The sequence below is a fragment of the Arthrobacter sp. P2b genome (assembly GCF_900168295.1).
Taxonomy (GTDB): domain Bacteria; phylum Actinomycetota; class Actinomycetes; order Actinomycetales; family Micrococcaceae; genus Arthrobacter.
In genome coordinates this window covers 115085-171929 of record NZ_FVZL01000003.1, presented here as the reverse complement: position 1 = coordinate 171929, position 56845 = coordinate 115085, and the positions used below count along the sequence as shown (strand labels likewise).

The window sequence follows — 56845 nt, the reverse complement described above, 5'->3', positions numbered from 1 at the left end:
GACGCGGCCGGCCTGGATTTCGCGCCCGGCACGGTACGCAATGTTGCCGTTGCGGGACCAGACGCCGGCGCCCAGGCCGTACAGGGTGTCGTTGGCGATGCCCATGGCGTCGTTGTAGTCGCTGAACTTTGTCACCGACACCACCGGGCCGAAGATCTCCTCCTGGAAGATCCGCATCTTGTTGTGCCCCTCGAAAACGGTGGGCTGGACGTAGTAGCCACCGGCCAGGTCGCCAGGCAGCTCTGCCCGTCCGCCGCCGATGAGGACCTTGGCGCCCTCCTGCTTTCCGATGTCGATGTAGGACAGGATCTTCTCGAGCTGGTCGTTGGAGGCCTGGGCGCCCACTTGGGTTTCCGTGTCCAGCGGGTTTCCCTGGACCATTTTCGCTACGCGGGCCACGGCGTCGGCCATGAAGGAGTCGTAGATGTCTTCCTGCACCAGGGCGCGGGACGGGCAGGTGCAGACCTCGCCCTGGTTGAAGGCGAACAGCGCGAAGCCCTCCTGCGCTTTGTCGTAGAACGCGTCAGAGGTGTCTGCTGCGACATCGTTGAAGAAGATGTTGGGGCTCTTGCCGCCCAGTTCCAGGGTGACGGGGATGAGGTTCTGGCTGGCGTACTGGCTGATCAGGCGTCCGGTGGTGGTCTCGCCGGTGAAGGCGATCTTCCGGATGCGGGGGCTGGACGCCAAGGGCTTGCCGGCCTCGACGCCGAACCCGTTGACAATGTTGAGGACGCCGGCCGGGAGGAGGTCGCCGATGAGCTCGATGAGCACCAGGATGGACGTCGGCGTCTGCTCGGCCGGCTTGAGGACCACGGCGTTGCCGGCGGCGAGCGCCGGTGCGAGCTTCCAGACGGCCATCAGGATGGGGAAGTTCCAGGGGATGATCTGGCCCACGACGCCGAGCGGCTCGTGGAAGTGGTAGGCGGTGGTGTCATCGTCGAGCTGGGAGAGCCGGCCTTCCTGGGCGCGGACGGCGGAGGCGAAGTAGCGGAAGTGGTCCGCGGCGAGCGGGAGGTCCGCGTTGAGGGTTTCGCGGACAGGCTTGCCGTTGTCCCAGGTTTCGGCGACGGCGAGCATCTCCAGGTTCTCGTCGATGCGGTCGGCGATCTTGTTCAGGATGGCGGCACGTTCAGCGACGGACGTCTTGCCCCAGGACGGCGCCGCCTTGTGGGCTGCGTCCAGGGCCAGGTCGATGTCCTCTGCCGTGCCGCGGGCCACCTCGCAGAAGGCCTTGCCCGTGACGGGGGTGATGTTTTCGAAGTACTGGCCCTTCACGGGGGCCACCCACTCGCCGCCGATCCAGTTCTCGTAGCGGTCCTTGAAGGTGACCTTCGAGCCCTCGGTTCCGGGCTGTGCGTAAACAGTCATGGCTAGCTCCTTTGCTGTGCAGTCCAGGCTTTCGCCGTTGGAGCAAGCGTAGGAGCGGACAGGTTGCAGCGAGGTTGCAACGTTGCCCAGTTGGTTGAGCACAGGGGCCACGCCCGCCGGGTTCCCTGGCCGAGCTTGTGAGGTTAGGGAGCGGGTGGGGATTAGGCGCGGAGTTCGGCTTCCAGCCGTTCCAGGTCAGCGACGACGGCGGCCCGCTTGGGTGAGCGCGCAGGAAGGAGGCGGAGGGCGGCACGGCGGACCCCGACGTCGTCCCTTGCCTCGGGCAGCTCGGCGTACCTGAGGAGCGACTCGGCGCTGCCGTCGGTCAGGACTGCCTCGCGCAGCAGCGACGAGACCCTGTCCCGCAGCTCCACGATGCCGGGCGCCTCGGACCGCGGCAGGACGGCGCCGCGGTAGATTTCCAGGGCGATGCGGTGCGCGCCGCGCTGCAGGCAGCTCAGCACCTGGCCGCTGTCCGGCACCACGTCCACGGGCAGGCGGTAGGGCCGCGATCCCGGGACGGCATCCGGATTGAGTTGCTGGAGGACTTTGCGCAAGCGCACCATCTCCGCCCGGAGCGTGATGGCGGAGCCTTCCCCGGGGTACAGCAGGACGGTCAGTTCTTCGGCACTGAGCCCGTCGGGGTGGGTGCTGAGCAGCGCAAGGATTTCGCTGTGCCGGGCGGACAGTGCAACGGTTTTGCCTTCGAGGCTGAGCAGGGCCTGGTCGCGGCCCAGCAGCTGCAGGCTGTTCCGGTAGAGGCTGCCTTCCTTGGCGCCCGCGCCAGGTGCGCGGGCAGCGGAAGACGCGGCCCGCCGTCGTACCGGCCTGCCGGCGAGCCCTGCGGCCAGCTGGAGACGCTCGACACGCAGCTGCGCCTGGGCTGCCGCCACGGTTGCCTCCACGAGGGACAGGGTGTGGGGGGCCACCGCCGTGGCGGTGCCGGTGATGTCTACGACGCCCAGGACCGCACCGGAATCGGGGTCGTGGAAGGGTACGGCGGTGCAGCTCCACGCATGCACGGCGCGCTGGTAGTGCTCGGCACCGGCGATCTGGATGCCGCGGCCCAGGGCAAGGGCCGTTCCCGGAGCACTGGTGCCCACCGTGGCCTCGGACCAGTCGGCGCCGGGGACGAACATCATTCCCTCGGCCCGGCGCTGCAATGCGGGGTCGCCCTCCACCCAGAGCAAACGGCCCACTTCGTCGCCGACTGCCACCAGCAGTCCGCTGTCGTGGCTGGGCTGGACCAGGAGTTTGTTGATCACGGGCATGATGGCGGCCAGGGGGTGCTGGCTGCGGTAGTCCTCCAGCTCATCCCGGTCCAGCGCCAGCGGTGCGGCAGGGTTGTCCGGATCGGCCTTGAAGCTGACTGAACGCTGCCAGGACTCGCGGATCAGGTTGCGCAGGCCGCTGGGGGCATCCGGAAGGGCGCCGCCGTCGAGCTGTTCATGGGCGGCCAGGGCGCTGGTCTGCAGCGGTTCCGGCTGGATCAGGTTCCTCATTGAACTCCTGTGCTGCCTGTAGGCACGGCATCACCATGCCGGCCAAGGGGTGGCCGCCATTCTAACCCTGCACCGGCCCGTATCGCCCGTGTCCGCTGAAAAACCCTTAGCCGCGGGAAATCCGGATCATGTCCTCGCGGGGAACCACCTTGATCCGTTCCCGGACCACGTGGTCCAGGCCCTCGGGCCCGGTCCAGGCGGCACCGAGGCCTGCCTCATGGGCGTCGAGCCGGTTCCACCCTTCCCAGGTGGTGTATTCAATGCCGCGCTCTTCCAGCAGGTCGATGATGGCCTGCGGATCCGGGTTTTGGGCCGGGGGCAGCGTGAGCCGGTCTTCGAGGAGAAAGCCGATGGTTTCCAGCGCGTCGCCCTTGGTGTGGCCGATCAGGCCGACAGGTCCACGCTTGATCCAGCCGGTGGCATAGATGCCCGGAACCGGGTTGCCCTCGGCGTCCAGGACCCGGCCGCCCTCGTTGGGGATGACCCCGCGCTTGGCGTCGTACTCCAGTTCATCCAGGGCCGAGCCGTGGTAGCCGATGGCACGGTACACCGCCTGGACCGGGTACTCGATGTACTCCCCGGTGCCTTTGGCGTTGCCGGTGCCGTCAAGCTGCATGCGCTCAAACTTGATGCCGCCCACCTTGCCCGCGCCGTCGTCGAGCACTTCCACGGGGCTGTGCAGGAAGTGCAGGTGCAGGCGCCGCGATGAAGGGTTCTCGGATTCTGCGTGCTCCTCCACCAGCCAGTTGGTCAGGGTGTTCACCATGGTCTTGATCTGGTTGTTGGTGCGGATGGCTTCATCCGAGGCGTCGTCGAACTCGAAATCCTCCGGATACAGCACGATGTCCACATCATTCATGTGGCTGAGCTCCCGCAGCTCCAGCGGCGTGAACTTCACCTGGGCCGGGCCGCGGCGGCCAAACACATGCACGTCCGTGACGGGCGAGGACTTCAGGCCCTGGTAGACGTTGTCCGGGATCTCGGTGCTGAGGAGTTCCTCCGGGTGCTTCACCAGCATGCGGGCCACGTCCAGGGCCACGTTGCCGTTGCCGATCACCGCGATCTCCCTGGCCTCCAGCGGCCATTCGCGGGCAACGTCGGGGTGCCCGTCGTACCAGGACACAAAGTCGGCGCCGCCAAAGGAACCCGCCAGCTCAATACCGGGAATGGCCAGGTCCGCATCCTTGACCGCACCCGTGGAGAAAATCACGGCATCGTAAAAGGACCGGAAATCGTGCAGGGTGAGGTCCCGGCCGTACGTCACATTGCCCAGGAACCGGATATCGCCGCGGTCCAGGACCTTGTGCAGGGCGTTGACGATGCCCTTGATGCGGGGGTGGTCCGGGGCAACGCCGTAGCGGATCAGGCCGTAGGGTGCGGGGTATGCCTCGAACAGATCGATGCTGACCTCGAAGTCGCCGTCCTTCACGCCGCGGGACTTGGTGAGGATATCCGCAGCGTAGACCCCCGCCGGTCCTGCGCCCACAATGGCGACGCGGAGCGGGCGGTTGGAAGCTGTTTCGCTGGGGTTGGACACCGGGAGCCCTTCTGAACTGACCATTTTCATGATGCATCGGGATGCGCCGAGTCGGGTAGCGCACAATCCCTTATTCTAGGCCTCAGCCGCTCTTGGCCAGCGGCACCACGTTGCCTTCGCGGTAGAGCAGCGCACGAAGCTCCGCCTCCGCCGATTGAAGACGCTTTGGGTCGATGGTCTCGCCGGCGTGGTAGTGGTCCAGCACGCGGGGGTCCACATAGCTTTTCCGGGCGATGGAGGGTGTGTTTCCCAGGGTATCGGCGGCGTCGTGCATTGCCCGGCTGATGGCCCTCTTCCGTTTGGCGGCAGTCCTCTGGGGACCGGTCCGGGCCAGGCTTTCGGCAGCCGCGATGGTGCCGCGCAGGGTGCGGAAGTCCTTCGCCGTGAAGTCGGAGCCAGTCCGTTCCTTCACATAGGCGTTGATGTCGGCGCTGGTGACCGGGCGCCATCGGCCGCCCTCCTTGTACGCAAGGAGCCTGGCGTTGGGGCCCCGCCGTTTGAGCAGGCGCAGCAGGGCAGCGAGGTCGGCGTCGCGTATCTCCGATTCCCAGTCCTTCCCGCTCTTGGCCGGGAACCGCAGGTGGATGCGGTCCTTGCGGACCTGGACGTGGGCGCACAGCAGGGTGGCCAGTCCGCGGCTGCCGTTCTCGTTGGTATAGCGCTCGGAGCCTACCCGCAGGGAACCGCTGTCCAGCATCCGGAACGCCCCGGCGAGGACGCGCTCCCTGGTGAACCCTTCGCTGCGCAGGTCCATCGTCACCCGGCGACGGGCGGAAGGCAAGGACTCGGCAAGCTGCAGGGAACGGTCAAACTTGAGCCGGTCCTTCCGCTCCCGCCATTCGGGGTGGTAGATGTACTGGCGCCGGCCCACCGCATCCACCCCCGTCGCCTGGATGTGCCCGTTCTCGAACGGGGCGATCCACACGTCCGTCCAGGCCGGCGGAATACCAATACTCTCCAGCCGGTCCCTGACGGGCCCCGGGGGCAGGGTGGAGCCGTCGAGGTCCCGGTAGCTGAAGCCCTTGCCGGCGGGCACCCTGCGGTATCCGCGGCCCGAGGCGTTGCTGCGCCGGAGCCTCATGGGGCGGCTTTCGGCAGGTCGGCAAACATCATAAAAGCAAGCCTACTGACTATTTGGCGTTTCCGGCGGTGCCGGCTTGGAATACCTGTCCCGGTGCTGGTGTTATGGGTTTCGTGCCCACCCCTGAAGGATCCTCCCCCGCCAGTCCGCCAACCGCAGCCATGACAGGCACCGCTTCTGCCAAAGGCGCCCGCGGAGGTGGAGCAGCGGGTGCCGCGAAGCCCGGCGCCCCCAAGGCAGTGGACAAAGAGACGACGGCGGGAATCCTCTTCGGCATCGGGGCTTACGGGCTGTGGGGGCTGCTCCCCCTGTACTTCTTTGTCCTCATGCCGGCAGGCGCCATCGAAATCGTGGCAAACCGCGTGGTGTGGTCCCTGCTCTTCTGCGCACTGCTGATCACTGTCACCCGGGGCTGGCCGGCCCTGGTTGCGGCGGTCCGGAACCGTTCGGTGTTCGGCCCCCTGGCCCTGGCCGCGTTCCTGATCGCCATCAACTGGCTGACGTACACCTACGGCGTGACCACCAACCAAACGGTGGAAGCCTCGTTGGGATACTTCATCAACCCGCTGGTTTCCGTCCTCCTTGGCGTCTTCGTCCTCAAGGAAAAGCTGCGTCCGCTCCAGTGGGCCGCCGTCGGGATCGGCTTTGTGGCGGTGGGGGTCCTCACCTACTCCTACGGCAAGCTGCCGTGGATCGCGCTGACCCTGGCCTTCAGTTTTGGCCTCTACGGCTTCGTCAAGAAACGTGTCGGCCCCAGGGTGGATGCGGTCACTAGCCTCAGCGTGGAGACCATGGTGCTGGCACCCTTCGCGGCGGCCACCATGGTTGTCCTTGCCGTCACGGGTTCCGCCACGCTCACCACCCAGGGTGCAGGGCACTTCTGGCTGCTGTTGGCCTCCGGGGTCATCACGGCCGTCCCGCTGGTCTTCTTCGGCGCTTCGGCCCGCCGGCTGCCCATGACCACCATCGGGCTCCTGCAGTACTTCGCGCCCGTGCTGCAGTTCATTGTTGCGCTGCTGGTGTTCCGGGAAGCCATGACCGTGGACCGGTGGATCGGATTCGGTGTGGTGTGGCTGGCCCTCATCGTCCTCACCGTGGACATGCTGCGGACCGCGCGCAAAAACTCGGTGGCCCGCAAGTATGCAGCCCACCACCCGGCCTAGTCCGTTAACCCAGGGAAGGCGGGACCAGCAGATGCTGGTCCCGCCTTCCTGGCGTTGCCGGAGGGAGTCGTTTCCGGTTAAGCGTTGGCCTTGATGGCGGCGGCGAGGACGTCCAGGCCGTCGTTCAGCAGGTCATCGGTGATGACCAGCGGCGGCAGCAGGCGGATCACGTTGCCGTAGGTGCCACAGGTAAGGATGATGACGCCTTCCTTCAGGCAGGCGGCAGCAACGGCCTTGGTCAGTTCGGGGTTGGGTTCCTTGGACCCGGCCTGGACCAGTTCGATGGCCAGCATGGCGCCGCGGCCGCGGATGTCGCCGATCACGCCTGTGCCGGTGCCGGCAAGTTCTGCCTGCAGGTCGCGGAGGCGGCCGGTGGCGAGTGCCTCGATGTGGCGGGCGCGGCCGGCCAGGTCGTATTCCTCCATGGAACCGATGGATGCCAGGGCAGCGGCGCACGCTACCGGGTTTCCGCCGTAGGTGCCGCCCAGGCCGCCGGGGTGGACGGCGTCGAGCAGGTCGGCGCGGCCGGTGATGGCGGACAGCGGCATACCGCCGGCGATGCCCTTGGCAAGGGTCATGATGTCCGGGATGACGCCCTCGTGGTTGACGGCAAACCATTCGCCGGTGCGGCAGAAGCCGGACTGGACCTCATCAGCGATGAAGACAATGCCCTTTTCCTTGGCCCATGCGGCCAGCGCCGGCAGGAAGCCCTCAGCCGGGACGATGAAGCCGCCCTCGCCCTGGATGGGCTCGATGATGATCGCGGCAACCTGGTCCCCGCCGATCTGCTTTTCAATCATGGTGATGGCGCGCTTGGCAGCCTCGGCACCGGTGATCTCCGGGTTTTCCTCACGGTACGGGTAGCTCATGGGCATGCGGTAGACCTCGGGCGCGAACGGGCCGAAGTTGGTCTTGTACGGCATGGCCTTGGCGGTCAGCGCCATGGTGAGGTTGGTGCGGCCGTGGTAGGCGTGGTCGAAAGCGACGACGGCGTCGCGCCCGGTGGCGAGGCGGGCCACCTTCACGGCGTTTTCCACGGCTTCCGCGCCGGAGTTGAAGAGGACGGTGCGCTTTTCGTGGTCACCGGGGGTGAGGCGGTTCAGCTGCTCGGCGACGGCCACGTAGCCTTCGTAGGGTGTGACCATGAAGCAGGTGTGGGTGAAGTGCTCCACGGCTTCCTTGACGGCACCGACGACGGCGGGATCGGACGCGCCGACGCTGGTCACTGCGATGCCTGAGCCGAGGTCGATGAAGGAGTTGCCGTCGACGTCGTGGATGATGCCGCCGTCGGCGTCTGCCACGTAGACGGGAACGCCGGAGGCGACGCCCGCGGCCACCACGGACTTGCGGCGCTCGGCGAGGGCGAGGGACTTGGGGCCCGGGAAGTCGGCCTGAACGCGGCGCTTCTGCTCCAGGCGGAAGGTGATATCGGATGCGGTGGTGGTCATGGGTTTTCCTTTCAGAGCCTGGTGATCGAGCCTGTCGAGATCTTGGTTTCGACAAGCTCGATGACCGAAGAATTTATGCGTCGAGCGCGCTCATGACGTGCTTGATGCGGGTGTAGTCCTCCACGCCGTACATGGAGAGGTCCTTGCCGTAGCCGGACTGCTTGAAGCCGCCGTGCGGCATTTCGGCAGTGAGCAGGATGTGGGTGTTGATCCAGACGGCACCGAAGTCCAGGTCCCGGCTCAGGCGCATGGCCGTGCCGTGGTTGGTGGTCCAGACGCTGGAGGCGAGGGCGTATTCCACGTCGTTCGCGAGCTCAACGGCTTCTTCCTCGGTGCTGAACCTCTGGACGGTGATGACGGGGCCGAAGGTTTCCTTCTGAACCACGTCGTCGGTCTGCTTGGCGCCGGTGATGATGGTGGGCTCGAAGAAATAGCCCTTCTCCCCCGCCCGGTGGCCGCCGGTTTCGATCCGGCAGTTCGCGGGCAGGTTCTCCACCACGGACGTCACGGCGTTGAAGTGGTTCACGTTGTTCAGCGGGCCGAAGTAGTTGTCTTCGTCGTTCTGCGAGCCGGTGTGCAGGGTCCTGGTGTGTTCCACCATGGCCGCCACGACGTCGTCGTGCACCGAATCCTCCACCAGCACGCGGGTGATGGCGGTGCAGTCCTGGCCGGCGTTGAAGAACGCGAACTCCGCGATGGCAGCCGCGCTCTTCTTGATGTCGGCGTCCTTGAACACGATGGCGGGAGCTTTGCCGCCCAGCTCGAGGTGGGCGCGCTTGAGCCCCTTGGCGGCTCCGGAAGCGACGGCGATGCCGGCCCGGACGGAGCCGGTGATGGACACCAGGCCGGGGACCTTGTGCTCCACCATCATGGCGCCGGTCTGGCCGGTGCCCAGAATGACGTTGAGGACGCCGGCGGGCAGGATGTCCCCTGCCAGGCGGGCCAGGACCAGGGTGGATTCCGGGGTGGTGTCCGAGGGCTTCAGGACCACGGTGTTGCCGGCGGCGAGCGCGGGGCCGATCTTCCAGATGGCCATCAGGAACGGGTAGTTCCAGGGGGCCACCTGGGCCACCACGCCGATGGGTTCGCGGCGGACATAGGAGGTGTGGCCCTCGAAGTACTCACCGGCGGACTTGCCTTCCAGGATGCGCGCGGCACCGGCGAAGAAGCGGAGCTGGTCTGCGCCGGCAGCCACTTCCTCGGAAGCAATCAGGGACCGGACCTGCCCGGTGTTGCGGTGCTGGGCCTCCACCAGTTCGTCACTGTTGGCTTCGATGGCGTCGGCGAGCTTGAGCAGCATCAGCTGGCGCTGGCCCGGGGTGACGTGCTTCCAGGTCTTGAACGCGTCCTTCGCAGCGGCCATCGCGGCATCGACGTCGGCCTGCACGGAGATGGGCGCAACGGCCACCACCTCGCCGTTGGTGGGGTTCACGACGTCCAGCAGGCCTGTGCCGGCAGGGGTGACGAACTGTCCGTTGATGAAGTTCTGCAAGGTTTGGACCACGGTGTGCAACCTCTTTCGTAAGGGGCCATCGGCGCCAGGGTTATTGGACCAGGGCGGATGGATGGAACTGCCTTGAGCCTATGCCAGCGCCCCTGCCCAGTGAATAGCCACCTGCACACCCTTCCTTACGGTGTTTAGTGCGGTTGTCCAGAGCCCGTTTATCCTTGATGCATGGCCATTTCCCTCGCTGCCCTGCTGGGCGTGAACTCCCTGAAGCTTTCCAAGGCAGGGGTTGCTGAAACCACCTGGCACCAGGACATCAACTGGGTGGCGGTCACGGAGCTCGAGGATCCGCAGCGGTTCATCAACGGCGGCGAGCTGATCCTCACCACCGGGCTGCGGCTGCGTTCCGCGCCGGAGCAGCGGCGCTTTGTCCGCCAGGTGCAGCGGGCCGGGGCGGTGGGCATCGGATTCGGTGTGGGGCTCTCGCATGATGCCGTGCCGCCGGCACTCCTGGCCGAGGCCAACCGGTGGGGTTTGCCTGTGGTGGAGGTCCCCTACGAAACCCCGTTCATCGCCATCGGCAAGCTGGTGGCCGATGCCCAGTCCGCGGACCACTATGCCAAGCTGGAGCGGCTGATCGCCGGGCACCAGGTGCTGGCCCGGGCGCTGCTGACCGGCGGCGGGCTCGCCGAGCTCCTGAAGCACCTGGGCAGCATGCTCCGGACGGATATCGCCCTCACCCAGTTCACGGCGCAGCTGTACAACAGCAGCAGCGAACCGCCGTCCGCAGACACCTGGTCCTCCTACCCCATCCCCACCGGCCGCCGCGATGCCTGCACCCTGTGGGTCCGGCAGCCGTTCGAGGACTCCGGCATCATCGGCTACGCCCAGAACCTGATCAGCGTGGAGCTGAACAACATGGTCAAGCAGCGCCAGGCGCAGCGCGCCCTGTGCGGGCAGGTGCTCGAGGACGTCATCCACGGCGCGCTCGAAACCAGCGAGGCGCAGCGCCGGCTGGCCGGCGTGGGCGTGAACAGTACCCGCAAGAATGTGGTGCTGCTGGCCGTCTCTGCCGCGCACAACAAAGCCTTAGTGAGCACCTCCGTGCCGCGGGACCTGGAGAACTGTGTTGCCGCCGTCGTCGGCAAGGACCTGGTCCTGGTGGTCAATGACGACGGCGGGAAGGCGCCGGCCCTGGCGCGGAAGCTCAGCGACCATCTTGCCGAGGCCGGGATCCACGCCACCATCGGAATCGGCGGCGCGTACACCAAACCGAACGGCCTGCGCTGGAGCTACTTCGAGGCCCGGGATGCGGCAAGCCACGGGCTGCCCGTCAACGAGCCGGAGCGGCTGAGCCTGACATCGCTGCTGCTGGCCAGCGAGGACGTGCCGCTGGCGGACATGGCGCAGGAATCGCTGAACCCGCTGCGCACTTTCGATGCCGCCCATGGCGCCGAGCTGATGGCCACGCTGGAAAGCTACCTCAACAACAACGGTTCCGTGGCGGCCGTTGCCGAGGAGCTCACCCTGCACCGCAACACCGTCCGCTACCGGCTGGCCCAGATCACCGAGCTGACCGGATACGACCCCTCGGTCACCTCGGACCGGGTGCAGCTGTGGCTGGCGCTGGCCGTGGCCCGGCTGTCCGCGCGGCAGGGCAAGTAAGCCAAGGCGGAGTCACTCCAGGCCCAATGTCCGCCGTTTCGGGGCCGTATCTGACCCCGCGTTGCCTTGGACCTGCGCCTAGATGACCCCGCGCCGCAGGAGGTCGCGGGACTTTTTGCGGGCCTTCCGGTACTTCGATTCGGCGCCCGCCATCAGTTCTTCCTGCCGTTTCTGCAACGCCCCGTAGGCTTCAGCCGTTGCCGCAGGATCCCCGTCCGACCGGAGGCCGGCGACCAGGTCGCGGGCCAGCACGGCGTCATGGTAATCGCCCAGGGTTTTCTGCTGCCGGTGGGCGGCCTTGGCCACCTTGCCCGCCCGCTTGCCCTTCACGAGGGCCGCTGATTCCGCCACGTGCCGGAGCCGCTTTGCGTCCTTGCGCACCTGGTGGAGGGCGTTCTCGTGGTCCGTTCCGCGCCGGGCGTGCGCAGCCGCCTTGTGCGAGCGCCGCAGCCGTTTCGCCGCCTTGTCCACGGCTTTCGCAGCCACCCTCTGTCCCGGCGCCACGGCCTGGGCGCGCACGGGCGGGTTGTCCCGGAAGTCTTCGAGGCTGTCCAGGAGCCTGAAGTAGCGTTTGGACTGCAGTGCCTCCTGGAGGCGCTGGTACCCGGCGTCGAACGTGGCTCCGGCCTGGCGTTCCACCCGGGCGCGCGCCGCGTCGGTACCCTCGCCCGGAGGGAGACTGTCCAGGTGTCCACGGAGGAGGCCCAGCAGCACCTCGGCGTCCCGCGGCTCGCCGAGCAACCGGCCCAGCCATTTCAGCTCGTCCCGCAGCCGCCGCACCGGCACTGCCCGGTAGAGCTTCCGGTACGCGGCCAGGCCGGAACGGATCCGGCGCGTGGCCGAACGCATGTCATGCACGCCTTCCGGTTCTTCCAGCCTGACCGCCCCGTCCTGGGCGAGGAGCTGCTCGATCTGTGACGCAACGTAAACAGTGACGACGGCGGCGGCCGGGGCCTTCTTCCCGGACAGGAGTGCGGGGGTGCCTTCCGACCCACTGGCGGACGTGCCGAGGGCCTTGGCCAGCTTCGAGGCATGCCCGGCGGGACGGGCGCCGGCTGCCAGCAGAAGCTGCTCGGCCGGGGCGAAGAGTCCCGGCTCCCCGTGGACCAGTTCCAGCTCCCACTCACGCCACTGCTGCTTGTGCCCTTCACCGGCTGCTTCGCCGGACACATCCTGCCCGTGCAGGCGCTCCGCCGTCACGCGGTCATCAGCCAGATCCGCCAGGTGCACGCCGTCCCCGCCGTACAGCGCATGGGTGGTGCGTTCGGTACGCAGCCGCACCACCGGGGCCACCTCCGCGCCCCGCACATACGCCTGCACGCGGGCCAGCAGGCTGTCCGGAACGACGCCGGGCTGGCCCAGCGGGGCGTGCAGCTCGCGGCGCTCCTGCGGTTCGGCCCCTGCGGAAGCGGAGGATTCGGGTGGCAGCTTCAGGTGCCAGCCCGCGTCGGTTCCGCCCGTGCGGCGGCGCAGGGTGATACGGCGGGAGGCCAGGGTGTGCTTGGCGGTATCGAAGTAGACGGCTTCCAGCAACGCGGTGTGCGGCTCGCCCACCCGGGCAACGCCGGGCAGGTCGTGCAGCGGGGGCACTACGGCGTCGTCGCCGGCGTCGTACTTTTTCTCGACCTCAAGTCCCTCGGAAGCCTTCACAGCCGTCCTTCCACAATTGCTGCAGTGCGTAGTCCGGATGCCCGGCATCCGCCCGTTCGCAGTCTATTGCCCCGGGCCGAAAAGCCGGGAGAGCTTGCCCACAAAACCCTAGACATCAAACGTCTAACCTTTACCCTTGAAGTATGCCTGCCACCCCGCCCTCGCCGGCCGCATCCGCTCCCGCTACGGCCACTTTGGCATCAGCCGCCGCTCCCGCGTCCGCGGCAGTCCCGGCCGTGCAGGCAAAGCCGCGGTCCGCCGTCGTCTTCGGGGTTATTGCTCTCGTCCTCATCGGGCTGAACCTTCGTGCGGGGATTACCGGGGCGTCGGCGCTGCTGCACGATCTGCAGACCGTGCTCGGCTACGGCCCGCTGGTGGCGGCGATCATTCCCTCCATTCCCACCCTCTGCTTCGCACTTGCCGGCGCGGGAACGTCCTGGCTCACCGGGCGGCTGGGCGTGGAGAAGGCGATTCTGCTGGCCCTGGCAATGCTGGCCGGCGGTCTCCTGCTGCGCGGCATTCCGGCCACCGGGATGCTGGTTGCCGGCAGCGTTGTGGGGATGTCCGGCCTGGCCGTCTGCAACGTGGCCATGCCGTCCTTCATCCGCGAGCATTTCGCCTCCCGGACTTCTCTGATGACCGCCATGTATACGGTCACGATGACCACCGGTGCAACCGTCACCGCCGTGGCGGTGGTCCCCCTGGCGCAGGCGCTGGGATCGCCGTCCGCGGCCGTCGGCGCCATCGGAATCACCGCCGTCGCGGCCTTCCTGGGCTTCCTTCCCGTGGTGCTGCACGCGCACCGCAACAGCTCCCGCGGCACCGCGGGCGCCATCTCGCCCTGGCCGCTGCTGCGGACCCGAAAAGGCGTGCTCCTCACCGCGATCTTCACACTGCAGGCCCTGCTCGCCTACGCCCTGCTGAGCTGGTTTCCCTACATGCTCACCACCATGGGGCTCAGCGCCTCGGACAGCGGGCTGATGTTCGGACTGATGCAGCTTGTCTCGGTCCCCGCCGGCATGGTCCTGATCGCCATCGGGTCACGGCCGCGGATGCTGCGGCCGGCGTTCTACCTGGTCAGCATCGTCATGGCACTGGGGCTGGTGGCACTGCTGGTGCTGCCCGTGCAGCTCTCCTTCGTTTCGGCCGTCCTGCTGGGCTTTGGCCTCGGAATCTTCCCGCTGGTGATGGTAATGATCAGCCGCAGCGGGGCAAGCACGGCCGAAACTACCGCGCTGTCCACCCTGGCGCAGTCCTCCGGCTACCTGCTGGCAACGGCCGGGCCCTTCGGAATGGGCCTGCTGCACGGGGCAACCGGGGGCTGGACCCTGCCCCTCGCGATCCTGCTGGCCCTGGCGCTGGTCCAGATTGTGGTGGCCCACCTGATCACCGGCACGCCGATGACCGGCAAAGCCAACACCAGATAAAGTAGGACGCCATGGCACTGAGCCCCTCCACCCGCGCGCCCCTGGCCGATGAAGTTACCGCCAAACTGCGCGCCATGGTCCACTCCGGCGAGTGGCAGCTGAACCAGCGCATCCCGTCCGAGACCGAACTGATCGCCGGACTCGGAGTGTCCCGCGGCACCCTTCGCGAAGCCATCAAGGCCCTCGCGCACAGCGGAATGCTGGAGGTGCGCCGCGGCGACGGCACCTACGTCCGGGCCACCAGCGAGATCTCCGGCGCCGCCCGCCGCATGTACCAGGACCACACGGAGGAGCACATCCTGGAAGTCCGGCTGGGGCTGGACACCCAGGCGGCGAGGCTGGCTGCAAGGAACGCCACCGACGACGACGTCACCGCCCTGCGCGGGCTCCTCACCACCCGGGACCAGGCCTGGAAAGGCAGGGACTATGAGGGCTGGGCGCGGGCTGACTGGGGCTTCCACGAACGGGTGGCCCAGGCCTCCGGCAACCCGCTGCTGCATGAGCTCTACGTCAGCTTTGGCCCCGTCCTCCACCAGGACCTCCTCACCCAGCAGGGCCGGCCGGGCTTCGAAGGGCTCCCCCAGGAAGGGCACGAGTTGCTGCTGGCGGCCATCGAACGGCACGACGAGGACGCCGCCGTCGCCACCGTGAACAGAAACCTGAACTCCTGCGCAGAGTGGCTCGGCACCTAATCGGTCAGTAGGCTTACTATCTGACGTAGGTAGTTAAGCCTGCCCTGCACCCGCAGGCGGGTGCCGCCGATGATGAGGAGTTCCCATGGCGCGATCCACACGCCTGACCGAACACGAGTTGGGCAACGAGACCCCACAGCCGAAACCTGGCGCCGAGGCCGCGGCTGCAGCCGAAGGGGCACCGCGGCAGGGCCAACCCCTTGGACAATCTGCCCTGCATCGGGGCGCGAAGCTCCGGGAAACCAAGCCGCCCAGCGCACTCTGGTCCGACGGGCTCGGCCGGGTGGGCATCCGCGCGGCCCAGATCCTGCTGATCCTGACCGTCGCCGTGGTGTCCGTCTACGCACTGATGCAGATCAAGCTCCTGGTGATTCCGGTCCTGATCGCGCTGATCCTGGCCGCCGCCATTGGCCCGTTCGTGAACATGCTGCGGCGCCGCGGGATGCGCGGAGGCCTGGCCACGGGCATCGCGTTCATCGGATTGCTGCTGCTGCTCGGCGGCGTTTTCACCGTGATCTACTTCTCGGTCCGCAGCCAGTGGGGCGAACTGGCAGCGCAGGCTTCATCCGGCCTCGACGAGCTGGAGCAGTTCCTGCGCACCGGGCCGATCCCCATCGAGCAGGAGCAGCTGGAGCAGGCCCGCCAGGGAATCATGGAGTTTGCCACCAGCAGCCAGGTCCGTTCCGGAGCGATCACCGGGCTGTCTGTGGTGACCGAGTTCATCGCCGGCACGGCCCTGATGGTGGTCATCCTGTTCTTCTTCCTCAAGGATGGCGCCAAGATCTGGAACTTCTTTCTCCGCCCGTTCCGCGGGGCCCGCGAGGCCAAGCTCCGCCGGGTTGGCAGCCGCACCCTTGAGGTCCTGGGCGGCTACGTCCGCGGCACCGCCATCGTGGCACTGGTGGACACGGTGGCCATCGGCGCCGCGCTGCTGATCATGCAGGTTCCGCTGGCCTTCCCGCTGGCCATCATCGTCTTCATCGGAGCTTTCGTCCCGCTGGTGGGCGCCACCGTGGCCGGCATCCTGGCCGCGCTGGTGGCACTGGTGGCCAACGGGCCCGTGGTGGCCCTGATTGTGGTGGCCGTGGTCATCGCGGTCAACCAGCTGGAGGGCGACCTCCTGCAGCCCATTGTCATGGGCAAGTCACTGCAGCTCCACGCCCTGGTAATCCTGATGGCCCTGACAGCCGGCACCATCCTCGCCGGCATTGTGGGCGCAGTCCTGTCCGTCCCCCTGGCCGCAGTGGCGTGGGCGATCATCCAGGTGTGGACGGCCGAGGATCCGAACATGGAGGACATGAACCCGGACCTGCCGCCGGCGAACACGCAGCCCGTCTAGCGCTGCGGTTCCTCCCTTTTCGACGCATAAAAAACCTGGCGCACCTGAAATCTCAGGTGCGCCAGGTTTTTTGTGCGTCACAGGTGACTGTGCGCGTCGCGTTTAGCGGCGCAGGCCCGCAAACACGTTCTTGGGACGCTGCATCTCGCCGTGCTTGGCGCCGAGGATCACCACGAGTCCGGCGAAGGCCGGAATGACCCACTGGAGCGTCTTGAGCTGCTGCTGGGCCGCCTGCAGTTCGTCGGAAGCACCGGGCCGCGGCTCGGTGGCGCCTTCGGAACCTTCACCGGCCAGCTTCTCCACCTTCTTGCCGAGCATGCCGGAGTACAAGGTCACCGCAGCGCCGGCCAGGGTCACCACGGTTTTGATTGCCGTGTCCCGGGCCACGCCGTCCTGCTGGGCGATGCGCTCCTTGTTCTCCCAGGCGATGGCCAGGTCCGCCACGAGGTGGGAGGCAAAGGCTGCCGTCTGGATCGGCGCCCATTTCATCCAGCCGGCGCTGGAGAGCCGGGTCCGCTCAGTGGGGTCCTTGGCTTCCGCCGCTGCACCATTCAGGCCGATGGCACCCATCAGGGAGCCACCGAACCAGGCTGCTGCCGTCAGGTCGTGTACTGACCGGGCAATGAGATTTCCTGCCATGATGTGCATTCCTTACGTTGAACTGGTTCCGGGATGCCGCTGCTGCGGACTTCGCTTTCCGTGTCCCATCGAGGTCATGGTCCGCCTATGGTAAGCACACTTACTAATGTTACGAAAGCCCGTCTTACGGGCACCGGACCGCGTAATATCGTGGCCATGGGAATGACAGGGACATTGTTCGGCTGGGCCTTCGGGGACCCGGCCCGGGAAAACGACAGCACATATGTGGACGGGCTTCAGCGCGAGGCGCTGCGGAATGCCCGGGAGACGGCGCAGGCCAAGGGCGTAGCTGCTGTGGCAGGCTCGGAGGTCTTTACCGTGCTGAGCGGACACGATTCCCTCGTGGAGCTGGACAACGCCCCCGGCCAGCTGGTGGTGCGCTGCACCGTCCACGTCGAAGGACCCGGCGCGGAGAAGCTGCGTGCCGAAGGACCCATGAACGGCTGACCGATGTCGGACCGGGACTCAACCCTCAGCCAGGCCGCGGACGCCATCGAGGAAGCCTCGAACCACAAGGTCCTGGACGTCCTGGCGCGCCTGGGGTTCGCCGTGATGGCGATGCTCCACGTCATTATTGGAGCAATCGCCGTTGCCGTTGCCTTCGGGCAGCCGGGTGAGGCGGAGCCCACCGGAGCCATCGAGCAGCTTGCCGCCAATCCATGGGGCCCGGCAGTCATGTGGGCCTGCGTGGCAGCGTGCGGCGGCCTGTCCCTGTGGCAGGCCAGCGAAGCCACCCTCAGGATGCGGGGCCGGCCACGGAAAGAGCGTGTTTCAAAACTGATCTCCTCCGGCTTCCTGGCCATTGCCTACGGCAGCGTGGGGCTCAGCTTCGCCGGCTTTGCCTTGGGGCTGCGGGGGGACTCGAGTGAGAGCACCCGGGATTTCAGTGCTTCCCTGATGGCCAACCCGCTGGGCTTGTGGGTGCTGGTGGCCCTGGGCCTGACGATTATCGGGATCGGCATCTACTTCGTGTTCAAAGGCGCCCGGCGCGGCTTCAAGGAGGAGCTCTTCTATTTCGACGGAACGCGGCGCGGCCGGCTGATCGACACCTTGGGCGTCACGGGCCACATCGCCAAGGGCATCGCCCTGAACCTCACGGGACTCCTGTTCGTCATTGCCGCCGCCAAGCACCGCCCCGAGGAATCCACCGGGCTGGACGGCAGCCTGAAGGCCCTGCGCGACCATCCCTTCGGACCGTCCCTGCTGGTTGCAATCGGGGCCGGCTTCATCGCCTACGGGATTTTTGCCTTGATCCGCTCGCGGTTCGGCCGGATGTAATTCCTCCGGGATTCGGGGTACGAAGGAAACATGACCCAGCACCTGACGACGGACCAAACAGCCGACGACGGCGCCAGCAGCCGGGGCGCGGAACGCACCTTGCGTGCCTTCACAGCGGGAGGGCCTGCGGCTGGCACCGGGCAGAGGGACCCACATGGGGAACCCGCGGATGCCGCCCCGGGTCTCTCGGAGCCGGCCGGACGTGCTTTCGAGGGTCTGTTCCGGGTGCTCAAGCTGGCCAGGCCGGACCGCCCCATCCATCCGAAGGGGCTGGGCCTGGCCGGGGAGCTGACGCGGACCGGCAACCCCCACGAAGCGAGTGGCCTGGAGTGGCTGGATTCGCCGGGCACGGACGCAGTGGAGGCCAGGTTCTCGCGGTCAGTGGGCCTGCCGCAGGCACTGCCGGACGTCCTGGGGCTCGCGCTGCACGTCACGCCGGCTGTCGGCACCCCTGGCACCGGCGGTCCCGCGGATGTGCTCTTCTCCTCCACCGGCTGGCGGATTCCCGGACGGTTCCTGCTCCAGCCGCGGCTCGACGTCGACGGCGCCACCATGACCACCCTCATGCCCTACCGCGGCAGGAACGGGCCCGTTCTGCTGGGACTGCGGACGGTCAGTTTGCCGCCGGGATCGCTGTCCTCCGGGGAATGGGTGCTGGGGCTGTACTGGGCCAGGCCGCTGGGACGGTGGCGGCAGTGCGGCGAGCTGGTGCTTCACGCGGGGTCCCCGCCCGGTGACACGCCGCTGCGCTTCAACCCACTGGAGAACCAGCCGCCCGGGGCGCAGACTTATGCCTGGACGCGCCGCCTGCGGGAGCGCTCCTACCGGACGGCGCAGCGGCCGGCGCCTGCCGCGGTCGGACGTTCTGCCCTCAACCAAGCCCGCATCGCAGAGAGAAGGAAGACCATGTCCACCGTGTCCCAGCTGTTCAACTCCCCCGCAGCCGACGTGTGGCGCGTCCTCTCCGACGGCTGGTTGTATTCCGGCTGGGTGGTGGGAGCCTCCAGGATCCGGGCCGTGGACGATGCGTGGCCCCAGGCCGGTGCCCGGCTGCACCACTCCGTCGGCGCCTGGCCGTTGGTGATCAACGACAGCACCAAGGTGGTGAACGCCGAGCCGGGCCGGTTGCTGGAACTTGTGGCGCGTGGCTGGCCGATGGGTGAGGCCAAGGTGGTGATCACCCTTGAGGACCGGGGCAACCAGTGCCAGGTGACCATCGTCGAAGACGCCATCAAGGGTCTCGGCAAGCTCATGCCCAAGTTCCTCCGGGACGCCATGATCGGCGTGCGGAACCGGGAAACGCTCAAGCGGCTGGAGCTGATGGCGGCAGGCGGCGCCGGAAAATAGCGCCGTCGGGTTAAAACAACAACGCGAGGTCGCTTTCCGCCCACTGAATCGGGCGGAAAGAGACCCCGCGTTGCTTGTGGTGTCTTAGACCTGCGCGGCCACGCCGTCGCGGGAGATGGCCACCATGTCCTCGCGCGGCACAACCTTGATGCGCTCACGCTTGACCTCGACGCCGTGCGAGCCGCCGGCCTCCGTGGCAGCTGCACCGAGGGCGAGCTCGTGCGCGTCCAGTGCCAGCCAGCCTTCCCAGCTGGTGAACTGCACGCCGCGGCCGTCCAGGAGTTCGACGACGGCGTCCGCCTCGGGAACGCTGGCCACCGGAAGGTTTTCGCGGTCTTCCAGCAGGTAGGTCACGGTTTCCAGGGCGTCGCCCTTGGTGTGGCCGATCAGGCCGACGGGTCCGCGCTTGATCCAACCCGTGGCGTAGATGCCCGGCACGTGGGTGCCGGACGCATCCAGGACGCGGCCGCCGTCGTTCGGGATGACCCCCTTCTTGTGGTCGAACTCGATCTCCGGCAGGGCGGAACCGAAGTAGCCGATGGCACGGTAGACGGCCTGGACCGGGTAGTCCACGAACTCGCCGGTGCCGCGGGCGTTACCCGTGCCGTCCAGCTCGGTGCGCTCGAACTTGATGCCGGCAACTTTGCCCGGCGTCTCGGCGTCGTCGTAGATCTCCACCGGGCTGTGCAGGAAGTGCAGGTGCAGGCGGCGGGAAGCCTTGAGCTCGGAGAGGTCCTCGGGCTGTTCTGCGATCCAGTTGGTGAGCGTGCCAACCATGGTCTTGGTCTGGTTGTTGGTCTGGATCTGGCGGTCGGATTCCTCGTCGAACTCGAAGTCCTCCGGGTACAGGATGATGTCCACGTCCTTGGAGTGGGACAGCTCGCGCAGCTCCAGCGGGGTGAACTTGACCTGGGCCGGGCCGCGGCGGCCGAAGACGTGCACGTCGGTGACGGGCGAGGCCTTCAGGCCGGCGTAGACGTTGTCCGGGATCTCGGAGACCAGGAGGTCGTCGGCGTGCTTGGACAGGACGCGGGCCACGTCCAGGGCCACGTTGCCGTTGCCGATGACGGCGATTTCCTTGGCCTCGAGGGGCCATTCGCGGGGAACGTCGGGGTGGCCGTCGTACCAGGAGACGAAGTCCGCGCCGCCGTAGGAGCCGTCCAGCTCGATGCCGGGGATGTTCAGGTCCGCGTCCTTGATGGCGCCGGTGGCGAAGATGACGGCGTCGTAGTGGGTGCGGAGGTCCTCGATGGTGAGGTCTGTGCCGTAGTCCACGTTGCCGAAGAAGCGGATGTCGCCGCGGTCCAGGACCTTGTGCAGGGCGTTGACGATGCCCTTGATGCGGGGGTGGTCCGGGGCAACGCCGTAGCGGATCAGGCCGTAGGGTGCCGGGTAGCGGTCAAAGAGGTCGATGCTCACGGTCAGCTCGCCGCTCTTGACGGCTTCGCTCTTGGTGAGGATGTCGGCGGCGTAGACGCCGGCCGGGCCGGAGCCCACGACGGCGACGCGCAGCGGACGTTCGGCAGAACCTACGGTAGTGCTTGATGACACGGCTGTGTTCCTTTTGTTCGTTCCGGCCCAACCAAGTAGCACTAACTGTCGTTTTGACGGCTCATAACGACACTTGGCGCTACCCGGTTGGGTTGGTGGGCTAGGTGGTGAGGACTCGGGGCTTGTTCGGGGTGGTGGTGCTGTAGTCAGCGGTTCGGAAGTGCGACGGCGCGAACGGGCTCACGCGCACAACGTCGCCGATGACAATGACTGCGGGATTTGCGACGCCGGCGGCCTCGGCCTGGTCCGCAATGGAACCGAGCGTGCCAATGGTGACGCGCTGGTCCGGCAAGTAGCCGTTCTCCACAATACCAACCGGGGTGTCACCGGGCAGGCCGGCTTTGCCGAGGGCGGACGCGGATTCGCGGAGCTGGCCCACGCCCATGAGCAGGATGATCGTGTGGTCCGGGCGGGCCGGAACCTCGGACAGTTCCTCGTGGCCGGTGACCACGCTGAAGCCTTTGGCCAGTCCCCGGTGCGTGACCGGAATGCCGGCTGCTGCAGGAACGGAAATCGCGGAGGTGACGCCGGAAACCACTTCAACCTCGACGCCGTGCTGCCGGCAGTGTTCGGCTTCCTCGCCGCCGCGGCCCAAGACGTAGGGGTCGCCGCCCTTGAGCCGGACCACGCGGTGGCCGGCGAGGGCTTCGTCGACGAGGATGCGGTTGATCTCGGCCTGCGGCACGGGGTGGTGGCCGGGGGTCTTGCCGACCTCGATCACGCGGACGTCTGGGGCCAGTTCGTTGAGGAGTTCACGCGGACCCAGGCGGTCCGCCACCACAACGTCAGCCTGGCCCAGCAGTCGACGGCCGCGGACGGTGATGAGGCCGGTGTCACCGGGGCCGCCACCAACCAGGGCAACTGATCCCCGGTGGGCGCGGCGGCGGCGCAGCGGAAGGTCACCGGTTTCCAGGGCGGTGGCGACGGCGTCGCGCACGGCCATGGCACGGCGGGGGTCTCCCCCGGCGTTGACGGCGATCTTGACGTCGTCAACTTCGGCGACGGCGGGCGTCCAGGCTGCGGAGGCTTCATGGTCGGAGGCGTTGACGCACCAGACGCGCTGCGCCTCGGCGTCGGCCGAAACCTGCGCGTCCACGGCGGCATCACCGGTGGCGGTCTGGACGAACCAGACACCGTCGACGTCGGACGGACGGTAGGTGCGCGGCTCCCAGGTGAGAAGGCCGGCGTCGGCCAGTTCCCGGAGCGCGGGAGAGGCAACGGGAGCCACGGCGGTGACCCGTGCACCGGCGTCGAGCAGCCCCTTGGCGCGGCGTGCAGCAACGGGGCCGCCGCCCACCACCAGCACGGGGCGGCCGAGGAGGCGCAGCGCTGTGGGGTAGATATCCTGAATTGCCATGAATCAACGGTAGGGCCGCGTCACAATCGCCCACAAAGGCCGAGCAACACCAGTTCACGTAAGGTAACGCTGCGTCACAAAGGATGCATCAGGCCAGGCCGGCAAGGAACCGGCCCCTGTGGACGATGAGCTTCTCCAGGTAGCCGGCCAGCACCAGCCGCTCTGCCAGCCGGCCCAGGAACCCGAACGGGGCGGTGAACTCCACCCGGTCCGTCATGGCGCTGCCGGTGGCGGTCGCTTTGAATTCGTGGATGTGGCGGAAGCTCTTGAAGGGGCCGCGGACCTGCTCGTCCGTGAAGCTGCTTGGGAAGTCCATGTGGGTGATGCGGTTCGTCATGGTCAGGGGAATCCCGAAGTGCCGCGCCCGCCACGTCACCTCCTGGCCCTCTTCGATCAGCCCGGACGTCACACCAGCCACGGCCCGCTCCCCCGCTTCCTGCTGCGAGTTCACGTGTACGTCGATGCTGCGGGCCAGGTCGAAGAGGCGTTCCGGAGGCAGCGCTGATTCGGTGCGGCACACGAAGCTGACGGTCATCCGGCCAGTCTGTCACGGGACCCAGGGACCCGCCGTCGTGGGGCACATTGGCGGGCCAGAGTGGCGGATCACCCTCAAGCCGCGGCGTGTCCCTTCCAAAGTGCCCCACGACGGCGGCGGGCAAAAGCGCAAGCACACAGCAAAGCCCGACGGCGGGAGGTCGCCGTCGGGCCTTGCAAGGGTGGTGTAAGGGCTACCGGGTGCTGCCGGAGAGGAGGCCGCGGCTGCGCAGCAGGCGCTTCTCGATGGGACCGAACACCAGCAGTTCAATCAGGATGCCGACGGCGAGGATCAGCAGGATTGCCGACATCACCACGGTCATGTCGGACAGGATGCGGCCCTGGTCGAGCAGCGAGCCCAGGCCGAAGCCGATGGTCCCGCCCACGGCGATGATTTCCGCGGCCATGAGTGAGCGCCAGGAGAAGGCCCAGCCCTGCTTGAGGCCACCCAGGTATCCGGGAAGTGCGGCCGGGAGGATGACCTGGAGCGCCATCTGCAGCCGGGAAGCGCCCAGGACGGTCCCCACGCGCCGGTACTGCGGCGGGATCTGGTCCACACCTGAGATCAGCCCGTTGATGATGGACGGGATGGCGCCCATGAACACCACGAAATAGACGGTGGCGTCGGTGAGGCCGAACCAGATGATGGCCGCGGGGACCCATGCCACGGAAGGCAGGACCTGCAGGCCGGAGATCAGCGGGCCGAAGGCGCGGCGCAGCGGTGCAACCTGTGCCAGCAGCAGGCCGATGGGTGTGGCAATGGCCACCGAGATCAGGAACCCAACCAGTCCGCGCTGCATGGACGTCCACAGGGCTTCCTGGAGTTTGCCCTCGTTCCAGAGGACGCCCATCTGGCTCACAACATCCAGCGGGCCGGGTACCAGGTCGCGGCGCTTGACGCCCAGGGAGACGTAGAACTGCCAGACCAGGATCAGGACAGCCAGAGCGGCGATCGGCAGGAGGATCCGGCTCCACTCGATGCGGTGCTTGCGGTCGGCATCGGACTGCAGCGAGTCCAGCCCGGACTCAAGTTCCCGCAGGTCCTCTTTCCCGGTGGAAGTCCTCGTCAAAGCGGCATGGACGTGCCGGGTCTCGGATGGTTCGGACGGGGCTTCAGCGAGCGGAGTGTGGTTACTTGGCATGGCGGCGAATCTCCTCCCGCAGCCGGGCGGTGATGACCCCGGTCAGCTGGCCGGCAAGCCCGGCGTCGGTTCGATGTTCCTCGGTGACGGCCCATTCCTGGACAACGCGGCCGGGCCGGGAGGACAGCAGCAGCACGCGCTGGCCCAGCCGGACGGCTTCGCGGACGTTGTGGGTCACAAAGACGATGGTGCGGCCGGTTTCCTTCCAGATGCGCTCCAGCTCGTCGTGCAGGAGGTCCCGGGTGATGGCGTCCAGCGCGGCGAACGGCTCGTCCATGAGCAGCAGCTGACGGTCCTGCGAGAGCGACCGGGCCAGGGACACGCGCTGCCGCATGCCGCCGGACAGCTCATGCGGGCGCTTGTCCCCGGCGGATCCCAGGTGCACGAGCTCCAGGAGCTCCTGTGCCTTGATCCGCCGCTCGGCCTTGCCCACCCCGCGCAGCTTCAGGGCCAGCTCGATGTTTTCCCGGGCGGTGAGCCACGGGAAGAGGGCCGCGTCCTGGAACATGAAGGCGGCACCGTCGCTGGGCACTTCCAGGGCGCCCGACGTCGGCGCCTCCAGCCCCGCGATGATGTTCAGCAGGGTGGATTTGCCGCAGCCGGACGCACCGAGGAGGGCAACGAACTCGCCCTGCGCGATGGTGGCGTTGACGTCGTCCAGCACCGGGGCGCCGTCGCCGAAGCGCTTGCCCAGGTTTTCCAGTACGACTGGCATGGTGCCGTCCTTAGGTAGTGGGGTGGATCAGTCCTGGCCGAGGCCGGCTGCTGAAATCTTGGTGGTGCTGCCCGCAGCGGCGGTGACCTCGTTGAGTGCGCGGAGGTCGAAGAGCCCGTTGATGTCGGCCTGCTTGGTGGTGCCCGCCTCGACGCCGTCGTGAAGCAGGCGCGGGTAGCCTCCGGCCAGCGGGTCAAGGGTGAAGGTGATGTTGGCCAGTGAACGTTCCAGCACATCCGGGGCCAGGGCTGCGCCGGCCGATTCCTGCAGGGCGGAGTTGATGACGCCGGCCTTCTGTTCCGCGGGTGCCTCGTTGAGCCAGGCGACCGACTTGGCGTGGCCGGTGAGGAGCGCCTTGACCGTCTCCGGGTGTTCGGCGGCGAATTTCTGGTTCACGATCAGGATGGTGGTAGGGAACTCGCCGGGCTTGCCGGTTCCGGTTCCGTCCCACAGGTCCTTTTCGTCCACCAGCACCTTGGCTCCGGCCTGGAGCACCAGCCGGGAGGACCACGGCTCAGGCAACCAGGCGCCGTCGAGCTTTCCGTCCTGGAAAAGCTTCAGGGACTGCGCATTTTCGGTGGGGTTGATGGCGACGTCGCCGCTGCCGTCAACGTTGGTCTTGTAGCCCTGGTCCGCCAGCCACGCGCGCAGGGCCACGTCCTGCGTCCCTCCCAGTTGCGGGGACGCGATGGTCTTGCCCATAAGGTCTGCGGCGGAAGTGATTTCAGGCTTAACCACCAGTTGGGCACCGCCCGCGGCAGCGCCGGCAATGACCTTCACGGACTCGCCCTGGCTCTTCACGAACGAGTTGATGGCCGGGTTGGGGCCGATGTATGCGGCGTCGATGGCGCCGGCATTCAGCGCCTCGATGGCAGCGGGACCGGCATTGAATGTCTCGGTACTCAGGGTGGTGTTCCCCAGCGATTCGGCCAGGAAGCCCTCTTTGACGCCCACCAGGGCCGGCGCATGCGTGACGTTGCCGAAGTACCCCAATTTGAGCTCCGCGGCGGGGGTGGGGACCACGGCCTGGGCCTCAGTGTTACGCGAAACAGTGGAGGCCACAACAGCTCCCACCACAATCAGGAGGACCAGCCCGACCGCCAGGGCAGCCTCGACGGCACGCTTGCGCTTGGGTGCTGCGCTTTCGCCTGCCACGATGCGGATCATCCCGGGCTTGGAACTAGTCATTGTTTCACCATAGGGAGTGACATAAACCCGTTCAATGAAGCCTAAACGGGGGGTCACGCAGGTTCATCTAGCGTCACATTCGGCGGTGTGAGTGCGCTTTGTTTTCCGCAGTCTTTAGTTAGATTTGTAGCCTGCCGGCCGATATGACGTCACCTGGGGGATGCTGATGAACACTGCTGTTACTGGCACCGTAAGGAATTATTGGCTGGTCCTGGCCGGCATGCTAGGGCTGACCGTGGGAGTGGTGGCAACGGCGTCATGGCCGTGGCCGGTGATTACGGGTGTCGCTTTGATTCTCGTCGCCGTCCTGTACGGCAGCAGACACCGCCAACTGAGCCGGGACATCCGCGGCAGGTTTGCTGGGGCCGGCCCGGGCGCGGGCGTTATCGGGAGCATCTTCGGGGCCGCCGCGGTACTCCTTCGTGGCACGCCGGCCGCCCTCTGGGCGGGACCGCTCCTGGGCGTGGCCGCCTTTGTGGGGATGTCCCTTTACCTCACCCGTTATGGGTCCTTCTCTTCGAAAACCGGCGAAGCCGAATCCGGGTCCAGCTAGTTGCCTTTGACGTTGACTAGCTGCCGCAGCTTGTGCCGGACCGTCACCAGGTCTGCGGCGTCCTGCATCACCTGGTCGATCGGCTTGTACGCGGCGGGAATTTCGTCGATGAATGCCTCCGACGCGCGGAACTCAATGCCGCGCATGGCCCGCTTCAGCTCCTCGAGCGAAAATGTCTTTCGGGCGGCGTTGCGTGAGTACTCCCGGCCCGCGCCGTGCGGCGACGAGTTCAGAGACTCCGGGTTGCCGAGCCCTTCCACAACATACGACGCCGTCCCCATGGATCCGGGGATCAGTCCGGGATCGCCGCGCTCGGCTTTGATGGCGCCCTTTCGCGACACCCACAAGGACTTGCCGTAGTGCGTCTCCTGCTGAGTGAAGTTGTGGTGGCAGTTGATCCGTTCGCGTTCCTGCACCGGCCCGCCCACCCAGCGGCTGAATTGGGCGCTCACCCGGTCCATCATCTCCTCGCGGTTCAACAGCGCGAAGTGCTGGGCCCACCGCAGCTCGGCGATATACCGGTCGAACTGCGGCGTCCCCTCGTCGAGATAGGCGAGGTCCGGGTCGGGCAGGTAAACCTGGTCCTTCCGCCCGACGTGCCGGGCGACGCCGATATGGTGCTGGGCGATCTTGTTGCCGATACCCCGTGAGCCGGAGTGCAGGAACAGCCAGACGTCGTCAGCCTCGTCCGCGCAGACTTCGATGAAGTGGTTGCCCGAGCCCAGGGATCCCAGCTGCAGTTCCCATTTGGCCACGTATTGGGCGGGATCGAACCCCGCTTTTGAGGCCAGCGCCTTCAGTTCGGCGATCCGGGGTTCGGCGGTGGGCAGGACCTTCTTGTTGTTGTGGCCGGCGGACAGCGGAATGACCCGCTCGATGTCCTCCCGGATCCGTTTCCTGTCCGCCGGGAGGTCCTTCAGCCTGTACTGAGTGCGGACGGCGATCATGCCGCAGCCGATGTCCACACCTACTGCGGCGGGAATAATCGCCCGCAGGGTTGGGATGACAGAACCTACGGTAGCGCCCTTGCCCAGGTGCGCGTCCGGCATGAGCGCCAGGTGCGGGTAGATAAACGGCAACTCGGCCGTCATCACGGCCTGTTTCCGGGTCTGGTCATCCAGGATGGACGCCCAGTTGAGAAGCTTGCTGTTGATGGTTTCCATGCTCCGTCTCCCACTGCACCGCCGAGGACTAACGTAAGTCCTAGGCTAAACCCGGTACCCCCTGAAGGAGACGCAAACATGGTGAACGTCCAGACCGAGATCCTCATCAATCGGCCGCGCGCGGAGGTGGCGGCGTATGCGGCCAACCCGGACAACGCGCCGAAGTGGTACGTCAACATCCATAAATCCCAGCGGCTGACTGACGGCCCAACCGGTACAGGTTCCAAGGTGGCGTTCACCGCAAAGTTCCTGGGCCGGGAGCTGAACTACACCTATGAGTTTGTGGAATACGTTCCCGGCGAAAAGCTGGTGATGCGCACCGCCCAGGGTCCGTTCCCGATGCAGACCACCTACACCTGGACCGATGAAGGCGGCGGCACCCGGATGACGCTGGGCAACACCGGAAAGCCCTCGGGTTTCTCCAAGCTCGCAGGTTTGGTCATGGAGCCGATGATCCGCCGCGAGACCCGGAAGGACCTGCAGAGGCTCAAGTCGATCCTCGAAGGGCAGCAGTAACCGGCAGAAACGGCAAAACCGCGGCTTGTTCGCAAAACCGGACCGTGAAGGTTAGGTTTCGCGAACAAGCCGCGGTTTCAAACGGCTGTGCTCTGCGTCCCTCTGTCATACCCACACGGCACGCTGATGACTGTATTCACTCTCGACAGACGACACGGGGAGATTAGGAAAATGTACAGCTGCGAATGTGGACGGACGCCACCACATGACTACGAGTTCTGCGGTTGTGGTCGACCGATAACTCATCTGCGCGGGTCAGAGATGCATGACGCCGGTTCAAGGCTTTATGGGAACAATCAGAATGGCGTCCAGGCGGGCCGAGACGTGACTGCTCATCAGAGAATTTTCGGGAAGGATCCTACCGATCCCTACCAGCAACGAACAACGATTGAGCGGCAGTCCCAGAAACGTAGCTTTCTTCCTGACAACTGGGTAACTGCCGCAGCATCCTTATGTACGATCGCGTCATTTCTTTTCATGGCATTCGCTTGGAAACCAGACGCAGCCTGGCTTTCACTTTTCACTCCCCTGGTAGGGTTGCTGTCTCTTTCCGTGCTGACGGCGTCGCTTTACCTACGATTTGTTCTACAGCCAGAGGGTCTCGTTGTGCAGCCTTTTGGGGCCGTTAGATCCGTCTACGAGAAGACACAGGATGGCACCGTCTATTCAACACGATGGGTGGCTGACTGTCCTTGGTGCAACTCAAACGGACAGGACGGAAAGATGTTTATGCAAACCAGGGGCAATGGCATCCATTGGGTGTGCCGTCGCAATCAAGTCCAGCATTTACTCGGTTTTGACCCTACAACCATCCGAGACCATACATAACCAAACACGGATGCTGCATTTTGTTGGCAAATTCGTTCCCTGGAGGTATCGATTTTGCGAGCAAAGTAGTCTTGCAGCGCGGTAGAAACGGCAAAACCGCGGCTTGTTCGCGAAACCGGACCGTGAAGGTTAGGTTTCGCGAACAAGCCGCGGTTTCGGCGGCGAAAATCAGATGCTGTAGCGCTCGTCCTCGTGGTCGCCCGGGTGGTCCTTGACCAGGCCTGCGGCGAGCGTGTTGCCGTCCAGCGGGTCGATCACCAGGAACGCGCCGGTGCGGCGGTGGTGCAGGTAGTTCTCGAGCGGCAGCGGCGCGGCGAGCCGGAGCTGCGCGTGGCCGATGTCGTTCAGTTCCAGGTTCGAGGCGGGCTCCAGCTTGAAGGACGCGAGGTCCAGCTTGCCGGACACGTTGCGGACCAGCGCCTGCACCGTGCGGGTGCCGTGCTTCACCAGCACCTTCTGGCCCTCACGGAGCGGCTTCGGGGACAGCCAGCACAGGGCCGCGTACAGGTCGGCTGACGCTTCCCGGACGGTGCCGGCAGCAGCAATGGTGTCACCGCGGGCGACGTCGAACTCCTCCGCCAGGCGGATGGCCACGGACTGCGGGGCGGCAGCTTCCTCCAGCGAGGCGCCGGCGAAGTCGATGCCCACCACAGTGGTGGTGCGGGGGTCCTGGCCGGGTGTCAGCACGGAGACCTTGTCCCCCACCTTGACGGAACCTTCGGTGATCTGGCCGGCGTACGCGCGGTAGTCGCGGTAAGCCTCCACATCCAGGCCGGCGGCCACAGCGTCGGGAGCCAGCGCGCCCTGCGGACGGATGACCAGCTGCACCGGGAAACGGAAGCTCTCAAGGTGGCTTTCCAGCTCGTCGGCGGCGGGCAGGGTCTCGAGCACCTCAAGCAGAGCCGGGCCGGTGTACCAGGGGGTCCGCTCCGAGCGCTCCACCACGTTGTCGCCGTCGAGCGCCGAAACGGGTACCACCAGCAGGTCGGCGATGCCGTCGGAGCCGAGGCCCAGCTCGCGGCCCACCTGCTGCACGTCGGCTTCGATCTCGCGGAACACGGACTCGCTGAAGTCCACCAGGTCGATCTTGTTCACGGCCACGATCACGTGCGCCACACGCAGCAGCTGCAGCACGGACAGGTGCCGGCGGGTCTGTTCCAGCACACCCTTGCGGGCGTCGATGAGTACGACGACGGCATCCGCAGTAGACGCGCCCGTCACCGTGTTCTTGGTGTACTGCACGTGCCCGGGGCAGTCGGCCAGGATGAAGCTGCGGCGGTCGGTGGCGAAGTAGCGGTAGGCCACGTCGATGGTGATGCCCTGCTCGCGCTCGGCACGCAGGCCGTCGGTCAGCAGCGCCAGGTCGATGCCGCCCTTTTCCCCGCCGAAGCCGCGGTCTGCGGAGGTGCGGGCAACGGCGTCGAGCGTGTCAGCCAGGATTGCCTTGGAATCGTGAAGGAGGCGGCCCACCAAAGTGGACTTGCCGTCGTCGACCGATCCTGCGGTGGCGAAACGGAAGAGCGTAGTGGGCAGGCCTTCGGTGAGTGAGCCTGTCGAAATCTCGGAAATCGTGCTCATTTAGAAATACCCGTCCTTCTTGCGGTCTTCCATGGCTGCCTCGGAGATGCGGTCATCTGCACGGGTGGCGCCACGTTCGGTGAGGGTGGAGGCAGCGACTTCAACCACGACGTCGGCCACCGTGTACGCGTCGGACTCGACGGCGCCGGTGCAGGACATGTCGCCCACGGTGCGGTAGCGGACGGTCTTGGTGATGACTTCCTCGTGGGGCAGCGGCTGGGACACCTCGCCCACTGCGCGCCACATGCCGTCGCGGGCGAAAACCTCGCGCTCGTGGGCGTAGTACAGGCCGGGCAGCTCGATGTTCTCGCGCTCGATGTAGCGCCAGATGTCCAGCTCGGTCCAGTTGCTGATGGGGAACGCGCGGACGTGCTGGCCCACGGTGTGGCGGCCGTTGTAGAGGTTCCACAGCTCGGGGCGCTGGTTGCGCGGGTCCCACTGGCCGAACTCGTCGCGCAGGCTCAGGATGCGCTCCTTGGCGCGGGCCTTGTCCTCGTCGCGGCGGCCGCCGCCGAACACGGCGTCGAACTTGTTCTGCTGGATGGCGTCCAGCAGCGGGACGGTCTGCAGCGGGTTACGGGTGCCGTCGGCACGCTCGGCGAGCTCGCCGCGGTCGATGAACTCCTGCACGGAGCCGACCACGAGCCTCAGGCCCAGGCGCTCCACGGTGCGGTCGCGGAAGTCGATGACCTCCGGGAAGTTGTGGCCGGTGTCCACGTGCAGCACGGGGAACGGGACCTTGCCGGGCCAGAATGCCTTGGTGGCCAGGTGCAGCATCACCACGGAGTCCTTGCCGCCGGAGAAGAGCAGCGCGGGCTTCTCGAACTCGGCAACAACCTCGCGGATGATGTGGATGGCCTCGGACTCAAGGGTGTCCAGGCTGGAGAGGCGCGTGGAAACGGCGGCTTCAGTCACCTGGGTGGTCTCCTCGGTTAGGGAAGTGCTCATACGTGTAGTCCGCATTCTGTCTTGTCGGTCCCTGCCCAGCGGCCGGCGCGGGGGTCGTCGCCCGGCGCCACCTTCCGGGTGCAGGGCTGGCAGCCAATGGAGGGGTAACCCTGGGAAAGCAGCGGGTTGACGGGCAGGAGGTTGTCGTCCGAGTACTGGACCAGCTGGTCGAAGGTCCACGCGGCCACCGGGTTCACCTTGACCAGGCCGTTGGCCTCGTCCCAGGTGACCAGCGGGGTGTTGGTGCGCGTGGGTGCCTCGTCACGGCGGACGCCGGTGAACCAGAGTTCGTAGCCGGACAGGGTGCGGCGCAGCGGGGCCACCTTGCGGAGGGCGCAGCACTGGGCGGCGTCGCGGGCGAAGAGGTCCTTGCCCAGGAGGCGGTCCTGCTGTTCCACGGTGTTCTCGGGGCGCACGTCCACCACGTTGACGCGGAGGTTTGCGGCCACCTCGTCACGCGTGGCGTAGGTTTCCGGGAAGTGGTAGCCGGTCTCCAGGAACAGGACGTCGACGCCGGGCATCTGGTCCGCGACCAGGGCCGGCAGGACGGCGTCGGCCATGGAGCAGGCGACGGCGACGGCGGGCAGGTCGAAGTTGCGCTCCACCCAGGCGATGACGTCGCGGGCTGGGGCGTCCCAGCCAAGCTCGGCGGCGCCGGCTTCGGCCAGGGCCTTCAGCTCTTCCTTCGAGCGGAGCTTGGGGGTTTCGGCAGCCTTGGTTTCGACAAGCTCAACCACCGTCGCCTTTGCCTCAGCCGGCTCAACCACAGGGTCTACTCCGAGTGCGTGCTTGCTCATTACTGGAGTGCCTCCTCGTCTGCTGCGTGGGCCCATTCGGCGAAGGTCTGGCCCTCGGCGCGCTGGGCAACGAAGGTGCGGACAACGCGCTCAACGTAGTCGGGCAGGTCGTCCACGTACACCTTTAGGCCGCGGACGGTGCGTCCCAGGCCGGCCTCTTCGCGGCTGCTGGAAGCCAGCCCGCCGCCCAGGTGGACCTGGAAACCCGGGGAGGGGTCGCCGTCGGGCGTGGGAAGCATCATGCCCTTAAGCCCGATGTCCGCGGTCTGGATGCGGGCGCAGGAGTTGGGGCAGCCGTTGATGTGCAGGGACAGCGCGTGCGGCAGCTCGCCGGATTCGGCGAGGTCGGCCAGGCGGCGCTCAAGTTCGGCAACGGCGGTGGCGGCGGTGTGCTTGGTCTCCACGATGGCCAGTTTGCAGTACTCGATGCCGGTGCAGGCGATGGTGCCGCGGCGGAACACGGACGGGCGGGCGGACAGGCCCAGCGCGTCGAGCTCGGCCACCAGGGGCTCCACGTGGTCCTTCTCGACGTCCAGGACAACGAGCTTCTGGTGCGGGGTGGTGCGCAGGCGGTAGGAGCCGCGGGCCTCAAGGGTGTCCGCGAGCTTGACCAGGGCGGCCCCTGACAGGCGGCCGGCCACCGGCGTGGCGCCGATGAAGAACTTGCCGTCCTTCTGCTCGTGCACGCCCACATGGTCGCCGGGGGTGGTGGGCTTGGGCGCGGCGGGGCCGTCGGCCAGCTTGTAGCCCAGGTATTCGTCCTCCAGGATCTGGCGGAACTTCTCCGGTCCCCAGTCGGCCATCAGGAACTTCAGGCGGGCCTTGGTGCGCATGCGCCGGTAGCCGTAGTCGCGGAAGATGCTGGTGACGCCGAGCCACACATCCGCGGCCTGCTCCGGAGTCACGAAGGCGCCCAGGCGCTTGCCGAGCATGGGGTTGGTGGACAGCGCGCCGCCGGCCCAGAGGTCGTAGCCGATGCCCAGCTCGGGGTGGCGCACACCCACGAGGGCGAAGTCGTTGATCTCGTGGACCACGTCCTGGCTCGGATGCCCGGTGATGGCGGTCTTGTACTTGCGGGGCAGGTTGGACAGCAGCGGGTTGCCGATGAACCGCTCCCCCAGCTCGGCGATCAGCGGGGTGGGGTCGATGATCTCGTCCTTGGCGATGCCGGCCACGGGCGAGCCCAGGATCACGCGGGGAACGTCGCCGCAGGCCTCGGTGGTGGACAGGCCAACACCTTCCAGGCGGTTCCAGATTTCGGGGATGTCCTCCACGCGGATCCAGTGCAGCTGGATGTTCTGGCGGTCCGTGAGGTCGGCGGAGTCCCGAGCGAAGTCCACGGAGATCTGGCCGATGACGCGCAGCTGCTCGGTGGTGAGCGCGCCGCCGTCGATCCTCACACGGAGCATGAAGTACTTGTCTTCGAGCTCGTGCGGCTCCAGCGTTGCGGTCTTGCCGCCGTCGATCCCCTGCTTGCGCTGGGTGTACAGTCCCCACCAGCGGAACCGGCCGTGCAGGTCCTGGCCCGGGATGGCGTCGAAGCCTTCCTTGGCGTAGATGGTTTCGATACGCTCGCGCACGTTAAGGCCGTCGTCTTCCTGTTTCCAGGTTTCGTTGGCGTTCAGGGGCGTCTTGCCGTCCACTTTCCACTGCCCGTGCGGCTTTGCAGCGGGACGGGCAGGGCGGGCGGGGCGCTTAGGGGCAGCGGAGTCCGCGGACGCTCCGGCTAGAGCTGTATCAGTCATGCATCGACTGTAGGTCCCGCCCGAATTGCGTCACAAAGGCCCGGAAACGCTAAGTCACCTAGGGAAATATTTCGTCACGAAACGCCGGACGGCCTTGAAGAAGCCTTCATGCTGTGCATCGGACGGGCGGTCCGCGGCGGCTTCCGCCGGGCCCTTAACCTTCGGTTTCGCCGGCTGCGCAGCCGGCGCTGCTGCGGCGGCTTCCCGGGCCTTCGCGACGGCGGCGTCGTACCGTTCCAACGCAATCTCGGCGAGCACCGGGGACGGCAGCAGCGGCTCGGTGATGAGGTCGGCGCCCGCTTTGGCGAGCTGGTCGTGGAAGAAGCCCGGCGCCAGGAGGTATGAGGCAATCACGACGCGCCCGCCGACGTCGACCGCTCCCGCGGACTCCCCCGCGCCGGCACCGCCTTCCAGTTCCTCCCGAAGCATCGCGACGGCGTCGGGCACGGAAGGCTTGGCGGAGGCACCATAGGCGGCCACGATCCGGTTGGACCGCAGCTCCTGCAGCTGGCCCAGCAGCTCCTCCACGCTGAGCGCGGCGTTGGGGTTGGACGAACCGGCAGCGGCCAGCACGATCACGTCGTTGTCCGTTACCCCGGCTTCGCGCAGCCGCTGGTCGAGCAGTGCCGCCAGGCGGGGATCCGGGCCCAGCGGTGCGGCCGCCGCGCTGCCCGGGCGGCTCTTGACTGCCCGCGCGATGTCCACCTTCACGTGGTAGCCCACGCTCAGCAGCAGCGGCACCACGACGGCGGACTCCCCCTCCGGCAGGCCCGCCACCACGTCCACCAGGTCGGGCTGCTGGACGTCCACGTACGCTTCCCGGACGTCGAGGCCGGGGCGGAGGGCGGCGATGCCGGCGCGCAGGGCGTTGACCTCCGCGGCTCCCTGTGTGTTGGACGTCCCATGGGCGCAGGCGATCATGATGGGGCTGTTCATAGGGGCTAGCGTAACGTTGGAGCCGCCCTGTCCGCCCTCTTTGAATTGCCGGGACGCTCCATGACATTCCCTTTTGACATCGCCCTGGTATGGCTGGACCTGGCCGGCATCTTTTTCTTTGCCGTCTCGGGATCCCTGCTGGCGGCACGCAAGCGGTTCGACATCCTGGGCTCGCTCCTTTTGGCCTCGCTGGTGTCCCTGGGCGGGGGCGTAATCCGCGACATCATCCTCAACACCGTTCCGGCCGCCTTCACCAACCCGGCCTACCTGGTGCCGCCGCTGCTGGCAACGGTGCTGGTGTATTTCCTGTACTCCAGCGTCCAGCGTTTCACCTCGCTTTTGGTCCTGTTCGACGCCGGCGGGTTGGCATTGTTCTGCATCACCGGCACCCTGAAGGCGATTTCGTTGGGAATGAACCCGCTTGCGGCAGTCCTGCTGGGCGTCACTACTGCGGTGGGCGGCGGGCTGCTGCGGGATATTACTGCCAACGAGGTGCCGCAGCTGTTTGATGCCGGGGATCTGTATGCGCTGCCGGCCTTCAGCGGGGCAACCCTTACCTCGGTGCTGTGGGTGACGGGTTCATTTAATGCCGTCACTGCGTGCCTGGTTGCGGCTGTTGTTTTTGCCTTCCGGGTGGTGGCGTGGCGCCGGTCCTGGTACGTGCCGCTGGCGGTCCAGGGGTGGCACCGGCCGGGCCCTGACGGCGGCGAAGCGAGGGTCCGCAATTAGCTAGGATATGAGCATGACTGACATGTTCCTCGAGAAGTTCCGCTCGCTTGTTCCGAAGTATCTCGAGGATGAATGGCAGGAAGAGGACGGGCTGTCCGAAGAGGAGCTGGACAAGGCCCTGGCCGAGCACCAGTTCCAGATCCCCCTGGTCCTCCGGGAGTTCTACCTCGCCCTGGGTGGCTGCGAGGACCTCATGGAGGCCTACCACTACTTCTGGGACCCCGAAGAGCTCGAGGTGGACGACGAAGGTTTCCTCATGTTCCTCGAGGACGAGGAAGAGCAGTTCACCTGGGGCTTCCGTGTGGGCGACCTCGGCATCCCGGACCCCATCGTGTACCGCCGCAACAACGCCCGCGGCCAGTGGAAGTCCGAAGAAGGCACCTTCTCCGAGTTCGTGTTCGACATGTTCGAGTGGGCCTTCGAGGACGACGAAGAGGACTAGGGCTCCTCTGCTTCGGTCCTCCGGCCTTGCTGGGGCACTTTGACACGGACACGCGGGATATCGGGTCCGTTCCTCGGCCTGCAGCGGCCAAAGTGCCCCACGACGGCGGTACTCAGCGGCCGCTAAAAGCTCCCCGCCGGCTCTGATCGAGCACCGCCAACACTTGGGCCACCATCCGCTCCGGGTGATGGACGACGTCGGCATAGCCGAACCGCAGGCAGAGGCGGCCGCCAATCACCGTGGCATTGTTGCGCGTCCTGTCCTTTTTGACCTGGTTGGGCTCCAGGTGCGTGGCCCCGTCGGTCTCCACAACCAGGCATTCCTCAACCAGGAAATCCACCTCGCCCACTTCTGGAATCTGGACATGCCTCCGGACATGAAGCCCCGCCCGGCTGAAGTGGTAATTGGCCAGGACCTCCAAAACAGAGTCCGCCCGTGGGATCACATAATCCAGAACTGAGCGGGCGCGGGCATTACGGTTTCCGGGAAGCTTGCGGCGCAGGAAGTCGAGGGTGATGTCTCCCCGCTGTGCCGCGCTTTGAACCATAACCAAGGCCTCGACCTCGGGCAGGCAGTGCAAGGCATGGATCAGGACGTCGGCCAAACCTGCGACAGGCAGCCAGGGGTGCACAGGATGGAGTATGCGGCCGTGGGTCAACGTTCCGGGCACGGTCTTTTTGTGGCCCGGACTCAGATGGACCTTGTCTGCCTCCTGCATCGTCCACAGCTGGTAGAGGGGCGCGCCGGACAGGCAAGTCAGTAGGGCATTGTGCTGCAGCGCCAACCCGAGGGCTCCGGCTTCGTCCGGCAGGCTGTAGACACCCCGCCGGACCCGGACAATTTGCCGGGCACCTAGTGCCTTGTCCAGCCGTGTTCGTGAGTAGCCGGCTTTCAGGAGACGGGCAGTCCGGGCAACGCCGCCCCGACGCCGTAGAAAGGTTTCGATGTCCATGAATTCACAGTGGCGCGAAGCTCATACCAGGAGCAGTGTGAAGCGGCCTCATGTGGACAACCCGCCCGTCCCGGGGCACTTCGACGCGGACACGCCGCGACTTTGCCGCCAAATCCCGCCATAGGCCTTCAAAGTGCCCCACGACGGCTCCAGATCCAGCGGCGGAAAGTTTTTGACACGGACAGTAACAAGGGACTTGCGTCTTGTGACAAACCTGTCATAGACTATTTCCGGATCCGCTAAACGCCTCCGGCGGGTCTGATGCGAACGGAGAGATAGCCCCGGTTCACAGCAACATATGACTCGTATTGTTGTTGCGGACCGGGGCTATCCCGTTAACAGGCGCCCCGGCGAACGGGACGGCGGCGCCGCACATGGAGAAGCCCGGCGCCTGGGGGGAGCCGGGCTTCGACATGTCCAGAGAAAGCTAGCTGGCGCGGTCCACCACGGCCAGGGCGAAGTTGGACAGCGAATCCTTGACCACGCCTTCGGGCAGCGGGGCCAACGCGGCAATCGCTTCATTGGCCCAGCGGCGCGCAACCACCCAGGATTCTGCAGTCACGGGGTGCTCGCGCAGTCCGGCAACAGCCTCGGCCAATGCCTCATCGGAGGTCAGGTCGCCGTCGATCAGCCGGAGAAGTTCGACGGCGGACTGGTCGCCGTCATCGGCAGCCTTGCGCAAGAGCAGCACCGGCAGGGTGGGCACCCCTTCGCGCAGGTCGGTTCCCGGCGACTTGCCGGACTTCACCTTGACGCCGGTAACGTCGATGACGTCGTCCGCGAGCTGGAAGGCAACCCCCACCTTCTCGCCGTACTCCACGAGCACATTTTCGAATTCGGGATCAGCTCCGGCGAAGATGGCGCCCAGCTGGCCGGAAGCGGCCACCAGCGATCCGGTCTTGTCGGCGATCACGGAGAGGTAGTGCGCCACCGGATCCTCGTCCGGACGCGGCCCAACGGTTTCGTGCAGCTGGCCCAGGCACAGGCGCTCGAAGGTGCGGGCCTGGATGCCCAGCGCCCGGGAGCCGAGCTCGGACACCAGGATGGAGGCGCGGGCAAAGATGAGGTCGCCGGTGAGGACGGCTACGGAATTTCCCCACACTTCGTGGGCCGTGGGGGCGCCACGGCGGAACGGGGCGGAGTCCATCACGTCGTCGTGGTACAGGGTTGCCAGGTGCGTCAGTTCAACCACGACGGCGGCCTGCACCACTGCGGGCAGGGATGCGTCGCCGAGGTGGGCGCAGAGCAGGGTGAGCAGCGGCCGGATCCGCTTGCCGCCGGCTTCCACCAGGTGACGCGACGTTGCGTCAGCCAGGGGATCCGAGTTGGCGATGGCTTCGCGGAGCTTCTTCTCCACCTTGGCCAGGTTGTTGGTGATGGCCGGGCCCAGTTCAGCGTCCTCGGCAATGGCGGCAAAACCCGCGGGCAGTTGGAGGCCCGTGGCGATGGCGCTGGTGTTGAGCGAAGGTTCAGCGGCCGTCATGCCGTGTCCGGCGTGGGTCCAGCTGTGGTCTGCGGGGTTGGTCACGGGTTAACCCTAACTTTTTGTTGCGGATACCGCTGGTTCGAAGCAGACGGGGTATTGGATGTGGCCGGAACCAGCGATTCCAGGACACGGATCATCCGGTCCTCGACGCCCTTCGCCGACGGGTCGGTGAGGTTAGCCAAAAGCCGCACCACAAACCGCATCAGCACCGGGATGGGCATGCCCGTACGCAGCGCGAGCTTCATGACGGCGGGCTTGCCGATCAGCGCGGCGAACGCGCGGCCCAGGGTGAAGTGCGATCCCCACTGCTGGCGCACATAGTCCGCGTACCTGCCAAGGTGCGCGTCGGCGTCGTACGCTCCGCCCGAAGAAGCCGAGCGCGAGGAGGCATCAATGATGAACTCGGCGGCGAAGCGCGCGGACTCCATGGCGTAGGAGATGCCCTCGCCGTTGAACGGGGAGACCATGCCTCCGGCGTCGCCCAGGAGGAGCAGGCCGGGTGAATAGTGCGGGGTGCGGTTGAATCCCATGGGCAGGGCGGCGCCGCGGATTTCGCCTACCTGGTTTTCGGGTGTGAAGCCCCAGTCCGCGGGCATTCCGGCAGTCCACTCACGCAGGACCTGCTTGTAGTCGAGCTTGCCGAATTCCTTCGAGGAGTTCAGGATGCCCAGGCCCACATTGGAGGTGCCGTCGCCCACGCCGAACACCCAGCCGTAGCCTGGCAGCAGCTTGCCGTCGCGTCCGGGGAGCTCCAGCCAGCCTTCCATCCAGTCGTCGTCAGTGCGCGGGCTGGTGAAGTAGGTGCGTACGGCCACGCCGAGGGGACGGTCGTCGCGCTTCTGGATGCCGAGGGACACTGCAGTGCGCGTGGAGTTGCCGTCGGCGGCGAGGACGACGTCGGCGCTGAACTCGCGCGTCTCCCCCGTCTTGCGTCCGGACTCGTCCAGGAGGGCTGCGCGGACGCCGGTCACGCGGCCGCTTTCGCTGGAGAGGGCGTCGGTAACGCTGTGCCGCTCAAGGATGATGGCTCCGGCTGCCTGGGCGTGCCGGGCCAGTTCCTCGTCGAAGCCCAGGCGGGTGCGGATCAGGCCGTACTGCGGGAAGTCGGAGACCTCGGGCCAGGGCAGTTCGATGGTGCGGCCCCCGGCAATGAGGCGGAGGCCCTTGTTGCGGCGCCAGCCGTCGTTTTCCGGGTGCGGCAGGCCGAGCTTCTGGATTTCCCTGACGGCGCGGGGCGTGAGCCCGTCACCGCAGACCTTTTCCCGGGGGAAGCTGGTCTTTTCCAGGACCGTGACCTCGATGCCCGCCTTGGCAAGGTAGTACGCGGCGGTGGATCCGGCCGGACCCGCGCCGACAATCAGTACCTTCACAGGTCAGCGGGTGATGTTGCGGCGCAGCTTGGCCACCGGGCCTTTGCGCGCAGCGATGGCGGCAGCGCCGTTGTCGGGCGTCGATTCCGGAGCCTTGAACGCACGGTGCACCGCCACGATGCCGCCGGTGAGGTTGCGGTAGGTGACGTTTTCCCAGCCCGTTTCCTGGAGCCATGAGGCCAGGTGGTCCTGGTCCGGCCAGGCGCGGATGGACTCGGCCAGGTAGACGTAGGCGTCCGGGTTGGAGGCGACCTTGACGGCGATGGCCGGCAGGGCGCGCATGAGGTATTCGGTGTACATGGTGCGCCAGAGCGGAACCACGGGCTGGGAGAACTCGGCGATGACCAGGCGGCCGCCGGGCTTAGTGACGCGGAGCATCTCCTTCAGCGCCTTCTTGGGCTCGTTAACGTTCCGCAGGCCGAAGGAAATGGTGGTGGCGTCAAACGTGTTGTCCGCGAACGGCAGGTTGGTGGCGTCGCCGGCGATGAAGTCGATGTCCGGGCGGCGGCGCTTGCCGACCTTGAGCATTCCGAGGGAGAAGTCGCATGCCACCACATCTATGCCTGCATCGGCATATGGTTCGCTGGAGGTGCCGGTACCGGCGGCCAGGTCCAGGACGCGCTGGCCCTTGGAGACCTCCATGGCTTCCACCACGACCTTGCGCCAGCGGCGGGTCTGCCCCATCGAGAGGACGTCATTGACGACGTCGTATTTCGGTGCGACGTCGTCAAACATCGTGGCTACTTCGTCCGGACGCTTATCCAAGGATGCTCGGTTCACCATGTCATTGTCTCAAATGTTCGGCAGCGTCCGGACCACCGGGCGTTTTACTCACGGCTGCCGCAGGAATGCCCTAACATCCTCCGCCACCAGGTCAGGGCACTCCCACAGGACCAGGTGGCCGGCGTCCGGGTAGATCTTCAGTTCCGCGCCCGGGATGCGTGCCGCCAGCTCTGTCTGGTCCGTCCGGGACAGCAGTGTGTCCTGCCCGCCGTACAGGATCAGCGCGGGCACGTTGATCGTTCCTGCTTCGGTGGGCGGGATGGCTTCGTAGAGGCCTCGCAGCGCGTCCTTCCAGACGTACGCCGGCATCATCATGCCGTCTCGGACGCGGTCCTCAAAGAACCACTGCGGGACGGACCGGTGCAGGGGGAACCACTCGAGCGACTGCCGCACCCACGCCTCGTCCATCGGATCCGCCAGGGCATCGACGTCGTCCGCGAACGGCGGGCGGCCGGCAAGGCTGAGGGGCGAGCCCACAAGTACCAGCGCATCCACGCGTCCCGGCTGGCCCAAAGCCAACTGCTGGGCCACATAACCGCCGCTCGAAGAGCCGAGCACGGCTGCCGATTCCAGCCCCAAGGCATCGAGGATGGCCGCCACGTCCCCGGCCTGGTCACGCAGGGAGTAGCCGTGGCGTGGCTTGTCGGCCTCACCCTGTCCGCGGAGGTCCGGAGCGGCGGTGCGGAACCAAGGCAGCAGCGGGACCAGGCGGTCAAAGGACCTGCGCGATTCACCCCAGGCATGCAGGAGGAGCAGCGGCCTGGCCGTGGGATCGCCCTGGATCAGGCATGGGACGGTGATACCGGTGCTGAGCGTGAGCCTGCGGACTTCCGCGTCCATAGCTGAAGGGTACGCCCCGCCGGTGAAAGAGGGCACGGGAGCGGACCGCGTCCAAGGTACGCGGTTTCGCAAGTACCTTTAAGTACTTTCGGGTAGCGTTGAGGCAATCATGACGAGCACCTTCCGCACCTTGACAATCCCCCTGGATGGAAAAGCATTCCCCGGCGGGCTGCCTTCGTTCTTGGTCCGGGACGATGTTCTCTGCTGGACGCGGCGGGAGGCCGGGCTTGCGGGCTTTGGCGAGATCGCGCGGTTCACGGCCACGGGCCCGGAGCGCTTCCTGGAAGCCGACATCTGGTGGCGGCACCTCGTCATCGAAGCCGAGATCACCGATTCCGTGGAGCTGCCTGGCACGGGCCCGGTGGCCTTCGGCTCCTTCGCCTTCTCCAAGACCTCCGCCCACGAATCCCGCCTGGTCGTGCCGGAGATCGTGGTGGGCGTGCGGGACGGCCAGGTCTGGCTTACCCAGCTGACGTTCGACGACGGCGACCTCACCGAAGAGGGTGCCCTCGCCGCGCTGGACCGCTGGCTGAGCGGCGGGCGGCCGGCGGCGGCAGCGGACTCCGCCGGGAACCCTGACCACGGTGAGGTTCCCGCCCGGGCCGGCGGCGCCGTCGTACGCCCTCTCCCCCTGGCCGCCGGCGCCACGCTGCACACGGGAGCCCTCAGCGAGGAAGCCTGGATGGCGGCCGTTGAAGCGGGGGTGGCGGAAATCCGGACCGGGGCGCTGGAAAAGCTGGTACTGGCGCGGGACGTTGTGGCCACCGTCCCCACCGGCGTGAATGCCGCGAAGGTGCTGCGCGAACTCGCGGTGCGGTACCGCGAATGCTGGACGTACGGCGTTGATGGTTTGGTGGGTGCGACCCCGGAGATGCTGATCCAGGTGGAGGGCCGGACCGCGCAGGCGCGCGTACTGGCCGGAACACTCGACCGCCGCGATGCCCACGGCGAGGACGGCATCCCCATGGACTACGCCACGCGCGTGCTGGCCGGATCCGAGAAGCAAAGGCACGAGCACGAAATCGCGATCCAGTCGCTCACCACGCAGCTGGCGCCGTTCTCCGAGGCGATGAACGCTCACGACGAACCCTTCATCCTCGAACTGCCGAACGTCTGGCACCTGGCGTCAGACGTTAAGGCAGAGCTCACAGAGGTGGAAGGCCACGTGCCCACCTGCCTCGCGCTGATCAATGCTTTGCACCCTACCGCTGCCGTTTGCGGAACGCCCACGCAGGTTGCCGGTGCCCTGATCCGGAAACTCGAACACCTGGACCGCGGCCCGTACGCCGGGCCCGTGGGCTGGCTGGACGCTGCCGGAAACGGTGAATGGGGCATCGCTTTGCGCGGCGCTGTGATCGAAGCTCCGGATACCGTGCGCTTATATGCCGGATGCGGAATAGTGGACGGCTCGCAGCCCGAGGCCGAGCTGGCTGAAACCTGGGCCAAGTTCCGTCCGATGCTCGAAGCCTTGGGCATCCGCAACTGATCCCCCCGCTTCGCCCAACTGAGTAGCAGGAAGTGTCGTTTTGGAGGGTGAAAACGGCACTTACTGCTACTCAGTTGGGTAAGAGTCCGGAATAGGAGACAGCCGGGCACTCAGCCGGGTTGATTTCTGATGTGATTTAGTTATCCAATAGTGAAACTAAGTTTCCTGTGATGCACATCTCATAATCGGGGCTACACTATGAACCGATTTAGTACCGCATACCCCTGCAACAAAAGGTAAGAATTATGCAGCTCAAGTCCCTGGCCACGGCCAAAATGACCGCCAAGGCAGCAGCACTCTTCGCCGTTGGCGCCCTCACCCTCACGGCGTGCGGCGGCAGCTCCACCCCCGCCGCCTCGGAAGGTGGCATCCAGCTGATCAACGCAGGCAAGCTCACCGTCTGCTCGGACATCCCCTACGAGCCCTTCGAGTTCGAGAAGGACGGCCAGACCGTCGGCTTCGACGTGGACATCGCCAAGGAGGTCGCCAAGGACCTCGGTGCCGAGCTCAGCATCGTGGACAGCTCCTTCGAAGCCATCGAGACCGGCACCGCGCTGACCCAGTGCGACCTGGGCATCTCCTCGATCTCCATCACGGACACCCGCAAGGCCGTCATGGACTTCTCCACCCCCTACCTCGATGACGACCTGGCCCTCGTTGCCAGCGAAGAGTCGGGCATCAGCAGCCTGGACGACGCCAAGGGCAAGAAGGTGGGCGTCCAGCAGGCCACCACCGGCGCCGACTACGCGCAGGAACAGGGCATCGACGCCCAGCAGTTCGAGGACACCGGCCTCCTGGTCCAGGCGCTCCAGGCTGGCACCATCGACGCTGCGCTGGGCAACCAGTCCGTGCTCGGCTACGCCATCAAGGACGACCCCAAGTTCAAGAGCGTTGAGGAGTTCGCCACCGGCGAGCAGCTGGGCATCTCCATCAAGAAGGGCAACACCGCCATGGCCGAGAAGGTCAACGGCACGCTCGAGCGCCTGAACGAGGACGGTTCGCTGGAGAAGTTCAAGACCACCTGGTTCGGCGAAGCCGCCAAGTAAACCAGAGCGGGGATACGGGGCTTCGGTAGCCCCGGACCCTTTCCAGCCCTGAGAACCACGCAGCAGGGGCCCCGGATAAGCTGTACCGCTTCCGTCCGGGGCCTCTGCCACGCATAACGAATGTGAGCAATTCATGGCAATGACCGCACGTCAGCGCGCCAGAGTAAGCCTGTATGTCCAGGCCGGAATCTTTATTGTGGCCGTCGCCGCGCTGATCCTGGCCACCGACTGGGAGACCATCGGCAACAGTGTCTTCAACTTCGCCAAGATCGGGCCCATGTTCCCGGGCATCTTCGTCACCGGCCTGGTCAACACCCTGGTCTACACGTTCCTGGGCTTCATTGTGGGCCTTTCCGGCGGCCTGCTGCTGGCCCTGATGAAGCTCTCCAGCTTTCCGCTCTACCGCTGGATCGCCACCGGCTACATCGAATTCTTCCGCGGCATCCCCGCCCTGTTGGTCTTCATCGCCTTCGGCTACGGCGTTCCGCTGGCCTTCGGCGTCTCGTGGAACGTCACCGTCATCGTGATGATCTCGCTGGGTATGGTGGCCTCGGCATACATCGCCGAAACCCTCCGCGCCGGCCTGCAGGCTGTCCCCAAAGGCCAGCTCGAGGCCGCCCGCTCGCTCGGCATGCCGCAGTGGCGGGCCATGGTGACCATCGTGATCCCGCAGGCGTTCAAGATCGTCCTGCCGCCGCTGACCAACGAGATCATCCTGCTGACCAAGGACTCCTCGCTGATCTACGTCCTGGGCCTGACGGCCTCACAGTACGAGCTCACCAAGTTCGGCCGCGACGGCATCTCCAGCCTGGGCGCCGGCCTGACGCCGCTCCTGGTGGCGGGTGCCTTCTACCTGGTCATCACCATCCCCCTGAGCCTCCTGGCCCGGAAGTTCGAAAGCCGCTCCGCGCGGACCAAGCGATAGGCAGGGAAGACAATGAACGACGTCGTACGCTCCTCCGGCGGAACCGGCACCATCCACGCCGCCGGCGTGGAAATCAAGGACCTGCGCAAGTCCTACGGATCCAACGAGGTCCTTAAAGGCATCAGCCTTGACGTGGCCCCGGGCGAGGTGGTGTGCCTGATCGGGCCCTCCGGCTCCGGCAAATCCACCCTTCTGCGCTGCGTCAACCTGCTGGAACAGCCCAACCAGGGCAGCATCCAGGTAGGCGGTTTTGAAGCCACCGACCCCGACGTGGACATTGACAAGATGCGCCGCAAGGTGGGCATGGTGTTCCAGCAGTTCAACCTGTTCCCGCACCTGGACGCGAAGCGCAACTGCTCCATCGCCCAGACCAAGGTCCTCAAGCGGTCCCAGGCCGAGGCGGACAAGGTGTCCATGCACAACCTGGAGAGAGTGGGCCTGGGCCACCTCGCCGACCGTTTCCCGGACCAGCTCTCCGGCGGGCAGCAGCAGCGCGTGGCGATCGCCCGCGCGCTGAGCATGGACCCCGAGCTGATGCTCTTCGACGAGCCCACGTCCGCCCTGGACCCCGAGACGGTGGGCGATGTCCTGTCCGTCATGCGGAACCTGGCCAAGGAGGGCATGACCATGCTGGTGGTCACGCACGAGATGGGCTTCGCCCGCGAAGTGGCGGACCGCGTGGTGTTCATGGACGGCGGCGTTGTGGTGGAGGAAGGCGTGGCCGAGCAGGTCATCGGCGCCCCCACGCAGCCGCGCACCAAGGAATTCCTGCGCCGCGTCCTTGATCCGACGCATATCGAGATCGAAGAGTAGGCACTTCCGACTCCCGCTGATTCACAATCGACACGCACATTCCCTGGCGCCTGGATATATCCATAGCGCCAGGGATTTTGTGCGTCGTGAGGGTTTTTGGGCGGCGCCCGTCCGGGCACGTACGACGGCGGCTGGCACCTTTGCTGCGCACCTTTACTTCCGTCGGTGCCGGGAACAGAATGGGTCCCACCAACAGCCCTGGCTCAGCAGCGTGCTGCCCATCCGGCTGCCGTCCCATCCCGGCCGGCACTGAGAGGAGCGCTGGCATGACAGATCCGGCAACCCCATCCTGGGCCACCGAAGCGGTATCTCACCGCGCCGCACGGCTGGCCTCTATCCGGTCATTTCAACGGGTGGACGCCTACATCACGGACGCCAGCCTGCGCCGGAAGGGCCAGTCAGATGTCTGTGATTTCACTTTTCGGCAATCCCCACCAGATGCCGCCCGACCGCTACGTCAATACGCTTCGAGACGCCCTGACCCCGAAGAACGATCAGTGGTTCGCGTACCAGGCCAACGGTGAGGCAGCCCGGGAGGCCGCCGCGGAATCCCTCCAGCGGCTGTTGGACGTTCCCTTCCGGACCGAGGATATCTACCTCACCACCGGAGGGTTCGCCGCCATCGCCCTGGCGCTGAAAACCGTGGCTGATCCGGGTGATGAGGTCATCTACAGCCTGCCGCCCTGGTTCCTCTACGAGCCGCTGATCCTCGAAGCCGGGCTGGTACCGGTCAAGGTCACGGTGGACACCACCACGTTCGACCTGGATCTCGATGCGATCGAGGCGGCCATCACGGAGCGGACCAGGGTGGTGATCGTTAATTCGCCCAACAATCCCACGGGCAGGATCTATCCCCCGGAACTGCTGGCCCGGTTGGCGGATCTGCTGGAGGCGGCTTCGGCAAGAATTCGCCGGCGGATCTATCTTGTCTCGGACGAAGCCTACAACCGGATCGTGTTTGACGGCCTGCGCTTCCACAGCCCGGCGGAGTTCTATCCGCATACGCTGCTGGCCTACTCCTATGGCAAGACCCATCTCTCCCCGGGCCAGCGGGTGGGCTATCTGGCGCTGCCGCCCGCCATGCCGCACCGGGACGCGATGCGCCCGGCCATCACAGGCCTGCAGGTGGCGATGGGCTGGGTGTATCCGAACGCCCTGCTGCAGCACGCGCTTCCCGAACTTGAGAAGTTCTCCATCGACGTCAGCCAGCTGCAGCGGCGCCGGGACCGGCTCGTCGACGCGCTGGGCGGAATGGGATACCGCGTCCAGCCGCCGGAGGGGAGCTTTTACCTCTACGTTCCCTCCCCCGTTCCGGACGACGAGGCATTTACCGAGTCCCTTGCCCGCCGGGATGTCTTCGTATTTCCGGGCGTGCTGTTCGAAACACCGGGCTTCTTCCGGATCTCCCTGACAGCGAACGACGATATGGTCGAACGCAGCCTGCCTGCCTTCAAGGAAGCGATTGAGGAGCACCGCCCGTGATGGGACAGGAGTAAAACATGCAACGGACCTACCCGCAGGGTGTCCCGTGTTGGGTCGACACCGAACAGCCTGACGTCGAGGCCGCCAAGAAGTTCTACGGCGGCCTCTTCGGCTGGACGTTTGAAGACGTGATGCCGCCGGGGGCGCCCGGAAGGTATCTGATAGCACGGCTCGACGGGCAGGAGGTCGGCGGTATCGGCAGCGGTTCCGAGGGCACCACGACGTGGAACACCTATATAGCAGTAGATGATGCGGATGCTGCAGTGAACAGGCTGGCCGCAGCCGGAGCCAAAGTGCTGTCGCCGCCGGCAGATGCAGGTGAGGGCGGGCGCAGCGCGGTCCTGGCCGATCCGCAAGGAGTAGTGTTCCGTATCTGGCAGGCCAAGCGGCGTTTGGGAGCGCAGGCGGTCAACCAGCCGGGGGCCTGGAACTTCAGCGACCTGCACACGTCGGAACGCGAGCCAGCCATCGCGTTTTACGAGAACGCGTTCGGATGGCAGGTGGATGACGTGGGCTTCGGTCTGATGATTCGACGTCCCGGCTACGGCGACCACCTCGAAGCGACCATCTACCCGGACATCAGGAAGCGTCAGACAGATTTCTCCGCCCCGCCCGGCTTCGAGGATGCCATCGCCTGGATCGGCGACACTGCCGCCAACGAACCTCCACATTGGCATGTCACCTTCACCGTGGCCGACCGGGACCAGACGGTCCTTGACGCCGAACGGCTTGGCGCGCAGGTCCTCAGCCAGGAGGACACCGGGTGGACGCGTCAGGCATTGATCCGGGATCCGCAGGGGGCAGAGTTCACCGCCAGCCAGTTCACGCCGCCAACGGGCTAGTCCCTCATCCGCCATCCACTGCCTTAACGCGCCAGGACTCCCCCCACTGCCGCGGCCACGGCTTCCTTGATCCGCCCGTGGAGCTGCCGAAGCGAATGGCGGTCCGTGCGGACTTCCACGATGCTGCGTCCCGCCACCGGTTGGCCGAGCGCTTCGGCGAGTCCCGCCGTCGTACTCACAACGGAATGCCCGACGCCGTACGCCGCGGCGAGTGCCGCGATGTCCACGGAGTGCGGGGTGCCGAAGAGGCGTTCGACGGCGTCTCCGTAGCGGCCGCCTTCCGCGACGGCGCCGTGCTCGAGCAGGCCGAAGATGGCGCCGCCCGAATCGTTGAGCACCACGATCCGCAGCTCCGGCTGCTCCTCCCCCGCGCCGAGGAGCAGGCCGCCGGCGTCGTGCAGGAAGGTGACGTCACCCAGAAGGACCGTGGTTTCCTGCCGCCCGCCCAGTGCGATGCCGGTGGCCGTGGAGATGGTGCCGTCGATCCCGGCGAGGCCGCGGTTGGCGTACACGGTGGCGGCAGGTTCGGGGGCGGGCAGGCCGGCCAGGTCAACGTCGCGGATCCCGTTGGAGGAGCCCAGCAGCAGCTGGCCGCGGGTGTGCTGCCAGACGAGGGACCCCACGGACGGTCCGGTTGCCGCGGCCTCCGCGGACAGCACCCCGTCCAGGGCATGCTGCGCCGCCGACCCCGCCAGCAGCCAGGTATCCAGCCACGCCCCGGCGCCACGGCCGGCGAAGTCGGCGAGGTCCGCCAGGTTCTCCAGCGGAAGCTCGGTGCGCCGGCCGGGCTCGTACCAGGCGACGGGAACCGGCTGGTACAGGGCAGCCTGGACGTCTGAGCGGGCAAGGAGTGCCGCGACCGGCCGGGACAGCGTGGGCCGGCCGAACAGCACCACCCGCTCGATCGGGTGCGCGGCAGAAGGTCCGAAATGCTCCAGCAGCAGCCGGTACGGGCCCACCGCATTCGGCCCGAAACGGGCGTTGGATGACGGTTCGGCGAGCAGCGGAAGGTTGTGGGCGCGGGCAAACGCCTCGGCGACGGGACCGGCGTCGTGCCCGGCGAGGACAACCGTCCGCCGTTCCGGCAGCTCATCCGGCGCCGGCGGCAGGTTCATGACGAGCGGCTCGGTGCCAATCCGGTAGCGCTGCCGCTCCACCGCCGGCGGGAGGGCCTCCTCGGGCGACGGCACCAGCGGGTCGCGGAAGGCAAGGTTGAGCTGGACCGGGCCGGGCGGCAGGTCGGGAAAGGCCCCGTTGGCTGCGGAGAGGCCGGTCTGGATGGCACGTTCCGGGTTGCTGCCGGCCGGAACATCGGCCGCGAAGCGCACCTGCTCGCCGAAGAGGTCCGGCTGGATGGTGGTCTGGTTGGCCCCGGTGCCGCGGAGTTCGTCGGGCCTGTCTGCGGACAGGACGATCAGCGGGACAGCGGCGTGGTTGGCCTCCATCACGGCGGGCAGCAGGTTCCCGACGGCGGTCCCGGACGTGGTCAGGACGGCCACGGGCGAGCCGGTGGAAAGAGCCAGCCCCAGGGCTGTGAACCCGGCGGCCCGCTCATCGATCCGGACCAGGAGCTCCACCCGGCCCTCCGCGGACGCCTCCGCAAGCGCGTATGCCATGGGGGCCGACCGCGAACCGGGCGAAACCACGACGTGCCGCACACCGCCGTCGAGCAGGATTCCGACGGCGATCCGCGCCGCCTCGAGGGCGCTCAGCTCAGGGGCGGTGTCCGTAGCGTCGGGGGCAGAGTCGTTCAGCGAAGTCACCAAACCAGTCTGCCATCACCGACGCTCTCTCACCTTTCGCGCCAAAACCCCAAACGCCCCATCACCTTTCGCACCAAAACCCCAAACGCCCCATCACCTTTCGGCCGTGGCCTTGCAGAAGGTGATGGGGCGTCGCCGGAAAAGCAGCGGAAGGTGATGGGGCGTGGCAGAAAAACCTGCGAAAGATGAGAGAGCGTCTGAAAACGACAGGCTCAATCCCCCGGCACGGATTTAGGCGTCGGTGCGGAACACCTGGATCACGGACGGGCGCGGGGCGCGGGCCTGGCCGGGAGCCGGCGTGGTACCTGCCGGGAGGTAGTCCGGGAAGAAGGAAACCTGCTTCTCGAAGGTGCCGTCCTCGCCCGGGTGCTGCACGGCGACGAACACGGTGCGCTCCTCATCGTGAATGATGGGGCCGCAGGTCTCGGCGTCACGCGGCACGGCGAGGAACTGCTCCACCTTGCCGCGTTCTGCGCCGTCCAAGGTGACCTTGAACAGGGCATCCGCCCGGCCAATACCGGAGGGCGCGCCGTCAGTGGAGATCCAGAGGTTGCCCACGGAGTCGAAAGCGAGGTTGTCCGGGCAGGAGATGGGCGAGACCTTGTCCACCGGGAAGCCGGAGAAGTAGGTGACATCGCCCTGCGCCGGATCGCCGCAGACCATGAGCAGGTTCCAACTGAACTTGGTGGAGGTCTGGTCACCGGTTTCGGTGATTTCCACGATGTGCCCGTCGCGGTTCTTGTTCCGCGGGTTGACCTCGTTGGCGCCTTCGTTGGAGTCAACACCGCGGTTGGAGTTGTTCGTGCAGGCAACGTAGACCTTGCCCGTGAACGGATTCGGCTCCACGTCCTCGCAGCGGTCCATCTTGGTGGGTCCAACCTTGTCGGCGGCCAGGCGGGTGTACACCAGGACCTCTTCCACGGTCATGTCCTTCACGGCGGACTTGCCGTCCACCACCAGGGGCAGCCATTCGCCGACGCCGTCGAAGGCGCCGTCAGCGGGAACAGCGCCGGTGCCGGTGATCTCAGCGGCAGGTGAGTTGCCCGTGAACTTGGCGACGTACAGGCTGCCGGCGGACAGCAGCGTCATGTTGTGCGCCCGGTCGCCCTCGCGGTACTTGTCCTTCGACACGAACTTGTAGAGGTAGTCGAAGCGCTCGTCGTCGCCGGAGTAGGCCACCACGTGCCCGGACTTGGCGATGATGACATTGGCGCCCTCGTGCTTGAAGCGGCCCATCATGGAGTGCTTCTTCGGGGTGGAGTCGGGATCGAAGGGGTCAACTTCCACGATCCAGCCGAAGCGGTTCGCCTCGTTCTCGTAGCCCGGCTTTCGGGTGTCCCAGCGGTCCTCGTCCAGCTCCCACTGCCGGGCTGTGGGCTTGGAGGTGATGCCGTAGCGCTTGTCGCCGTCAGAGGTGCCGTTGCCGACGAAGTAACCCTGGAAGTTTTCCTCGCCGGACAGGATGGTGCCCCACGGGGTGGTACCGCCGGCGCAGTTGCCCAGGGTTCCCTTGATGAAGCGGCCGGCCTGGTCGTCTTTCGTCTTGACCAAGGCTGAACCGGCGGCCGGGCCGGTGAGTTCGTACACCGTGTTGTTCAGGAAGCGGCGGTTCAACTCCGCACCCTTGACGTAGGTCCAGGGTTTGTTCTTGTTCTTGCGCTCCAGCTCCACCACTGAGAGGCCATGTGCGGCTGCCCCCACGGCACGCATCTGCTTGGCGGGCATGGTGGGCGGGAACATGATGTTCTCGTTGGTGTATTCGTGATTGGAGAACAGGACTGCGCGGCGGCCCTTGCTGCCCGGGATTTCCAGGATGTCCGTGTAGTCGTTGTTGTAGCCGAACTGCTTTTCCTGGGCTGCAACAGTCTGGTTGTTGATGTCGAACTCGGGCGTGCCATTGAAGATGGGGTCACCCCAGCGGATGACCGGCTGCCAGGTGAAGCCTTCCGGCACGGTGACGGCGTCCACCATGGCGTCGATGGACGGGATGGGCGTGAACTGGAGCTTGGACTTGCCGAAGCCTTCCTTCGCGGCCTTGGACAGGCCGGCGGCGGAGGCTGATTCGGGAGAGGTCACGGCTGAACCGAGGACGACGGCGAGCGCGCCGGCGGCACCGAAGCCCAGGGCGGCGCGGCGGGACATGGTGGCGGAGGCGATGTCGCGGAAGTAGCTGTTGGAGCTGGTGTTGCAGACGTCGCCGGCGCAGGCGTTGTCGCATTTCAGCGCGCAGGTGACGGCACTGCGCTTGCCCTTGGTGTGGCCGAGCATCGGCAGCAGGGTGAATTTGCGGGCAGTCGTTTCAGACATGGGGGCCTTCCAGGGAAAATCGATGCGGTTCGCCCACCCTGTCAGCCGATTTCTACGTCAAGTGGTCAGTAGGGTGAACCCAGGGTAAACCCGCCGGTAACCCATGGTGACCTGCGAAAATGTGATAGAGGGTCCCAGGAAAAGCCGCGTTAAGTGATAGAGGGTTGCTGCGGAGCGAGGAATGCGTGGACGCGGCGGAGCCGCGCGAGCCACCAGTCCCGGCGTTCCGGTGCGGCGGCGTACTCGGACAGCCGCCCGGCGTCGGCGGCAACGTCGCGGAGCCGGATGGCGCCGTCGTCGGCCACCAGCGGATCCTTGGTGATGTCGGATTCGAACAGGGATACCGTACCCAGCCCGCACGCGTAGGGCAGTTCCGGAAGGGAAGCCGCCAAGGCCAGCCCGGCGCGGATGCCCACCGACGTGTCCAGCGCTGAGCTCACGACGGCGGGCAGTCCGGCCTGCGCCACGATGTCCAGTGCGCGGCGCACTCCCCCGAGCGGCGCGACCTTGACCACGATCAGGTCGGCAGCTCCGGCCCGTGCCACGCGAAGGGGGTCGGACTCCTTGCGGACGCTTTCGTCGGCGGCGATGAGCACGGGCGTGCCGGCCGCCCGCAGCGAGCGGCGAACCTCCGCGAGCCCTTCGATGGTGGGCACGGGCTGCTCCGCGTATTCAAGCCCGAGGGCGGACAGCCGGGTAAGTGCCTCCACCGCGGTGGGAACGTCCCAGCCTCCGTTGGCATCCACCCGGATGGCGGCTTCCGGCAGTGCGGCACGGACGGCGGCGAGGCGGGCGGCGTCGTCGTCAAGGGTCTGGCCCCGCTCGGCAACCTTGACCTTGACGGCGTCCACCCGGCCGAAGCGGGCCAGGACGTCCGGAACCCGGTCAGCCGGAACGGCGGGGACGGTCGCGTTAACCGGGATGACCGACCGTACAGGCGGAGGGAAGCCGGACCAGGCGGCCTCGATGGCGGCGGCGAGCCAGCGGGATGCCTCTTCGTCGGCGTACTCGGGGAACGGGCAGAACTCGCCCCACCCCACCGGACCGCGCAGCAGCAGCGATTCGCGCTCAAGGATGCCGCGGAACTTCACCCGCATGGGCAGGCTGACCACGTGGGCGGACGCGAGCAGTTCGTCAAAGCCAGGAATGCCGGCGGAAGGGACAGCAGGGCGGGAAGGCATGGAATCACTGTACAAGTGGGGACTGACAACCCCTCCCAACGCATATACATATGGATATATGATGTGGTTATGGCACGGGCAGCAACAACGTCGGACGCGTTCAATGCGGTGGCCGAGCCCCGCCGTCGGGAGATCCTGGACGTCCTGGCGGGCGGCGAACGGCCGGTGAACGACCTGGTGGACCTCCTGGACCTGGCCCAGCCGCACGTCTCCCGGCACTTGCGCGTCCTGCGGGATGTGGGCGTGGTGGACGTGCGCGGTGAAGGCCGGCAGCGGCTGTACCGGCTGAATCCACAGGCCCTGAAGCCCATCCACGACTGGGTGGCCGGCTACCGACACCTCTGGGAGGAACGGCTGGACGCCCTGGAGGACGTGCTGGAGGACCTCAAGGATCAGGAAAACCAAGAGAAGGACTAGGGCAATGGCACAGACAGGCAGCGGCACCATCAACGTCACACTCCCGGGCGAGAACGAAATTCTCATCACCCGGACGCTCAACGCACCCCGGCACCTGGTCTACAGGGCGTGGACCACACCGGAGCTCGTCAAAAAGTGGTGGCCCGGCCGGCGCGGCGAGATGACCGTCGTCGAAATGGACTTCCGTGTGGGCGGGGGCTGGCGGTACGTCATGCTGGCCCACGGCGACTTCGAGTTGGCCTTCCACGGAACGTACCGCGAGATTGTGCCCAACGAACGGATTGTGCACACGGAGGTCATGGAAGCTCCGGATACTGCAGCAGACAGCGAGGAGGGGGCAGTGGTCAATACGGTCACCTTCGAGGATGCCGACGGCGGCGCCACCCTGGTCAGCATCCGCACCTACGCCGGCAGCAGGGTAGTCCGCGACATGATTGCGCAGTCCGGTATGGAAGGCGGCGTGCGGGAGCAGTTCGAGATCATCGAGGAGCTGGCGGCGGCGCTGGCGTAACTGCTTTTCCGGGTGTTCCGCGGACCGGCCTGTGCTTGCGGCGTAGTCCCAGCTTTCTGTGGAATCCTTGAACAAATGACTCTTTCACGGCAAGCAACCACCAGGTCCGCAGCCCGCCCCGCGCCGGGATCGGGTTTCCTCTTCGTGCTTGCCACCCTGGCCTGCGTCACAGGGCTCATGGCCACGTACTACTACTTCGTGCAGACCACCACCGGGCAGTTCATCGACGAGTCAGCCCTGGTGGAAGCCGTGGAGCTGCACGGCCCTGCCGGCAAGGCGACCACAAGATTCCTGGACCTGCTGCCCACCATCTCGCTGGTGATGGCCGCCGTCGTGGTGCTCTTTGTCACGGTGATCAGGCGGCGCTGGACTGAAGCAGCCATCGCGGTGGCGGCGTGCCTCGGCGCCAACCTGGCAACCCAGGTTTTGAAGGCTTTGCTCCCGGCCCGCCCGGACAAGGGCGTGGTGACGCTGGACCTGAACTCGCTGCCGTCCGGGCACACCACGCTGGCGGCGTCCGCGGCCGCCGCGGTGTTCCTCATGGCCTCGCCGCGCTGGCGCCCGATGGCGGGTTTTGTGGGCGGTACCTTCGCGATCGCCTCCGGGGTGTCCACCCTGATCAACCAGTGGCACCGGCCGGCTGATGTGGTGGCGGCGTTCTCGCTGGTGGGCGCGTTCATGATCCCCGCCGGATGGCTGATCGTCAGGCGCGGGGCGTGGAATGCGTGGGACGGTTTCGGCGGCCACATCGGCTCGGCCCGGATCTGGCTGACGCTGCCGGTCATGATCGGGCTGGCGTCGGCGGCCGTAGCCTCGTACTCGCTGCTCCGGCTCGCGCCCAGCCCGTGGCAGGAGGCCAGCACCACCAACTATTTCTGGGCCGGGATCTCGCTGATCGTGATCGCCGGGTATCTGGCCACGGTTGCCACCACCTCGCTGTTCGCCTACGCCGCCCGACGCCGGGGCTCACCCAGGCGCTGAGGTCACCTCCCGCAGCCGCGGCCCAACCAGGTAGCACTAAGTGTCGTTTTGACGGCTCATAACGACACTTAGTGCTACTTAGTTGGGCGGGTAGGACGGGGGTTAGTCGCGGGCGTTGAGCCGGGCCAGCAGCAGGGCCTCGGCGAGGATGGCGTTCTCGAAGTCACCCAGATGGATGGACTCGTTGGCCCCGTGCGCGCGGGAGTCCGGGTCCTCGGCGCCGGTGATCAGGATGTCCGCCTGGGGGTACAGCTTGTTCAGGATATTGGCGGCCGGGATGGACCCGCCTACGCCCATGGACACCGCCGGCACTCCCCACGCCTCTTCCATCGCCGAGAGCATCAGCCGGGACACCGGGGAGGACGCGTCACCGGCAAATCCTTCGGTCCGGCCGCCCGGCGTGAAGGTGACTTCAGCACCAAAGGGAACGTGTACCTCCACGTGCCGGCGGACCGCTTCCATGGCGTCCGCGGTGTCGCTGGCCGGTGCAAGGCTCAGGCTGAACCGGGCCCGTGCCACCGGCTGCAGCGTGTCAGAGGAGAGCGCCACGGAAGGGGCATCCACACCGATGATGGCAAGCGCCGGCTTGGTCCACAGCCGCGAGGTGATGCTGCCCGTCCCGGCAAGGGGGACGCCCGGCCTGACGCGCGCGTCAGCCCGAAACTCGGCTTCCGTGAGCGCGGGCCCGGAAGACTCCGAAGCAAGCAGGCCCTCCACGGCCACGCTGCCGTCGTCGTGATGGAACGTTGCGAGGAGCCGGGACAGCGCCGCGACGGCGTCCACCACTGGCCCGCCGTAGGTTCCTGAATGCAGGGCGTTGTCCAGCACCCGGACCTCCACGGTCCCCAGAATCAACCCGCGCAGGCTGGTGGTGAGCGCGGGGACGCCCACTTTCCAGTTTCCGGAATCGGCCACCACCAGCACGTCCGCCTTGAGCAGGTCCCCGTGCCGTTGCAGCAGCAGGGGCAGGCTGGGCGACCCGGCTTCCTCCTCGCCGTCGATGAACACGGTCACGCCCAGGCCGAGCCCGTCGCCGAGCACCCGGAGCACGGTGCGGACGGCGGCAATATGTAGGAGCACGCCGGCCTTGTTGTCGGCCACTCCCCTGCCCCAGAGCCGGCCGCCCCGCGTCACCGCTTCGAACGGCGGGCTCTCCCACAGCTCCACGTCCCCTGCGGGCTGGACGTCATAGTGGGCGTACAGCAGGATGGTCGGCTTGCCCGGCCGCGCAGGCCGGCGTCCCACCACCGCGGGCGCCCCGGGCGCGCCGTCCGGCCGTGGCGCCTGCAGAACGTCGACGTCGGCCATCCCGGCATCGCGGAGCAGGCCGGCCACCTGCTGGGCCGCCTTGTCCA

The 56845-nt window shown here is 66.7% G+C and carries 50 protein-coding genes (2 of these 50 cut by a window edge); 21 read left to right on the top strand and 29 right to left on the bottom strand.

What is annotated here, in order from left to right; translation table 11 throughout:
* From B5520_RS08035 to B5520_RS08020, 4 genes are all read right to left on the bottom strand, one after another.
* Positions 1–1368: the 5' portion of an acetaldehyde dehydrogenase ExaC gene (locus B5520_RS08035; RefSeq protein ID WP_079596722.1), read on the bottom strand. The gene continues 159 nt to the left of window position 1, outside the view; only the first 1368 of its 1527 coding nucleotides appear in the window; the start codon lies at positions 1366–1368; the stop codon falls past the left edge of the window.
* A 161-nt stretch (positions 1369–1529) separates the two neighbouring features.
* Entirely contained in the window at positions 1530–2870 is a 1341-nt protein-coding gene (locus tag B5520_RS08030; RefSeq protein WP_079596557.1) for a helix-turn-helix domain-containing protein, read from the bottom strand.
* Between the two features lie 106 nt (positions 2871–2976).
* Entirely contained in the window at positions 2977–4407 is a 1431-nt protein-coding gene (locus B5520_RS08025) for an FAD-dependent oxidoreductase (RefSeq protein ID WP_079596556.1), read from the bottom strand.
* An 82-nt stretch (positions 4408–4489) separates the two neighbouring features.
* Positions 4490–5488 (bottom strand): DNA topoisomerase IB, encoded by a 999-nt coding sequence (locus B5520_RS08020; RefSeq protein ID WP_079596555.1) that lies wholly within the window; start codon positions 5486–5488, stop codon positions 4490–4492.
* 104 nt (positions 5489–5592) lie between these two features.
* On the opposite strand from B5520_RS08020, the gene rarD reads away from it, so the two are divergent.
* Positions 5593–6651, top strand: coding sequence for an EamA family transporter RarD (gene rarD, locus B5520_RS08015; RefSeq protein ID WP_079596554.1), 1059 nt, complete (start codon positions 5593–5595; stop codon positions 6649–6651).
* A gap of 77 nt (positions 6652–6728) precedes the next feature.
* On the opposite strand, the gene gabT is transcribed toward rarD, so the two are convergent.
* Both gabT and B5520_RS08005 read right to left on the bottom strand, forming a co-directional pair.
* Positions 6729–8099 (bottom strand): 4-aminobutyrate--2-oxoglutarate transaminase, encoded by a 1371-nt coding sequence (gabT, locus tag B5520_RS08010; protein ID WP_079596553.1) that lies wholly within the window; start codon positions 8097–8099, stop codon positions 6729–6731.
* A gap of 73 nt (positions 8100–8172) precedes the next feature.
* Positions 8173–9603 carry an aminobutyraldehyde dehydrogenase gene (locus B5520_RS08005; protein ID WP_079596721.1) on the bottom strand — a complete coding sequence of 477 codons (1431 nt, stop codon included), beginning with the start codon at positions 9601–9603 and terminating at the stop codon, positions 8173–8175.
* 171 nt (positions 9604–9774) lie between these two features.
* On the opposite strand from B5520_RS08005, the gene B5520_RS08000 reads away from it, so the two are divergent.
* Positions 9775–11211, top strand: coding sequence for a PucR family transcriptional regulator (locus B5520_RS08000; protein ID WP_079596552.1), 1437 nt, complete (start codon positions 9775–9777; stop codon positions 11209–11211).
* Between the two features lie 78 nt (positions 11212–11289).
* Here B5520_RS08000 and B5520_RS07995 read toward each other — a convergent pair whose 3' ends face one another.
* The gene (locus B5520_RS07995) at positions 11290–12861 is read right to left on the bottom strand and encodes a CYTH and CHAD domain-containing protein (protein ID WP_079596551.1); all 1572 of its coding nucleotides are present in this window, start codon (positions 12859–12861) and stop codon (positions 11290–11292) included.
* Between the two features lie 143 nt (positions 12862–13004).
* On the opposite strand from B5520_RS07995, the gene B5520_RS07990 reads away from it, so the two are divergent.
* The 3 genes from B5520_RS07990 to B5520_RS07980 all read left to right on the top strand — a co-directional run bounded on the left by B5520_RS07990 (position 13005) and on the right by B5520_RS07980 (position 16319).
* The gene (locus B5520_RS07990; RefSeq protein WP_079596550.1) at positions 13005–14288 is read left to right on the top strand and encodes an MFS transporter; all 1284 of its coding nucleotides are present in this window, start codon (positions 13005–13007) and stop codon (positions 14286–14288) included.
* 11 nt (positions 14289–14299) lie between these two features.
* Complete coding sequence (locus B5520_RS07985) at positions 14300–14980, top strand: FadR/GntR family transcriptional regulator (RefSeq protein ID WP_079596549.1); 681 nt, start codon at positions 14300–14302, stop codon at positions 14978–14980.
* Positions 14981–15065: 85 nt separating this feature from the next.
* Complete coding sequence (locus B5520_RS07980; RefSeq protein ID WP_079596548.1) at positions 15066–16319, top strand: AI-2E family transporter; 1254 nt, start codon at positions 15066–15068, stop codon at positions 16317–16319.
* A gap of 102 nt (positions 16320–16421) precedes the next feature.
* Here B5520_RS07980 and B5520_RS07975 read toward each other — a convergent pair whose 3' ends face one another.
* Positions 16422–16958: a hypothetical protein gene (locus B5520_RS07975; RefSeq protein ID WP_079596547.1), complete on the bottom strand. Its 537-nt coding sequence runs from the start codon at positions 16956–16958 to the stop codon at positions 16422–16424.
* A gap of 156 nt (positions 16959–17114) precedes the next feature.
* On the opposite strand from B5520_RS07975, the gene B5520_RS07970 reads away from it, so the two are divergent.
* Genes B5520_RS07970 through B5520_RS23025 form a run of 3 tightly spaced genes read left to right on the top strand, consistent with a single transcriptional unit; the run spans position 17115 to position 19583 of the window.
* Positions 17115–17405, top strand: coding sequence for a hypothetical protein (locus tag B5520_RS07970; protein ID WP_079596720.1), 291 nt, complete (start codon positions 17115–17117; stop codon positions 17403–17405).
* A 3-nt stretch (positions 17406–17408) separates the two neighbouring features.
* Positions 17409–18236, top strand: a complete 828-nt coding sequence (locus B5520_RS07965) for a DUF1206 domain-containing protein (RefSeq protein ID WP_079596546.1) — start codon at positions 17409–17411, stop codon at positions 18234–18236.
* A gap of 30 nt (positions 18237–18266) precedes the next feature.
* Entirely contained in the window at positions 18267–19583 is a 1317-nt protein-coding gene (locus B5520_RS23025) for an SRPBCC family protein (protein ID WP_254865520.1), read from the top strand.
* A gap of 84 nt (positions 19584–19667) precedes the next feature.
* Here the strand turns inward: B5520_RS23025 and B5520_RS07950 are convergent, their stop codons facing one another.
* The 6 genes from B5520_RS07950 to B5520_RS07925 all read right to left on the bottom strand — a co-directional run bounded on the left by B5520_RS07950 (position 19668) and on the right by B5520_RS07925 (position 26049).
* On the bottom strand, positions 19668–21134 hold the full coding sequence (locus B5520_RS07950) for an FAD-dependent oxidoreductase (protein WP_079596545.1): 1467 nt from the start codon (positions 21132–21134) through the stop codon (positions 19668–19670).
* 100 nt (positions 21135–21234) lie between these two features.
* Positions 21235–22491, bottom strand: coding sequence for a uroporphyrinogen-III C-methyltransferase (gene cobA / locus B5520_RS07945; RefSeq protein ID WP_079596544.1), 1257 nt, complete (start codon positions 22489–22491; stop codon positions 21235–21237).
* An 88-nt stretch (positions 22492–22579) separates the two neighbouring features.
* A complete protein-coding gene (locus tag B5520_RS07940; protein WP_079596543.1) occupies positions 22580–23026 on the bottom strand; it encodes an SRPBCC family protein in 447 nt (148 codons plus the stop codon).
* Between the two features lie 193 nt (positions 23027–23219).
* Positions 23220–24167, bottom strand: a complete 948-nt coding sequence (locus B5520_RS07935; RefSeq protein ID WP_079596542.1) for an ABC transporter permease — start codon at positions 24165–24167, stop codon at positions 23220–23222.
* Positions 24157–24882 carry an ABC transporter ATP-binding protein gene (locus B5520_RS07930; protein ID WP_079596541.1) on the bottom strand — a complete coding sequence of 242 codons (726 nt, stop codon included), beginning with the start codon at positions 24880–24882 and terminating at the stop codon, positions 24157–24159. Before B5520_RS07930 ends, B5520_RS07935 begins: the two co-directional genes overlap by 11 nt.
* Positions 24883–24909: 27 nt before the next feature.
* Positions 24910–26049, bottom strand: a complete 1140-nt coding sequence (locus B5520_RS07925; RefSeq protein WP_079596540.1) for an ABC transporter substrate-binding protein — start codon at positions 26047–26049, stop codon at positions 24910–24912.
* 187 nt (positions 26050–26236) lie between these two features.
* Here B5520_RS07925 and B5520_RS07920 point away from each other — a divergent pair, with 187 nt between their 5' ends.
* On the top strand, positions 26237–26623 hold the full coding sequence (locus B5520_RS07920) for a hypothetical protein (RefSeq protein ID WP_139386224.1): 387 nt from the start codon (positions 26237–26239) through the stop codon (positions 26621–26623).
* On the opposite strand, the gene B5520_RS07915 is transcribed toward B5520_RS07920, so the two are convergent.
* Positions 26620–27786 (bottom strand): RtcB family protein, encoded by a 1167-nt coding sequence (locus B5520_RS07915; RefSeq protein ID WP_079596538.1) that lies wholly within the window; start codon positions 27784–27786, stop codon positions 26620–26622. The two genes, B5520_RS07920 and B5520_RS07915, sit on opposite strands and share 4 nt — an antisense overlap.
* Before the next feature lie 78 nt (positions 27787–27864).
* On the opposite strand from B5520_RS07915, the gene B5520_RS07910 reads away from it, so the two are divergent.
* Positions 27865–28302: an SRPBCC family protein gene (locus B5520_RS07910; protein WP_079596537.1), complete on the top strand. Its 438-nt coding sequence runs from the start codon at positions 27865–27867 to the stop codon at positions 28300–28302.
* A 996-nt stretch (positions 28303–29298) separates the two neighbouring features.
* Here the strand turns inward: B5520_RS07910 and B5520_RS07905 are convergent.
* From B5520_RS07905 to B5520_RS07885, 5 genes are read right to left on the bottom strand one after another with little or no spacing between them, the layout of a single operon-like run.
* The gene (locus tag B5520_RS07905; RefSeq protein ID WP_079596536.1) at positions 29299–30708 is read right to left on the bottom strand and encodes a sulfate adenylyltransferase subunit 1; all 1410 of its coding nucleotides are present in this window, start codon (positions 30706–30708) and stop codon (positions 29299–29301) included.
* Entirely contained in the window at positions 30709–31656 is a 948-nt protein-coding gene (gene cysD, locus B5520_RS07900; RefSeq protein WP_079596535.1) for a sulfate adenylyltransferase subunit CysD, read from the bottom strand.
* On the bottom strand, positions 31653–32453 hold the full coding sequence (locus B5520_RS07895) for a phosphoadenylyl-sulfate reductase (protein ID WP_254865519.1): 801 nt from the start codon (positions 32451–32453) through the stop codon (positions 31653–31655). Before B5520_RS07895 ends, cysD begins: the two co-directional genes overlap by 4 nt.
* A complete protein-coding gene (locus tag B5520_RS07890) occupies positions 32453–34198 on the bottom strand; it encodes a nitrite/sulfite reductase (protein WP_079596534.1) in 1746 nt (581 codons plus the stop codon). The genes B5520_RS07895 and B5520_RS07890 overlap by 1 nt, the downstream gene beginning before the upstream one ends.
* Before the next feature lie 54 nt (positions 34199–34252).
* Positions 34253–35134, bottom strand: a complete 882-nt coding sequence (locus tag B5520_RS07885; RefSeq protein ID WP_079596533.1) for a sirohydrochlorin chelatase — start codon at positions 35132–35134, stop codon at positions 34253–34255.
* Positions 35135–35194: 60 nt separating this feature from the next.
* Between B5520_RS07885 and B5520_RS07880 the strand changes: the two genes are divergently transcribed.
* Together B5520_RS07880 and B5520_RS07875 are read left to right on the top strand one after the other, a co-directional pair.
* A complete protein-coding gene (locus B5520_RS07880) occupies positions 35195–35863 on the top strand; it encodes a trimeric intracellular cation channel family protein (protein WP_079596532.1) in 669 nt (222 codons plus the stop codon).
* A 13-nt stretch (positions 35864–35876) separates the two neighbouring features.
* On the top strand, positions 35877–36305 hold the full coding sequence (locus B5520_RS07875; RefSeq protein WP_079596531.1) for a hypothetical protein: 429 nt from the start codon (positions 35877–35879) through the stop codon (positions 36303–36305).
* A gap of 112 nt (positions 36306–36417) precedes the next feature.
* Here the strand turns inward: B5520_RS07875 and B5520_RS07870 are convergent, their stop codons facing one another.
* The 5 genes from B5520_RS07870 to B5520_RS07850 all read right to left on the bottom strand — a co-directional run bounded on the left by B5520_RS07870 (position 36418) and on the right by B5520_RS07850 (position 41736).
* Entirely contained in the window at positions 36418–37257 is an 840-nt protein-coding gene (locus B5520_RS07870) for a type IV toxin-antitoxin system AbiEi family antitoxin domain-containing protein (protein ID WP_079596529.1), read from the bottom strand.
* A 427-nt stretch (positions 37258–37684) separates the two neighbouring features.
* Positions 37685–38785: a polyprenyl synthetase family protein gene (locus B5520_RS07865; protein WP_079596528.1), complete on the bottom strand. Its 1101-nt coding sequence runs from the start codon at positions 38783–38785 to the stop codon at positions 37685–37687.
* Positions 38782–40113, bottom strand: a complete 1332-nt coding sequence (locus tag B5520_RS07860; protein ID WP_079596527.1) for a geranylgeranyl reductase family protein — start codon at positions 40111–40113, stop codon at positions 38782–38784. The genes B5520_RS07865 and B5520_RS07860 overlap by 4 nt, the downstream gene beginning before the upstream one ends.
* 3 nt (positions 40114–40116) lie before the next feature.
* Positions 40117–40893, bottom strand: coding sequence for a demethylmenaquinone methyltransferase (locus B5520_RS07855; protein WP_254865524.1), 777 nt, complete (start codon positions 40891–40893; stop codon positions 40117–40119).
* Positions 40894–40944: 51 nt separating this feature from the next.
* Positions 40945–41736 carry an alpha/beta fold hydrolase gene (locus B5520_RS07850; protein WP_079596525.1) on the bottom strand — a complete coding sequence of 264 codons (792 nt, stop codon included), beginning with the start codon at positions 41734–41736 and terminating at the stop codon, positions 40945–40947.
* 109 nt (positions 41737–41845) lie between these two features.
* Here B5520_RS07850 and B5520_RS07845 point away from each other — a divergent pair, with 109 nt between their 5' ends.
* The 6 genes from B5520_RS07845 (at position 41846) to B5520_RS07820 (ending at position 48330) form a co-directional block, all read left to right on the top strand.
* Positions 41846–43222 (top strand): isochorismate synthase, encoded by a 1377-nt coding sequence (locus tag B5520_RS07845; protein ID WP_079596524.1) that lies wholly within the window; start codon positions 41846–41848, stop codon positions 43220–43222.
* A 245-nt stretch (positions 43223–43467) separates the two neighbouring features.
* The gene (locus tag B5520_RS07840; protein WP_079596523.1) at positions 43468–44268 is read left to right on the top strand and encodes an ABC transporter substrate-binding protein; all 801 of its coding nucleotides are present in this window, start codon (positions 43468–43470) and stop codon (positions 44266–44268) included.
* 133 nt (positions 44269–44401) lie between these two features.
* The gene (locus B5520_RS07835) at positions 44402–45193 is read left to right on the top strand and encodes an amino acid ABC transporter permease (RefSeq protein WP_079596522.1); all 792 of its coding nucleotides are present in this window, start codon (positions 44402–44404) and stop codon (positions 45191–45193) included.
* A gap of 12 nt (positions 45194–45205) precedes the next feature.
* Positions 45206–46006, top strand: a complete 801-nt coding sequence (locus B5520_RS07830) for an amino acid ABC transporter ATP-binding protein (RefSeq protein ID WP_079596521.1) — start codon at positions 45206–45208, stop codon at positions 46004–46006.
* 402 nt (positions 46007–46408) lie between these two features.
* Positions 46409–47488: an aminotransferase class I/II-fold pyridoxal phosphate-dependent enzyme gene (locus tag B5520_RS07825; protein WP_368483719.1), complete on the top strand. Its 1080-nt coding sequence runs from the start codon at positions 46409–46411 to the stop codon at positions 47486–47488.
* A 17-nt stretch (positions 47489–47505) separates the two neighbouring features.
* Positions 47506–48330: a VOC family protein gene (locus B5520_RS07820; RefSeq protein WP_079596520.1), complete on the top strand. Its 825-nt coding sequence runs from the start codon at positions 47506–47508 to the stop codon at positions 48328–48330.
* A 23-nt stretch (positions 48331–48353) separates the two neighbouring features.
* Here the strand turns inward: B5520_RS07820 and menD are convergent, their stop codons facing one another.
* The 3 genes from menD to B5520_RS07805 form a co-directional block, all read right to left on the bottom strand.
* Entirely contained in the window at positions 48354–50096 is a 1743-nt protein-coding gene (gene menD / locus B5520_RS07815) for a 2-succinyl-5-enolpyruvyl-6-hydroxy-3-cyclohexene-1-carboxylic-acid synthase (RefSeq protein ID WP_079596519.1), read from the bottom strand.
* Positions 50097–50324: 228 nt separating this feature from the next.
* A complete protein-coding gene (locus B5520_RS07810; RefSeq protein WP_079596518.1) occupies positions 50325–52400 on the bottom strand; it encodes a PhoX family protein in 2076 nt (691 codons plus the stop codon).
* Between the two features lie 149 nt (positions 52401–52549).
* Positions 52550–53581, bottom strand: a complete 1032-nt coding sequence (locus B5520_RS07805) for an o-succinylbenzoate synthase (protein ID WP_079596517.1) — start codon at positions 53579–53581, stop codon at positions 52550–52552.
* A gap of 69 nt (positions 53582–53650) precedes the next feature.
* Between B5520_RS07805 and B5520_RS07800 the strand changes: the two genes are divergently transcribed.
* From B5520_RS07800 to B5520_RS07790, 3 genes are all read left to right on the top strand, one after another.
* Entirely contained in the window at positions 53651–53998 is a 348-nt protein-coding gene (locus B5520_RS07800; RefSeq protein ID WP_079596516.1) for an ArsR/SmtB family transcription factor, read from the top strand.
* A 4-nt stretch (positions 53999–54002) separates the two neighbouring features.
* Entirely contained in the window at positions 54003–54509 is a 507-nt protein-coding gene (locus tag B5520_RS07795; RefSeq protein ID WP_079596515.1) for an SRPBCC family protein, read from the top strand.
* A 75-nt stretch (positions 54510–54584) separates the two neighbouring features.
* Complete coding sequence (locus tag B5520_RS07790; protein ID WP_079596514.1) at positions 54585–55490, top strand: phosphatase PAP2 family protein; 906 nt, start codon at positions 54585–54587, stop codon at positions 55488–55490.
* 102 nt (positions 55491–55592) lie between these two features.
* Here the strand turns inward: B5520_RS07790 and B5520_RS07785 are convergent, their stop codons facing one another.
* Positions 55593–56845 carry the 3' portion of a M20/M25/M40 family metallo-hydrolase gene (locus tag B5520_RS07785; protein WP_079596513.1) on the bottom strand. The gene runs 121 nt beyond the window's last position, so only the last 1253 of its 1374 coding nucleotides appear in the window; its start codon lies off the right edge, out of view; its stop codon occupies positions 55593–55595.

Excerpts from the sequence above, each read along its gene's own strand:
- B5520_RS08030 (WP_079596557.1), bottom strand. The coding sequence starts at position 2,870 with ATGAGGAACCTGATCCAGCCGGAACCGCTGCAGACCAGCGCCCTGGCC.
- B5520_RS08020 (WP_079596555.1), bottom strand. The coding sequence starts at position 5,488 with ATGAGGCTCCGGCGCAGCAACGCCTCGGGCCGCGGATACCGCAGGGTG.
- rarD (WP_079596554.1), top strand. The coding sequence starts at position 5,593 with ATGGGTTTCGTGCCCACCCCTGAAGGATCCTCCCCCGCCAGTCCGCCA.
- gabT (WP_079596553.1), bottom strand. The coding sequence starts at position 8,099 with ATGACCACCACCGCATCCGATATCACCTTCCGCCTGGAGCAGAAGCGC.
- B5520_RS08000 (WP_079596552.1), top strand. The coding sequence starts at position 9,775 with ATGGCCATTTCCCTCGCTGCCCTGCTGGGCGTGAACTCCCTGAAGCTT.
- B5520_RS07990 (WP_079596550.1), top strand. The coding sequence starts at position 13,005 with ATGCCTGCCACCCCGCCCTCGCCGGCCGCATCCGCTCCCGCTACGGCC.
- B5520_RS07985 (WP_079596549.1), top strand. The coding sequence starts at position 14,300 with ATGGCACTGAGCCCCTCCACCCGCGCGCCCCTGGCCGATGAAGTTACC.
- B5520_RS07980 (WP_079596548.1), top strand. The coding sequence starts at position 15,066 with ATGGCGCGATCCACACGCCTGACCGAACACGAGTTGGGCAACGAGACC.
- B5520_RS07975 (WP_079596547.1), bottom strand. The coding sequence starts at position 16,958 with ATGGCAGGAAATCTCATTGCCCGGTCAGTACACGACCTGACGGCAGCA.
- B5520_RS07970 (WP_079596720.1), top strand. The coding sequence starts at position 17,115 with ATGGGAATGACAGGGACATTGTTCGGCTGGGCCTTCGGGGACCCGGCC.
- B5520_RS07965 (WP_079596546.1), top strand. The coding sequence starts at position 17,409 with ATGTCGGACCGGGACTCAACCCTCAGCCAGGCCGCGGACGCCATCGAG.
- B5520_RS23025 (WP_254865520.1), top strand. The coding sequence starts at position 18,267 with ATGACCCAGCACCTGACGACGGACCAAACAGCCGACGACGGCGCCAGC.
- cobA (WP_079596544.1), bottom strand. The coding sequence starts at position 22,491 with ATGGCAATTCAGGATATCTACCCCACAGCGCTGCGCCTCCTCGGCCGC.
- B5520_RS07940 (WP_079596543.1), bottom strand. The coding sequence starts at position 23,026 with ATGACCGTCAGCTTCGTGTGCCGCACCGAATCAGCGCTGCCTCCGGAA.
- B5520_RS07935 (WP_079596542.1), bottom strand. The coding sequence starts at position 24,167 with ATGCCAAGTAACCACACTCCGCTCGCTGAAGCCCCGTCCGAACCATCC.
- B5520_RS07930 (WP_079596541.1), bottom strand. The coding sequence starts at position 24,882 with ATGCCAGTCGTACTGGAAAACCTGGGCAAGCGCTTCGGCGACGGCGCC.
- B5520_RS07925 (WP_079596540.1), bottom strand. The coding sequence starts at position 26,049 with ATGATCCGCATCGTGGCAGGCGAAAGCGCAGCACCCAAGCGCAAGCGT.
- B5520_RS07920 (WP_139386224.1), top strand. The coding sequence starts at position 26,237 with ATGAACACTGCTGTTACTGGCACCGTAAGGAATTATTGGCTGGTCCTG.
- B5520_RS07915 (WP_079596538.1), bottom strand. The coding sequence starts at position 27,786 with ATGGAAACCATCAACAGCAAGCTTCTCAACTGGGCGTCCATCCTGGAT.
- B5520_RS07910 (WP_079596537.1), top strand. The coding sequence starts at position 27,865 with ATGGTGAACGTCCAGACCGAGATCCTCATCAATCGGCCGCGCGCGGAG.
- B5520_RS07905 (WP_079596536.1), bottom strand. The coding sequence starts at position 30,708 with ATGAGCACGATTTCCGAGATTTCGACAGGCTCACTCACCGAAGGCCTG.
- cysD (WP_079596535.1), bottom strand. The coding sequence starts at position 31,656 with ATGAGCACTTCCCTAACCGAGGAGACCACCCAGGTGACTGAAGCCGCC.
- B5520_RS07895 (WP_254865519.1), bottom strand. The coding sequence starts at position 32,453 with ATGAGCAAGCACGCACTCGGAGTAGACCCTGTGGTTGAGCCGGCTGAG.
- B5520_RS07890 (WP_079596534.1), bottom strand. The coding sequence starts at position 34,198 with ATGACTGATACAGCTCTAGCCGGAGCGTCCGCGGACTCCGCTGCCCCT.
- B5520_RS07885 (WP_079596533.1), bottom strand. The coding sequence starts at position 35,134 with ATGAACAGCCCCATCATGATCGCCTGCGCCCATGGGACGTCCAACACA.
- B5520_RS07880 (WP_079596532.1), top strand. The coding sequence starts at position 35,195 with ATGACATTCCCTTTTGACATCGCCCTGGTATGGCTGGACCTGGCCGGC.
- B5520_RS07875 (WP_079596531.1), top strand. The coding sequence starts at position 35,877 with ATGACTGACATGTTCCTCGAGAAGTTCCGCTCGCTTGTTCCGAAGTAT.
- B5520_RS07870 (WP_079596529.1), bottom strand. The coding sequence starts at position 37,257 with ATGGACATCGAAACCTTTCTACGGCGTCGGGGCGGCGTTGCCCGGACT.
- B5520_RS07850 (WP_079596525.1), bottom strand. The coding sequence starts at position 41,736 with ATGGACGCGGAAGTCCGCAGGCTCACGCTCAGCACCGGTATCACCGTC.
- B5520_RS07845 (WP_079596524.1), top strand. The coding sequence starts at position 41,846 with ATGACGAGCACCTTCCGCACCTTGACAATCCCCCTGGATGGAAAAGCA.
- B5520_RS07840 (WP_079596523.1), top strand. The coding sequence starts at position 43,468 with ATGCAGCTCAAGTCCCTGGCCACGGCCAAAATGACCGCCAAGGCAGCA.
- B5520_RS07835 (WP_079596522.1), top strand. The coding sequence starts at position 44,402 with ATGGCAATGACCGCACGTCAGCGCGCCAGAGTAAGCCTGTATGTCCAG.
- B5520_RS07830 (WP_079596521.1), top strand. The coding sequence starts at position 45,206 with ATGAACGACGTCGTACGCTCCTCCGGCGGAACCGGCACCATCCACGCC.
- B5520_RS07825 (WP_368483719.1), top strand. The coding sequence starts at position 46,409 with ATGTCTGTGATTTCACTTTTCGGCAATCCCCACCAGATGCCGCCCGAC.
- B5520_RS07820 (WP_079596520.1), top strand. The coding sequence starts at position 47,506 with ATGCAACGGACCTACCCGCAGGGTGTCCCGTGTTGGGTCGACACCGAA.
- B5520_RS07810 (WP_079596518.1), bottom strand. The coding sequence starts at position 52,400 with ATGTCTGAAACGACTGCCCGCAAATTCACCCTGCTGCCGATGCTCGGC.
- B5520_RS07805 (WP_079596517.1), bottom strand. The coding sequence starts at position 53,581 with ATGCCTTCCCGCCCTGCTGTCCCTTCCGCCGGCATTCCTGGCTTTGAC.
- B5520_RS07800 (WP_079596516.1), top strand. The coding sequence starts at position 53,651 with ATGGCACGGGCAGCAACAACGTCGGACGCGTTCAATGCGGTGGCCGAG.
- B5520_RS07795 (WP_079596515.1), top strand. The coding sequence starts at position 54,003 with ATGGCACAGACAGGCAGCGGCACCATCAACGTCACACTCCCGGGCGAG.
- B5520_RS07790 (WP_079596514.1), top strand. The coding sequence starts at position 54,585 with ATGACTCTTTCACGGCAAGCAACCACCAGGTCCGCAGCCCGCCCCGCG.